We start from the raw sequence: 57,671 nt of genomic DNA on the forward strand, positions 1-57,671 counted from the left end.
TTCCGGAAACATTCCTCTGATACTTAGGTATAATTTGGGGTTTAAACTCTCCTTTGCGATCCCTTGGTACTTGGATTTCAACTTCTCCAAATTCACTTTTTATGGTCTTTGGTGAATATCCGTTTCGGCTATTATCTGTATTTTTGTTTTCTACATCATCTTTTGCATATCCCAATTTAGCTTCAAGTTCTGCTTCAAGAAGTTCTTGAATAATGTCCTTAAAGATATCTCTTAGGTATGCACTTACATCGGCAACACTTTGGAAATTATTGGCCTTAATTATTTCTTTCACTTGCTCTTTTGATAATGTTGACATAAAAAATCTCCTCCTTGGATATTATTTTGTAATTCTTGCCAAGAAGGAGTCTTTTCATTCTCTTATACACAAAATTTTCAACATTCTCTTTTATACTTCGTTACTCATCGTATATGCCATATATAGACAGGTATTTTTCCTCTTCTTTTGACATTTTAAGCTCTTTCTTTGCTGCTTCTACTACTTCATCGGTAACAGTGTCTTCCGCCTCTCTTTGTATTACAACATTTTCATTAACACTCTTAACGTTTTCAAGCCAATAATATATGTTCTTGATTTTTTCCTTGTTTTTTAACTTTATCTCTACTGATCTACTGCCCTCGGTTACCCATTTTTTATCTTCCGGCTTTAAATATATTGAGGTTAAACGTTTATCTTCCTTCAATTTCTTACCATTTTCCAATTCCACCTCAATATAGTAATTCAATTCCTTATCGCTGTATATGAGTTTGTTCTTTATTCTTTTTATATAACCAAGCTCATATTTCGGAGTTGGCTTTATATCGAAAAAACCGGCCTTATATATATATTGGTTGTCTATATAGGTATATGTGGTAAAGGAAAAAAATAGTAGCGCTAAACATATAATTAATGTAGTTATTTCTCCCTTTATACCTTTATTTTTATATGAAGCAAGATGCTGAACAATCTTTGATATATTAAACATAAAAGTCGGTAATAGTTTGAATAATATCTTTTTTACAATAATTCCATATATACTTGCCGATATGAACACAATTAGGATTAATTCAAAAACCATATTAAGAATCGGGCTGCTAAACATTACATACTCTTTATTTTTCAACAGAACATCTTGCTTGAAAAATATATCTATAAGCCCCGGAGCACCCATTGATAATATAAAATATCCATATGCAAATATATACCAAACTATATTTTTATACTTAAAACTCCTTGCCAAGTTATCAATACGCTGTGGTGTATTATAATCCTCAAAGGTTTGCTTATAGGCATTTGCTTTGTCTTTTTCAACAAAACTGTTTATAATCATATATATATCTTCTTTTTCTTCCGGAAGCATATCTTCATCAAGCCATGTATGGAATATTATTAACTTTTCGTTTACTTCTATAAAATAAAATTCAATTGATGTTTTTCTACCTTCCACACTAGCTTTATCAGCACTATAAGCATTTATGCGCACTGATTCCCATTTAACGCATTCCGGAGGTAATTTTGCTTTTACTACTTCGTTGAAATACCAATCAATATGTCCCATTTTTAAATCTTCAACATTATTATCATTGATATTAATCAAATAAAGATCAACTACTTTGCCACCGTGTTTAAATCCGAAAATTTTTTTATGAGGGTTGGAAACTGAAAAATACCCTTTAAGCATTATTTGAAATTCTTCGACTTCTAGCATATATGCCAAGTTTTGCTTGACATAAATCTCTTCATCAGCATATCGGCTGTCTTCAATTATGTTCATAACTATAAATCACCTCACACAGTAAATTATATCAGAAAAAGTTTATTTGCAAAATTATATCTTAAAAAAAGTGGAGGTAAGCTGAACGGAATGACAGAATACGGCCTATGGGCGGGAAACTAAATAAGCTATATAGCTTCAGAAGATGTAAGCAGCAAAATGCTGTTACTCTTCTGAAGCTTTTTTTTGGCCTCTTGGAATGAAATGAAAGAGGCAAAAGAGAAGGGACTCCATGTCCCGAGCTTTTATTGTCTACATATTTTTCAAAAACAGCAATATTAAGAACCGTGTCAAAATAATCTTTAAGTCCGTCCCCATAAGTAAACTTGGCTATTTTATCATGCTATTCTAATACCAATTTCTTTTTATTTTCTATCATTTTATATTTTTCAGGAAAATCTTTAGCTGTATAGAACTTCATAGCTTCATCATAACATGCTGCTGCCAGTTTTTTATTTTCTTTTGAGTTTTCCACCTTTGACAGGGAAACATAGGCATCACCGAGTTTTATATGGATACCGGCATAGGATGAGGGATCATTATCAATGGTATAATACTTTAAAGAATCTTTATATGAGTTTATGCTTTTTAGTATATTTTCCTTTGCCTCACCCAGATTTGCTTTAACAAAGTAGGCCTCACCGAGGACTTCCTTCATATTTGCAAAATAATTCGGTGAAGCTTCAAGGGTAAATACAGTGAGGGCGGTCTCACATGCTTTGATAGCCTTGTCTATGTTTTCCGACGGCTCAATATCCAATCTGGCAAGTTTTATTCGTGCAGATGCAATGCATCCCTGAACATATGAAAAGTAAACGGGATCGACTTCCAGGTTATATATCATCAAAGCTTTTTCAAAACATGTTAATGCCTTATTTAAGTACTCTTCGGACTCACTGAAATTGCTCATGGCCATATATGTTTTTCCCAGCTCAATATTTATAATTACATAATCATCAGGGTATTTTTCCAGTGTAAAAATCTTGAAAGCATTTTCAAATGATTTTATTGCCTTGGCATAATATTCTTCCTGGCCATTTAAATTCGCTATAATGTTGTAGCAACCTCCCAGGTAATATTGAAGGTTTGCGTAAAACAGCGGATATTGTTCAATTGTATACACCTTTTGCGCCTCATTTAGAGCCTCAAGAGCCTTGTTTGCAAATTCCACCTCATTTGTGAGATGGGCCATCTGAATATGCAATATCGCAAACTGTACTTTTACATATGCATAATTCGACGGAGACGTATCAAGGTCGCAAAATTTCAAAGATTCCTCAAATGCGGCAACGCCTGCTTCAAAGGATTCTTTTGAAGGGTCAAAGTTCATAAAGCTTTGATAAACAATACCTATATAGCATTGAATCCTCACATATTTACTGGGGTCGACTTTTTCATCTATGCATTCTAAAGCGCCCTGAAACGCTTCAAAAGACATGTTAAGATATTGTATGTCATTGCTGCTGCTGAAAATGCGCAAATAAATAACACCTTGAATTTCCTTGGCATCTGCATATTCTTTGGGATTTGCTTCAGGCTTGAATATGCTTAGCGCTTCTTCGCAGGATTCTAAGGCCAGTATAAGATTCGCTCCCGGCTCTTTCACATGAGCCAACGTATAATGGGAAAATGCCTTGTGAATATGAGTATATGCATACTCGTAAGGCTCCTTCTCTTTGTCATATAATTTCAAGGCTTCATCCATTGCAGCCAGGGCCTTGGAGGTATTGATTTCCAAATCCCTAACATTTGCATAAATAGAATAGGCCTTCCAATGCCTTTATACGCACCGGCTATATACGAAGAATACTTTTCATCTTTTATATTTGCCAATACTTCTTCAAAAATAGATATTGCTTTTAAAGCATTTTCATCTTTATTGATAAGGCAAGATAAAGAGAGATAGGCATTTGCCATATTGTTCATTGTATGAGCATACTCTTCGGGATTTTTTTCGCTGGAAATATTTTTTAAAATCTGTTCATAGCTTTTTATGGAACCCCAATAATTGTAATTCTCTAAAAGGTTGTCTGCAGCTTCGATTTCATCTTTATAATTTCCCTTATTATATCTTCTGACTACACTTACAATTACGTTATTTCCGGCAACGAGAAAATTATTTTCACCGGACACGGAAACAGACGCTCCGTTTTCACTTGTAAAGTAAACGGTTTTTTCCTCTTCTTTAAGATTCACATTGACATTCAGACCCTGGCAGATTGCTTCGGATGCTACGTATATTCTTCCGCTAATAATTAATGAGGGGGCCGAAAGAGTCAATATTTCATCATTAATTTGTGCGGTTTTGCTGCCCACACTTATTAAAACCTTTTTGCCGGCTTTTATGCATGAAGCTCTTCTGTTGACAGCATCCCATTGCACGTCAAATCCGAAAATCTCATATATCTCTCTTAGAGGCAATAACAAGTTCCCATTGTCGATTAGAGGTGCCATGGTAAACTGCACAGGTTGTCCGTTTATTTTTACATTATATTCATTTGACGCTTCTGCTCCCTGTACGGAAATTATGAGAGTCAGGGATATGAAAAAAACATAAAGCAATAAAAATAATTTTTTTGTATTCATTTCTATTCATCAACTTCCTTACTTATATATTTTGATTATTTTAAGTCTTTCGATTCTTCAATTGCCAAGATGGTTTGAGTGTAGTACTTTGGATAATCCGGGGGATTAAAAACTTTAAGGCTGTTTTCATATGCCGATTTAGCTTCAGAAAGATACTTGTCAGTATTGTAAAGCTTTGCAAAAGTAGTTTCAAATTTCCAAGCTCATAGTTTGCCACAGCATAAGGGAATGGATGGCGTTCTGCCGAATAAAACTCAATAGCCTCTTCATATTCTTTTTCTGCCATGGTTAGATACTCAACATTTCCGAATCTTTCATAATAGCTAGTATAGATTTTTCCCAGACACTCATGAACCTTTGCGTAATTTAATGGGTAGCTTTCGGCAGTCCATACCTTTAATGCCTTATTAAAATTGTCTATTCCTTTTATGTCAGCTTCTTCAAAGTTATTTACATAATTATTGCATTCCTCTTCCAAAGGGCACAACTCTTCGAGAATGTTATTGATTATGCCTAGGTGAAACTGAATAGCTGCATAATATGAAGGATTTGTGTCCGAAGAATTCAAATCCGGCGGCTTTAAAAATACGTCTTTTGCATCAACGAAACACTCTTTTGCAAGATTGGGCATTCCCAAATCATAATAAGTTTTCCCCAGATTATATTGAATCAAAGCATAATCCGTATCGGAGCGGGAAAGGGGATAATACTGAAGTGCTTCTTGGTAATGAATTAAAGCTTTTGCAAGGAAGATGCTGTTGCCGGTGATATCCGATAAAATCCTGTAAGCACTTCCGAGATTATTGAGTATTATACTGTAATTTGCATCATCATTATCCCTGTAATAACCTATAGCTTCGTGATAGTAACCGATTGCACAAAGAATATTGCTTTTTGTGTCCTTGGACTCGGAAAGCTTGCTGTATGCATTTGCAAGATTGCTCATTACATGAGCATAAATTTCCGGCTCTTCTTCCTTCGAGATATTGTCTAAAATTTCCTTATACTTATGCAGAGCTTCTTCTTCATTATTTGAGGCAAGAAGCCTGTCCGAATAACTTATCATATCACTGATAGTATGAATATTATACGGCTCGAAGATGTTAACAATTAAGCTGTCTCCGACTATAACAATATTGCTGCTGCCGTTTACGGTAATGCTTGTTGTATCCTTATCCGAAGTGATAATTATGTTATCTTTTTTATTCCATCGGACTTTTAGACCAAACTCCTCTGTAATGAATCTTTGCGGCACATAGCTTTTGCTGTCCAAAATCGTTAAAGGTCCGCTCATAATATAATACCTGTCGTCAATATCAACTTTTTCACTGTCTGCTTTAAAACGAATAACCCGGGTTCCATTCGTACAGACAACGGTTTTTACTTTTCCATCCCAGCTGACTTCCCATCCTAGAGCTTCAAAAATATTTCTTAAAGGAATGTATATAATTCCGTTTATATTCTCGGGACGGGCATTTTCTATATTGAGACTTTCGGTAGAAAGTCGTATATCTTTGGCAATAACTTTCCGGTTGCTTTGCAGAAAACAAAAACACATTACCAAAAATGTAAATATAATTAAAACTGTAAACTTTCTTACTATATTTTTCATATGTACCACCGGTTTTAACTTCTTAGAAATTTACTCAGCTTCAATACTGACAGCGTTCTGCTCTCCTACTACCAAATTCAGGTTTTCTCCGCTGATTTGAATATTGAAGTTGTTCCAACTGTTGATTTGTGTATTGTTTGTTGTATTTTGCTCATAAGTTTCAGTTATGTTGTTTGTCGTATTGTGCTCATGACTTTCGTTTATATTGTTTGTTATCGTATTTTGTTCATAGCTTTTGACCATACTGTTTGCCTGATTGTCGGTTGTAAGAATTTCTTTCTCTTTGATTTCTTCCTCACTTGCAACATCCAAAGTATCAACTTCTTTTGACTCAGGAATAGGCGAAGATTCAGGAAGAGGAGAGGAAACATCAAAGTTTTCATCTTCAACCGGTGTATCATATTCGTTGCTTTCTTCCGTATCTGAGATATCCGAATTATACAAAGCATTATCTTTTGAGGCAGAAGTTGCCGAATTGTTTTTTTGCATGCTTCCGGAAAAAGCAATTATTATTGTACCTGAAATTATCCAAACCAATAGGATTCCTAAAGCAGTACTGCTTTTAAAAAAGTTTGCAACCTTTAATGTTTTCTTTTTAGGAGTGAGGTTTAATACTCCGTTAAACTTTATTCCAGGACTGTTTGCCAGTTTTTGAAGATTTATATCGCTTCCTTCCGGAAGAACAAAATCAAGCTTTACTGTACCGGAATAAGCTTCTTTTTTCTCTGACGGATTTTCTTTTTTTATAATCCTCTTGCTTTTTTCTTCACATTCCGGTTCATATTCCGGCATTGCAACACTTATGGCCTCTTTTAAGAACTCACTGAAATCTTTGGTGTCTAAAATAATTTCTTTAATCTTGTTTTTAATTGGTGCTTTTTTGAGTAATTCCTCAATGTTATCCCTTATTAATTCTTTTTGGGAAGATGTCGCTTCGTTTTCAACAAATTCAACAATTTTGATAATATCGTCATTTCTGGGATATATCACGTTGTTTCTCCATTTCGATATTATGGATACGTCTTTTAGCAAATATTGATCTGCAAGGATTCTGGCATTTTTCTTTGTATATTTGAAAATGATCTGCAGCAGTGTTTTCATATCATAAATGTCATACATTGCAATCTCCCCCTTTTTAATTAATTATTCGTTTGCTGAGAAAAAATATTGACGCTCAAGTTTCTATTTCTTATTCAGATTTTATTTACGGATATTATACACTATATAAAATATAAATTCATTAAAAACATAATGTTTTTTGCATGATTTTTTGGAAACCTGCTAAAAAAGTAAGGCTGGAGCACTTTACTCCAGCCTTAAGTCTGTATAATCTAGAACTATCAAGAAATAAAATAACTTTTATGTTACTCTTTCTGTGCAGGAAACTCAAGAGTACGTCCAAGCATGTAACTTCTGAGATATGCTAAATCAATAGAATTTACATCTCCGGATGCATCCACATCTCCGCTAATTGCCCAGTAATAGCCCGGAAGGTTTTTAATTTTTCCTGTAAGGTAGCTGTTTACAAGGGCAAAATCGATGGAATCGCATATACCGTCACCGTTTACATCTCCATATATAAAGATGTCAACAACTCCATTGACAAGGTCCAATCCTGTATATTCATGAGAACTTGTGCCATATATTTTGGTTTTGTCTTTTTTAAAGCTTAAAGCACTGCTTTTTACAGTGTCTACGCTGCTTAAGACATCAAATTCAATGTTTGCCAGTATTCCGTTACTGCTTATTGCCTGTTGTGTTCCGTTATAACAGATGTTTACCATACCGAGAGTATTATCAACATTGAAGGAGAAAGCATTGCTGTCGGCTGTGACATTTCCGAAAGTTACATTAGTCACCGAAAGGGTGGACGGATCATACTCAAGGGTTATTTCTGCTTTATATATTCCTGTTACAGGCACATTGGATATTGTCAGAGGAAGAGTCTTTGTTCCCGCTTTTGATTCCATTATGCCACTTCCCATGTTAAGAGCTATGATGTTTTCCTCTGAAGGTGAATAGGAATATACGGTATCGATTATATCAATGTAAAGGAGACGGTCCAGCATTCCTCCCATAGTATATATTTTGCTTCCGTCAAATACCGAGCAGTTCCTTGTCATGGCTGAAGGAAGTTCTTTCTTTTTTGTCCATGCATCGTCGTAAGGAGCATATTCATAAACGGTGCTTAAATCCTTTGAAGATGAATCGGACCCGCCAATTATGTATATTTTGTTGTTAACAACAGCGGTGGAAAATTGCATATTTCCTTCAGGTATTGGGCCTTTGGCAGTCCAGGTGTTTGTCAGCGGATTATACTCATAGACGGAATCCAGCACTCCCGTTTCGTTGTATCCGCCTATTGCGTATATCTTGCCGTTTACGGCATTAAGGCCGTGATAAGCCATTGGAACCGGCAGTGAAGCTACTGTAGACCAACTGTTGCTAGCCGAATCATACCTGTATACTTTTTCTGAGAATTCAAAACCGTATTCATTTTGCCGTTGTCGCTTGCCGCCGGCAACATACAGGTATCCGTTTAAGGAAACGGCTCTATGTCCGGCAAGACCTTGAGGCATATTTGCCTTTTTAGTCCATGTTTTATTTACAGGATCGTATACTTCAAGCATGTTGGAATAAGACTTACCTGTGAGGCTGAAAGGATCTCCGCCACATACATAAATTTTGCCGTCAATAACTGCAGATGCCAAATCCCTTTTTTCCTCAGCTATTTCCGGGCATGAAGACCATGTGCCTGTGGATATGTCATATTCTTCAACGGTTTTTAAAGTTTGATAGTAAATGTCCTGTCCTCCAATCACATATATTTTTCCATTCACAATTTCTGCAGCAAAGAAGGCATTTGCATTATTCATGGGAGACTCTCTTTTCCAGCCTTCGCTTTCAATCAGATAGAGAAGGTTACGGTTACTGCATGAAGAGTTTGCAAAACCGCCCAGGATATATATCTTTCCGTCTTGCACGGCAGAAGCGTGCCCGTAAATATTTGAAGGCAACTGGGCTGCTTTAGTTTCCGAACAGGTTAGAGGATCATATTTTATGATTTGATTTGAATTTAATCCGCCTATGATATAGAGTTTGCCGTTTGCTTCGCACATGCTAAAGTCGCTGATACAGCTGCTAAGTTCATTTTTTGCCGTCCATCTTCCGGTTGAAGGATCATATTCTTCCACTGATTTTAGATTGTCGGTACCACATATTCCACCCATAACAATTATTTTACCGTTTACAACTCCTGCGCTGAAGTTGCTTCTGGCTGTCGGCATATCATCTATATCAGTCCAAGTATCGGTATTGGGGTCATATACTTCAACGCCTCTTTCTGTAGTTCCGTTATATCCGCCCATTACGTAAATTTTGCCTCCGGTAAAGGCAATACCGAAATTGCTTCTCGGGGTTTTCATACTGGTCTTTGTAGTCCAACTGTCATTAACAGGATCATATTCCTCGACTGTTTTTAGATAGGAGTTGCCGTCAAATCCTCCAATCGCATAAATTTTTCCGTTATCGGCTTCAATGACTCCAACTCCGTTTCTTTTTACGGACATGGGAGCTTTCTGTGTCCAGGTGTTTGTGCCGGGGTCAAACTCTTCCACGGTGTTTAAGTAATGAGTTCCGTTTGTTCCACCTAGCACGTAGATTTTACCGTTTTTCGATGCTAACGCTCCAAAGTACATTCTTTCACTGTTCATGAATTTCTATAGGAAATTCCTATATCAGGTGTTACAAACTCCAAGATGTTGCTGGAATTGCTGGTGTTGAAATCTGTTTTTGCCCTGATGAAAAATTTGTACTTTGTATTCGGTACGAGGTTTGTAATTGTGTAGGTATTTGAATCTGTAGAGTCAAAATAAATATCATTCATATATATGTCGTAGTAAGTTGCATCAAAAACAGGGTCCCATGTCAATTTGACCCCATCATCGGCCCAGATAGTGGTAAGAAAAGGTGTATCCAGCATTGTCGAATATGTAAATGTAGAACTCCAAACGCTGTCCGTTGTAGCGCTCTTTACCCGGACTTTGTATTGGTGTTCTGAGTTGGGCGCAAGGCTGCTATGGGTGTAACTTGTTCCGGAAACGTTCACAATATTTGCACCGTCCACTTCAACATCATAACTTATTGCTCCGGGGACAGGATTCCAGCTGATAGTTATGGAGTCTGTTGTTGATGTAGCTTTTATGGTTTTCGGTGTGGTGAGAAAGCCGGATGAGGTGACTAGTGCAAAGGGCTGTGGACCATGCGATACCGAATGCCCCAGTACTTCTATTGTGTAATCGCCTATAGCAGGGTTGTTGATTATTACATTTTCTACATTGTTTGCTCTGTCGAAATCAGAGTCGTAAGGAACGGTAAAATCATTTCCGTAATATGTTACGCTGCCGTTTGGAGACGTAACTTTTAAGTCTAGATCGTTTACAAGTGTGGCAGCATTTTGTACGGCTGCAGGATAGTCCGACCAAACCAAGGTGATTTTTAATGGGGTATCGGTTCTTGTGCACGATATGGTGTAAGTAGATTTTTCATTTTGTGACAAGGAATCGGTGTCATTTATAATTTGAGTTCCAAACATCGAATTATACAGGCTTATTTTTCCCCAGCCCTTGTCTTGACTATAACCTTCATCGTCCAAAGCACCGTTAATGACTAAAGCCTTCAGGAGAGCAGCACTTGGCGTAATATTATAATTTTTCATGATGTATTCCCGGATTACCGCAACAGACCCGGAAGCAATGGGAGTTGCCATAGACGTACCGTTCATAAAATGATAATTTGAGTTGCCGGGATAGATTTGGCGGGTCTGCAGTAGTTCGGGGAATATTAAAGACGACATTGTTGAAGCAATATATGTACCCGGTGCCACAACATCAGGTTTGATTCTTCCGTCCTGGCATCCCCGGCTTGAGAAAAAAGCTGTTTCACCAGGGTCATCGGCGATGTTTTGACCGTAAAGCAAATTCGTATAGGGTCTGAAATTTTCCGTTGCACCGACAGTAAGACAGTTCTTTGCCGTAGCCGGTGATCCTACGGTACATTCATCCGGTCCGTTATTTCCGGCAGATACTACTACAAGCATATCTTTATGGGACCAGACAAAGCTGTCCAAATCGGCGCTGTCCGAGGCATAGGTGCCTTGGGAGTTTTTCCCCCAGGAGTTATTGTGAATTCTTACTCCATTATCATAAGCTTCTTGTAATAAGCTATAAAAAGAATTCATACGGATTGAGCCGTCATAAGCGCCTATTTTTTGAATAAAAAGGTTTGCTTTGGGAGCCATACCCTTTATCTTTCCATTGGACATTTCTCCGCTGCCGGCAATGGATCCTGCAACATGGGTGCCGTGTCCATTCTCGTCAAATCCGGTATTATTTACCCAGTCAATTATTTTGAGTACTCTTTCCTTGAAATCTTTATGAATTGTGCCGTATTTGATGCCTTGGATTCCGTTGTCAAGTCCGGTATCGGCAATTCCTACAATTTGCCCTTCTCCTTCATATCCGAAAGTAGAAGCTATTTCGGATTGTATAATGCCTGAAGCTTTATCGTTAAGGATCTTGTACTCAGGTACTTCCTCTATGAATTTGACGGATTTCAGTTGGGCTAGTTCTTCAATTTTATCTGCCGGTATTTTTGCATAAATGTTGTTCCCGTTGAAGTATACACCGGAAGAACCCAAGTTTTCAATTTCACCGGCCAGATTGTTGTCATCAAATCCAAAAGTGCTTATTCTGACCTCCAATTCCAAAGGGGCGGTATCAATTCCTGTTAGTGATTTTATGCCCTTTTTTCCTGAGATTTTTGACTTTAATGCGGGATCAATCTTGTATTCGTTTTCGTATACGAGAACATCTACAACGTGGGTAATGTCTCTTACCTTTTCTGCAGTATCGGATGTCATGTAGCAAAGATACGAATATTCAGGTGTGTAATCTATAAATTTTACACCAAGTTCCATTACGTCATTCTTCATTTCATCGGTTATAGGTCCGTTGAAAGATACAATATAGGGTTTTTCCTCATTTGAAGAATATCTTTTTGACATCAGCATGAGAGACCTTTTGCGCGGCTCCAATGTTGCGGCTTTCAGATGAATTTTTTGGCCTATGCCTGAGGTATTATCTGCCGCTGAGACATTTATGCCTGTAAAAACGGCTGATAAAACAATCAAGACCGAAAGCATATAAGCCAAAAGTTTTTTGAATTTCATAAATCAAAGCCTCCTTTGTATTTTTTAGCGATAGTTTCGGATATACATAATTTCTTGCGATTATCGATTATATACTAAAAGAGGCTTTGAGAGTATGAAAATTTGTGAAAAATTCGTGAAAAATAAGAGTGGAAGCTAAATTGCACACAATATTTAACATATATTTTACAAAGTGGCGGGTTAAAATATGATATAATTTTTTTGATTTTGATGAAAAGGGAATGGGTGAAATATGGATTTATTTAGTTTTTTAGAGCTAATAGGCGGGTTGTCGTTGTTCCTCTTTGGTATGAACATAATGGGAACAGGTCTTGAAAAAAGTGCAGGCAACAAGCTAAAGAGTTTGCTCGAGCGTTTGACATCAAACAAGCTAAACGGTTTTTTGATGGGTTTGGCTGTGACTGCATCATACAAAGCTCTTCGGCAACTACAGTTATGGTGGTGGGATTTGTAAACTCCGGCATAATGACTTTGAAGCAAGCGATACATGTTATCATGGGGGCAAATGTGGGTACAACAGTTACAGCATGGATTTTGAGCCTGACAGGGATTGAAGGCAGCAATTTTTTTGTAAAATTGCTAAAACCCTCTTCTTTTACGCCCGTGCTTGCCCTGATTGGAATTATCTATTACTTGTTTGTTAAAAATGAAAAGAAAAAAGATATTGGCTTGATATTGCTTGGATTCGCTACACTTATTTATGGTATGGAGGGCATGTCGGCAGCGGTTCGGCCGTTGGGAGAAATAGAAGAGTTTCGCAATATACTGTTGATTTTCTCGAACCCTGTACTGGGAGTGCTGCTTGGTGCTCTTGTGACAAGTATAATCCAAAGCTCATCTGCCTCAGTGGGTATTTTGCAGGCCTTGTCTGCTACGGGGCATGTTACAATGGGAACAGCGATACCTATAATAATGGGACAGAATATCGGTACCTGTGTTACGGCATTAATTTCATCAGTCGGTACGAATAAAAATGCCCGTCGTGCGGCGCTGGTGCACCTCTATTTCAATCTTATAGGTACAGTGGTTTTCCTTGTGCTATTGACTATATTAAAAGCAATATTCAATTTTGCATTTCTTGATTGGACTGCAAATCATATACTCATAGCAATTGCCCATTCGATATTCAATATTTTCTGTACAGCTATGCTGCTTCCTTTTAGCGGTCTGCTTGAAAAGCTGGCATACAAGACTATAAAAGAAGACAATAAAAAGGATAAGGTGTCGCTTCTCGATCCTCGTTTGATTTCAACTCCCGCAATAGCTATCAACCGCAGCAGGGAGATTGCGAAGGAAATGGCCTATGCTTCAATGAATGCTATAAAGCAGGCAGTTGCATTGGTTAACAATTATGACGAAAAAGAAGCACAAAATGTAAAGGATGCAGAACAGCAAACAGATAGATATGAAGATGCTTTGGGGACCTATCTTGTTAAATTGTCCAGTCAGAACTTGTCGGCCCAGGACAGTACGGAATCCGCCAAACTGCTTTTTTTGATTGGTGAGTTTGAGCGTATTGCGGATTATGCATTGGAGATTGTGGATTCCGCCCGGGAGATGTATGATAAAAAAATGCAGTTTTCCGAATCGGCAAAAAGGGAGCTTGGTGTTATGATGTCAGCGGTGGAAGAAGCGGTTGAGATTGCTGTCAAGGCATTTGACAGAAATGACATTCTACTTGCAGCAAAGGTGGATCCCCTTGAAGAAGTAATTGACGAGCTTAAGAATGCGATGAAAAAGAAACATATTAAAAGATTGCAGAGCAACAAGTGTACAATTGAGATGGGATTTGTGTATTCCGATTTGATAACTGTATTGGAGCGTATATCAGACCATTGCTCCAATATTGCGGAATGTGTGATAGAAATGTCTCATGATAGCATGAATATGCACAGTTATCTGTATAAAGTAAAGCATGAGCCAATAATGAATTTCTTAAACAGTTCAAAGAGTATTCTGCGAAATATGCTATAAGCATAGATTAGCAAAATATTTCTATTGTCAGTAATTTAATAAAGTAACAAAGATGAACAAAAAGCACTTTACCTGATACTTTAAAGGAAAGTGCTTTTTACTATTACATTGTCTTATAATATAGAATGACAACATTTAGTAAAATTAATTGTAATGTAAAGAAAAATATAGTAGAATAAATATAAAGGGAAAAACGTGTTATTCCATATCTATGCGGTTCTATACATCTACACAGTTCTATATGCCGAAATGTCTATATTTCTTATTGTAGTTCTATTTTATCACATTACAATAATGTTACAACTGAATTACAATTTACATTAATAATATAACATTTTTCAGAAAGGAGAATATTTATGAGAATGAAGACTTCTATGAAAGCTTTCTTGGCAATGATGCTTGCAGTTGTCATACCTATAACATCGTGCATCTTTATGACAAATGCAGTGTCTGCGGATGGGGACAAGTATGAGTTTGAAGACGGTATCCATAACGGAGCCCAGATTTATACCGACTATGTGGGTAAAAATGAGTATGGAGATGTCTTTGACCTTACCGGAAGCACTTGCAGTTTTATTGGACAAAAGGGTACAAGCACATCGGTCAACGTTGAGGTTGACAAGGAAGGTCTTTACGAAATATTTATCTCATATGTGCAGCCTTATGACAAAATCAAAAAAGTGCAGTACCTGAATGTAAACGGTTCCAATCAGGGTGAGGTAAGCTTTCCTTTTACTCTTAAATGGAAAGAACTTTCGGCAGGGATTGTTAAGCTCAATGCCGGTACCAATAATATTGAACTTGAAGCCTACTGGGGCTACACCTATTTTGATTATCTGGTTGTCAAACCTGCGGATGAAAGCATTGTAGGACTCAAGGTTCCAAAAACATTGGTAAATCCTAACGCTACCAAAGAAGCAAAGGCACTCATGAGCTACCTTGTTGATATTTATGGCAAACACATACTTTCAGGACAGCAAGAGCTTTGCGGGTCCCATAACTATCCGGGGTCAGAGGCTGAGTTTACATATATACAGGAAAAGACTGGAAAACTGCCTGCGGTAAGAGGCTTTGACTTTATGAACTACAGAGGAAACGGTCTGATGTGGGACGACCTGTGTGCCGAGCGTGTTATCGAGTGGTACAATGAAAAAGGAGGAATACCGACAGTTTGCTGGCACTGGTTTTCACCCGGGGATATCGGAAAGAAAGCGGACAACAGTTTTTATACCGAGAGCACAACTTTCAGCATATCAAAGGCTTTAACTCCGGGAACGGAAGAAAATATTGCACTGCTCAATGATATCGATACCATGGCCAAAAAGCTAAAGCAGGTTCAAGATGCCGGGGTTCCTATACTGTTCAGACCGCTCCACGAAGCGGAAGGCGGATGGTTCTGGTGGGGAGCTGAAGGTCCGGAACCTTGTGTGAAGCTTTATAGGCTTCTCTATGACAAGTTTACCAACGAATATGGTTTGAACAATCTTATCTGGATTTGGACTTCGTATACTTATGAGACTTCAGCGGCATGGTATCCGGGGGACGATGTGGTGGATATCGTCGGTTACGACAAATACAATGCCAAGGACGGAAAGCCTAATGGAAGTGCAATTTCATCCACATTCTACACCTGGTGAAGCTCACTGGCGGCAAAAAACTGGTTGCAATGAGCGAGAATGATACAATTCCGAGAGTTTCAAATCTCATAAATGAAAGAGCCGGATGGCTGTATTTCTGCCCATGGTACGGCTGGTGGCTTACAGGAGAACAGAACAATCCTGTTGACTGGTTGATAGAAATGTATCAGAGCGATTACTGCATAACTTTGGATGAGCTTCCGGATCTAAAAGCGTATCCTATATCAGATTATGATGATCCGACGCCAAATCCGTCTCCCACAACCACAATGTGGCCGGAATTCTTATATGGGGATTTGAACGGAGACAAGAAAGTTAATTCAACCGACCTGTCCTACATGAAAAGGTATATCCTTAAAATAACTCCTTCACTTGGTCTTCCGGAGAGAGTAGCAGACCTAAATCAAGATAGCAGGGTCAACTCAACCGACTATTCCATATTGCAAAGATACTTACTTCGTATAATACCGAATCTACCCGTTGAATATCAGTGATTAAAATGGAATAAAACTTGTGATTGTTGGCCGGTGTCTTAAGATACCGGCTTCTATTTGGCCTTTTGGAGTAAAACGAAAGAGGCAAAAGTAAAGTACCCAATGCAGTGAGCTATCATTTTGAATATTCAATTAGTGAACGAAATCAATTGTATTATGAAGAAAAATATAGTAAGATATTAGTGAAAGGATAAAGTAGTATATTAAATGATTAAAATACATGAATCGGTTGCAGTAATGCTATTCCTCTAAGAAAATGAAAAATTATTATTAATTCGCCATTAATTCATTGAAAAAAACGTCTTGCTATATTCTATATCCCACAAATTAAGTCTTTACTTTATCTGTGTTTTAATTATTAGCCCAACTTTATTATATTAGGTTTGAAATAAATATTAACATAAAAAATTAAATTTTATAAGAAAGGAAAGGGATATGATGAAAAAGAAGTTTTTTTCAAAGAAAACGGCGGCTTTTTTAATCAGTCTTGCGATTACCGCTGCGGGAATTATTCCTCTCAACATTGTGAATACCGATGCTGCCGGAGAGTACAATTATGCAAAGGCATTGCAGTATTCCATGTTCTTCTATGATGCGAACATGTGTGGTACCGGTGTTGATGAGAACGGGCTTTTAGACTGGAGAGGTAACTGTCACGTTTATGATGCCAAGCTTCCGCTGGATTCTCAAAACACCAATATGTCCGATGGCTTCATCAGCAGCAACAGAAGTGTGCTTGACCCCGATGGAGACGGCAAAGTTGATGTATCAGGCGGTTTTCATGATGCCGGTGACCATGTAAAGTTTGGTCTCCCTGAGGCTTATGCAGCTTCAACAGTGGGTTGGGGTTACTATGAATTTAGAGAACAGTTCCGTGCAACGGGCCAGCATGCTCATGCTGAAATAATTTTAAGATATTTTAATGACTATTTCATGAGATCTACTTTTAGAGATGCATCCGGAAATGTTGTAGCGTTCTGTCATCAGGTAGGTGACGGTGATATCGACCATGCATTTTGGGGAGCTCCGGAAAATGACACCATGTTCAGAAGAGGTTGGTTTATTACCAAGGAAAAGCCTGGAACCGATATTATTTCGGGAACAGCAGCTTCTTTGGCAATAAACTATATGAATTTTAAAGACACAGATCCTCAATATGCCGCAAAAAGTCTTGATTATGCCAAAGCTTTGTTTGATTTTGCCGAAAAAAATCCAAAGGGAGTAGTTTCAGGTGCGGATGGTCCGAAAGGCTATTATTCTTCAAGCAAATGGGAGGATGACTACTGCTGGGCTGCTGCATGGCTCTATTTGGCAACCCAAAATGAGCATTATTTAGATGAGGTGTTTAAATATTTTGATTATTATGCTCCGCCGGGATGGATACATTGCTGGAATGACATGTGGTCAGGTACAGCATGTATTTTGGCAGAAATAGACGATTTATATGACAAAAACAGTCAGAATTTCGAAGACAGATATAAGAGGGCTTCAAATAAAAACCCGGGTGAGCAGATTGATTTCTGGAGGCCTATACAGCAATTGCTTGACAAATGGCTTCCGGGAGGGGGCATTACAATTACACCGGGCGGATATACGTTCCTCAATCAATGGGGTTCCGCAAGATACAATACTGCAGCACAGCTGATAGCTCTTGTTTATGACAAACATCATGGGGATACACCATCAAAATATGGTAATTGGGCAAGGTCGCAAATGGATTACCTGTTGGGTAAAAACCCAATAAATCGTTGTTATGTTGTGGGCTATAGCAGTAATTCAGTCAAGTACCCTCACCATAGAGCTGCTTCCGGCTTAAGTGATGCCAATGATCCTTCTCCGCATAAACATGTATTGTACGGTGCACTTGTTGGCGGACCTGATTCGGGAGATCAGCATGTAGATGTTACAAGCGATTATATATACAATGAAGTTGCTATTGACTATAACGCTGCTTTTGTGGGAGCATGTGCAGGACTGTACAGATTCTTTGGTGACTCTTCAATGCAGATAGATCCTTCAATGCCTTCACCAAATGTACCTGTGCCGACACCATCACCTACACCTACTCCTGTTACGGAGTTTGTATATGGGGATTTGAATGGTGACGGGAAAGTAAATTCCACAGACTATACTATGATGAAGAGATATTTAACGAAAAGTATTTCAGAGTTTAATACTTCCCCGGAAGCTGCTGACCTGAATAGAGACGGTAAAATAAACTCAACAGACTTCTCTATATTAAAGAGATATTTGCTCCAGAGCATACCGTCACTACCTATATAAACCAAAATAATTAAAGGGATTGAAATTTGCACTAAAAATTTTGATATTTACAAAATAAAACGGGTGGCCGTGTAGCTGCCCGTTTTTATGTGTACTTATGGATTATACATTATAGTTTATGCTTGATGTTTTTTAAAAAATAGTTTAATCTTAAGAAAATTTTAATGAATTTATGAAAGATTTTGTAAGGTTTGCCTGCTATGCTATAAATAAAAAAGGCAGGTGATATAAGATGTATGAAAAAGTAATGGGGGCCGGTACATATGGAGAAATTCAGTATTCTGGTATGCGATGATGACAAGGTATAGTGGATGCGCTGGAAATTTACTTAAAACAGGAGGGCTACGATGTTGTTAAAGCATATACGGGAAAGCAGGCGTTGAAAACCTTGGAGGAAGAAAAAATTCATCTGGTTATAATGGATGTGATGATGCCGGAATTGGATGGCCTGTCTGCAACTATAAAAATCCGGGAAGAACTGAATATCCCAATAATAATTCTGTCTGCAAAATCTGAGGATACGGACAAGATCATAGGACTTAACTTCGGTGCGGACGATTATGTGACAAAGCCGTTCAATCCATTGGAGCTTATGGCAAGAGTAAAGTCTCAGCTTCGGAGATATACTCGGCTCGGAGGCGCGGAGCGAAAAAGCGGGGTGTTGAAAAACGGAGGATTGGAGCTTGATACTGAAACAAAAGAGTTGAGGGTTGACGGAGAATTGGTGAAGCTGACGGCGACGGAATACGGTATTGTGCTGTTTCTTATGAAAAATGCGGGCAAAGTGTTTTCGATAGATCAAATATATGAAAATGTATGGAATGAACCTGCCTATTCGTCGGAAAACACTGTTGCCGTTCATATTCGGCGCATAAGGGAAAAGATAGAAATAAATCCCAAAGAACCAAAATACTTAAAGGTGGTGTGGGGCATTGGATATAAAATGGAAAGGTATTAAACGTTCGAACATGGCAAAAAGGCTTGCTTTTTTTCTTGCATGGCTGAGTTTTCTAGTTGTCTGCGGAAGCTGGGGTTTTCTAATAAAAAATGAACAGATTGTTACATGCGATAACTATTACAGTTATCCCAAGTATATATCCAATTTTAGCAGCCATGTTGCAAGCGTTGTGGATTATTATATTTGGCTGAAAGATGTAAAAAGTGAAGAGAATATTATGGATAATGAAATCGATTGGTATATGATTACCGAAGAAGGCATTAAGCTCTATAATGCAACACAAACCATTTCCAACATATTAAACTTCGGCTATTATATTAAAGACACACAAACAGGCGAAGTCATCACAAATGTAATAGATGACGAACCAATTGAATTTTTAAAGAAACAGCGGACGTATGTATATATAAACAACAGAAACGTGTATAATCAGCATCTGTATAGGGCCGATCATATAATGGAAATAATGAGAGGAACGAACTATGAAGTTTATGCTGCGGTTATAGAGCCATTGAAATCCGGAGATGAATTTTACGATGATTATATTCGATATACCAGAGTTAAATCCTGGATGATATTTGTGATAATCTCATTGATAGCATGTTCTATATTGCTGATAGGGTGCTTGGCGTACATTTTCAGCGGTACTTGGAAAGGTATTTGGCAGGAGCAAAAAGAAGAAAAAAAACCTGTGCCAATTATTGATAAAGTGTATTTGGATATACACACATTGGGAGCGGCAATTTTGACTGGTGTATGCGCATTTGTTTTTGTGAAAACCTTGGATGACTACTATTATAATGAGCCGAAAAGTATATTGGTTTTCATAGTTGTATTGAGTCTGGCGTTTATAACCTGGTTGTCCTATTCATTATCTCTGACCCGGCGGACAAAGAGAGGTAAATTGTCAGACAACATTCTCTTTATAATTATTTTAAGAAAAATTAGAGCTTTTATTAAAGATTGCTTTAACGGCAGAATTTTTAGAGCTTGGATATTACTCTTGCTTCCTGTTTATGTGGCTGTAAACGGTGTTTTGTCTGCAATAATTGTTGGAGCAATTGTAAATAACTACTACCGTCATGTAATAATAATTATAGGCTTCTCGCTGGTACTTATAAACGTATTGGCCTTTGTTTCTACTTCGAGTGCGTTAAGATCCCTTTCAACAATTATGGAAGGGACCAAGCAGATATCCCAGGGCAACCTCGATTATGAAATGAACCCTGATAAAATGTCCCCTGTGTTTGCCGCTTTCGCCGAGAACATTTGCAACATCCGGGGGGGATTGAAAAATGCGGTTGAAGAAGCGATAAAGGGAGAACGCATGAAGACGGAGCTGATAACCAATGTATCCCATGATTTAAAGACGCCGCTTACTTCTATAATAAATTATGTGGACTTGCTGAAAAGAGAAGATGTGGAAAGCAAAAAAGCAAAGGAATACATCGGTATTCTTGAAGAGAAGTCCGCAAGGCTTAGGGTACTCATTGAAGATTTGGTGGAAGCAAGCAAGGCATCCAGCGGGAATCTGTCAGTCAATTTTGAAAAAGTGGATCTTCATGAGCTGGTGTTACAGGCACAGGGAGAATATCAAGAGAAAATGGAAAAAGCAGGGCTTGATATACGAATCAGCTCGGAAGATAATAATATTTTTGTGCGGGCAGACGGAAGGCATATGTGGAGAATAATAGAAAACCTTATGTCTAATGTTTTGAAATACTCGCTGCGAGGTTCGAGGGTTTATATCAATATAACGAAAAATCAAACTGACGGAGTTCTTATCATAAAAAACATATCTGCTGTTCCATTAAATATACCGGCAGAACGATTGACGGAAAGATTTGTAAGGGGCGACGAGGCAAGAACGACGGAAGGGTCGGGGCTTGGCCTGTCTATTGCCCAAAGCTTGACCGCCTTGCAGAGAGGGAAGTTTGATATACAGATAGATGGGGACTTGTTCAAAGTAACTGTAGAAATGCCGTTATGGAAAGATTCACAATAAAAAAGGGGCATAAAACCCCTTTTTCTTATGGCGATTTCGCGATAGCAGTCTTTTAAATTCATTACCTTTCCGTATCCGTCTAAATCACCAACTATTTGCAGTGAAGGGGGCGGAGTTGGAACAGGAGTTGGTGTAGGTGAAAGTTCCGGAAGATTGGTGCCGTTGGGTTTGAAATAAACGTAGAAGGAATCTATGGCTCCTTTGAAAACAGTAAAAAATCCTTGAAACACCGTATTATGAAGTGTTTCAAGGATTCTGCAATTCTTACAATCAATTATTTGTGCTGCCTGTCACCAAAGGCTCAACAATGGGCAGAATATTTTCGGCACCTACGGCCAGAATCAATGTTGAGAGCATTGGTCCTTTGTCTTCCCCAATTAATAGTCGATACATGGTTTTAAAGAACAATAACTGATTTTTCTTATTTTCCTTAACATCAGCGGTTTCCTTTTTGGGGATAGCATAGAGCCGAGTAGTCAATTCCTCGGAATCCATCTTTATTTTAATTACATCACAAAAAGCTTTAACCCAGCCTTTTACTTCATCATCCAGAGCTTCGAAATATTCAAAATCCGGTGATGTATTTAATTTCATCAGCATGTTCGGTGCATACTTTTGCAGCCAGTAGGATACTTTCTCGAGTCTTTCGGTTAGTTCTTCGGCTTTAAAGCTCATGCCGATCTTTGTAAACATTTCTTCTATCATCTCAATTTTCCCGTTGGAAATTGAGTATAGAGTTAAGAGTATACTAAAAGGAGGATTAACCTTTTTAGGAGTATCGTCCAATATAATATCCAGTGTACTCTTGGTGATTTCATCTAAATTTTCGGAATTATTGTAATAATTCTCATAAACTCTGTCAAATTCACCGTAAATCCTGGGTACATCATCGCCAAGGCTTATATCAAAAGCCTCGTTTGGAGTTTTCTTGGCATAAAGCCACCAGATGATTTCCGGCGGATATATTTTCAGCAGTTCTTCGAGATTTATATTTAGTCCTGAAGAACCGGACATTTTTCCTGTCAAACCTTTTATTCCAATGAACTCATAGCCTTGGAACAGCGGTTCGTCAATATTATAAATCTTTTTTGCAATTACCCTGGATACTTGATAGCTTCCCTGAGGCGATGCGTGATCTTTTCCGCCGGGCTCAAAGTCGACACCTTCATACATCCATCTCATGGGCCAGTCAACTTTCCACGGAAGCTTGCAATTGCCCTGCTCGGAAATATTTACTGTAGAAACATTTCCGCATTTGCAGCTATAGCCTACAACATTGCAATCTTCCGACAATTCGGTGATTTTCGTGGTGTCTTTTCCGCATTTGTCGCAGTAGATGGAAAGAGGATAGAAATTCTCCCTTTCCTCGGCGGAATATTCCTGGGTTTTGAATTCTTGCATTATATCATATATTTCTTTTCTTTTTTTAAGTGCTGTTATTATCCCGTCTTTATACCTTCCGCTCATATATTCCTTGGTCTGATACCTGATTATATCGAAATTAAGACCAATCTTTTTAAGGGATTCTTCATATTCTTTTTCATAGTGCTCTGCATAGGAAGCATGACAACCGAAAGGATCTGGCACTGCAGAATAGGGCATACCGATATAGTTTTCATATTCTTCGATTTTGTCTTGGGGAAGGTTCTTGGGTACTTTTCTGAAACGATCGTAATCATCCCAAGACAAAAGCAAAACTGCCTTCTTTCCCTGCTTTCTTAGAGCCTTTGCAACAAAATATACAGTAACAGCATCCCTGAAATTACCTATATGAACTGTACCTGAAGGGCTTGTCCCTGCAGCAAGTACAAACTCATCTTTATCAGGGTGTAAGCTTATCAGCTTGTTTGCAATTTCATCCGACCAATGCATTTATTACATTCCTCCTAGTGTAACAACACCATAAAATCCATTTTATTCTTAACATACTTGTTGTTTTTTATCCGTATATTAAAATTACAAAAAAATATAAAGTGCTCAGTAAACTGAGCCAATGATACCAAATGGTACCTTATTACCATACTTTAAAATATGATAATACAAAATAAAAATTAAGTCAATAAAAAGTTAGCGATAAGAGGCATGAAGCCTAAAAATATACGATGTTAGGAGATTTGGGTTGCGTTGACAACGTTGACAAATTTCATATACTTGTTTAAAATTCAATTAAAGTCATATTAAAGCCTTAAAATAGTGGTCAAATGCACTTTCAAAGCAAGATAAAAAGTGTTTTCAAAATAAATTGTTTCAATATAAAAACTGTTAGAAAAAGTATAAAAAATATAGAAAGCAGGAAGTAATTTATGGAAAAGAAAATAAGATGGGGAATATTAGGCTGTGGGAGAATTGCAAAAACTTTTGCAGAAAGTTTACAGCATGTGGCAGATGCGGAATTGGCAGCTGTTGCTTCAAGAACTCCGGGGAAAGCTAACGAATTTGCGAAAGCTTATAATGTACAATGTTATTATGAAAATTATCTCGATCTCGTAAAAGATGAATCTGTTGATGTCATATATGTAGCAACAACGCACAACTATCACCATGAACATGTCCTTCTTTGTCTGGAAAATAAAAAGCCTGTTTTGTGTGAAAAGCCTTTCACAGTTAATTCAAAACAGGCAGAAGATTTAATCAAAGCGGCAAGACAGAATAAAGTTTTTTTAATGGAGGCAATGTGGACAAGATTTTTGCCGTGCATAGTAGAACTAAACCGCTTGCTTTCGGAAAATATAGTAGGAGATATCGGATTGTTGAGAGCTGATTTCGGATTTAGAGCAAAGGGACGGAATGCACATAAGTACTACTTTGACCCCAACCTTGCAGGAGGTGCGTTGCTGGATTTAGGAGTGTATCCTGTTTCTTTTTCAAGAATGGTGTTTAAAAAGTCTCCTTTAAGTATAAAAACCTTTGGATATATAGACAGTTCAAAGGTTGATGAGCATGCAGCCTATATGTTTGAATACGGGTATGGGAAAGTGGCGATGATGTCCTCTTCATTTAGTATTGACATACCCCATGATGCTGTAATTTGCGGTACCGAAGGATATATAAAAATTCCCTATTTCTCACGTCCAACCCAGTTTTCTATTAAATTACACGGACAGGAAGAAAAAACGGTGAGGATTCCTTTTGCATCCAACGGATTGAACTATCAGGCCCAGGAAGTGAATAAATGCCTTAAGGAAGGAAAGTTGGAAAGTGACATTATGCCTTTGGACGAGAGTCTGGAAATAATGAAAATGCTGGATGCGCTTAGGAAAGAATGGGGACTAAAATACCCTATGGAATAGAGAGATATACTTATACTTGTTGTTAACGATTATTTGGAATGTGGAATTATTTGCATTCAGTCAGGTGAAAAATTTGTCCAAATTGAGACGAAATAAAGAGCTGTGTCAATTGGAACGGTTTTCCGCAGGTTCTGTCGGCTTGACATTTATCAAGGAAAATAGTAAATTTAATTTAATATCGAAACTTTATTTTGATGATTTTGATGAGGTGATAATATAATGGATGACTATCCGGCGGATTTACAAAGTAGCAAGGCACTATGGTTGTTATTAAAATCAGAGGGTAGTGTAAAAATGAATAATATAAGAATCGATAAATATAAGAGGGCTATAGTAAATCCGTAGAGGGGGTTATTATGCTCTTTTTTATCTTATTTTATTATAAATATTGTGGAGGATGATTTTGATTGTTTATTGAAATTCTGGTTTTAGTACTGCTTATAGTGCTGAATGGATTCTTTGCAGCTTCGGAGATTGCACTGATATCTTTAAATGACAACAAGCTCAGAATGATGGGCAATGAAAACAACAAGAAAAAGATTGCAATATTAAGAAAACTCTTATCAGAGCCGGGCAGGTTTTTGGCCACCATTCAAATCGGCATAACGCTTGGCGGTACACTGTCGAGTGCTTTTGCATCCGAGAGCTTTTCCGATAGATTGGCAGGTCTTGTAAAACAGATGGGTGTTCCTGTTCCGGATGCTATACTTAAGACTTTATCCATGATTTTCATATCTGTGATTTTGTCGTATTTTTCCCTTGTAATAGGTGAATTGGTTCCTAAAAGACTTGCGATGAAGGAAGAAGAAGCCATATCCATGTTTGCTGCTAAACCGCTCTATTACCTTTCGGTTATTACTTACCCTGTTGTAAGGCTTCTTAATGCTTCAACAAACCTGGTGGTAAGACTTTTTGGCATTGACCCTAATGCAGATGAGGAAGAGGTTACCGAAGAAGAGATTCGAATGATGGTGGATGTGGGAGAGGAAAAAGGTGCGATACAGGAAAATGAAAGGGAAATGATCAATAATATTTTCGATTTTGACAATAAGACGGTTATGGATATTATGACTCATAGGACTGATATTATAGCCCTTCCTGTCGATGCAAGCCTTGATGATGTTATGTCTTTGTTTATTGAAGAAAAATATACCAGGATACCGGTATATGATGAAAGCATAGATAATATTGTCGGAATCCTGCATGTTAAGGATTTGATAAAATATATAGGCAGTGAGAATAATACTAAAAACTTTGATTTGAGAGAAATTATCAGAAAGCCTTATAATGTTCCTTGGTCAAAGAAGGCAGACGAGCTTTTTAGCGAGTTGCAGAAAAACAAAGTCCATATGGCAGTTATTGTTGACGAATACGGCGGAACAGCGGGAATTGCCACTATAGAAGACCTGGTAGAGGAAATTGTGGGTAATATATTTGACGAATACGATGAAGAAGAAAAAGATTTTGAAAAATTGGATGAGAGTACTTATATATTTAACGGTTCTGCGGGTCTTGATGTCCTAAACGAATGGGTGGACGCAGAGCTGCCGGAAGATGAATATGACACATTGAGCGGTTTTGTTATAAGCCAGTTGGGTAGAATTCCGAATTGTGATGAAAAACCGCAAATTGAATTCAATGGACTTGTATTCAAAGTGGAAGAAGTAAGTGAAAAGAGGATTGAAAAAATCAAGGTGTGCAGGGCATAAAAAACTATTGACATTAACGTAGCGTAAAGGTGTAAAGTATTCTTGTGAGGAGGTGAAAGCATGGAGTACACAGTGCAAAAGCTTGCATCTCTGGCTGGGGTCAGTGCCCGTACCCTAAGGTATTATGATGAATTGGGTATTCTCAAGCCGGCAAGAATAAATTCATCGGGCTACAGGATATACGGTCAGAAAGAAGTCGACACTCTGCAGCAAATACTGTTTTACAGGGAATTGGGCGTGAGTCTTGACTGTATCAAGGATATTATTACATCACCTTCCTTTGACCCGCTTACTGCACTGAAAGAACATCGCGAAAGGCTCCTCCAAAAAAAGAGCAGTTGGATTTATTGATTGCAAATGTGAATAAAACTATTCTAGCTGCGGAAAGGAGAGCTGAAATGACTGATAAGGAAAAGTTTGAAGGTTTCAAGCAAAGGATGATTGACGAGAACGAGAAGAATTACGGTGAAGAAATCAGAGCTAAATACGGAGATGAACAGGTCAATGAATCCTATAAGAAGATTAAAGGCATGACGAAAGAGCAGTATGAAGAGTTGGAAAAACTTTCGCTTGAGCTCAATGAGACATTAAAGCAAGCCTTTGCAACGGGCAATCCCGCAGGGGAGCTTGCTCAAAAAGCTGCAGACCTGCATCGCCAATGGCTATGCTATTTTTGGGGAAGCTACAGCAAGGAAGCCCATGCCGGACTTGCCAAAATGTATGTTGAGGACGAGAGATTTACTGCGTATTATGACAAAGAGCAACCGGGAACTGCCAAGTTTTTAAGGGACGCCATCCTGATTTACACGGGAATGGAGGAAAACTAGAATAGTGTATGATATAAAAAAGGTTGACTGCCGTTTATTTGGCAGCCAACCTTTTGATTTTATTCGGCCTCTTGTAATGAAATGAAAGAGGCAAAAGCGAAGGGACTCGATGTCCCCAGCTTTTATTGTTTATGATATCGGACTATTAGTTATATGGAAGTTCAGTAATTGACCTAAGCAAATATCTTTTTAGGATAGAATAGTCTGTTGAATTTACTTTGCCGTCCGCATTTACATCTGCAGCGTCCATGTTTGCATTTTCAGGAGGCGATTTTACTATTATTCTCCTTAACGCAGTAAGGTCTGATGAATTTATCTTACCGTCGTCATTGATATCACCATAAATAAATGCAGGAGTAGGCGATACTTCAGGAGTTGGTGAGTTAATAGGCTTTGTTGGTGTCGGTGTTGCCGGTGGATCCGAAACCTGCGGTGTTCCGTAATACTCGCCCAATGAAATTCCGTTTGAACCGAGAGGAATTTTGTGGTCAAGACCGATAAACTTACCGTCCTTTGTCTGCCATAATGCAGGCTTTAACAAACCGTATTTTTCCTCGTCCCAAGTTGACCAGTCGTTTCCGACCAATCCGCCGGTATCACCGGAGTTTGGATTTATACACCAGAATGTATGGTGTATGCGGTTTTCAACCATGTAATCTCTCAACAATGTCATCCATTTTTGGTTTTTGCCGCCATCCATATGGCTCCCCACTCACCGATTAAAAGTGGAGCAATTCCCTGATCGTTGATATATGCCCAAGTGTCGTACCAATAGTCATCCAACAAGGTCTGAGTTGTGAAATCTTTATCAAACCATGTTTGAGCGTATACCGAAGGACCGTAGTCATGAGGAGAGTATACAATTTGGCTGTTTAAAGGACCTAAATCAATAGGATAGTCCTTAACGCCTCTTAAATTTCCGCCCCACCATGCACCGTACCATGGAGAAGCATCTCCCGTTGCTCCCCAGATATCCGGTGTGTCATAAGTATAGCCTTTTTCGGTTTTAGGATACTGTTCGACACCTTCAATTACTATCAGCACTTTAGGGTTTACTTCCAAAATAGCTTTTGCACAAGTTTCGGCAGCGTACTTCCAGTTGTTTTCGTCTGTAGAGTTATCCCATTTTGCAAGTAATTTAGGTACTTCAGCCATATATCCGCGTTTTCCGTGAGGCTCGTTTTTCAAGTCAAACGCCAATATAGTGTCATCGTTTTTGTACTTGTCGGCCAGCCAAACCAAAGTGTCTATCCACATCTTTGTAGTAACCACACCACAAGTGCTTGTTTCCTTTCCGTACCACAGTTCATAGTTGTGTCCGGAGTTGTTGGCATCAGGGCTATGTATATCGATCATTACTTTGATTCCAAGTTCTTTGCAGTATCCCATAATGATATCGAAGATTTCCATACTGTTTTTTACATCGTCAGTTTCAGGATCGTAAAAGTCAGGATTGACCACATGATATGGAGGATTGTTGCTGGCAGTTACGCTGGAAACCGGGTTCGGCTTCCCGATCATCCAGCTGTACAGAAGCTCTGTAGAAATCGGTATTCTTAAAAAGTTTATACCTCTGTCTGCAACGCTGGTCAGAATAGTCTTAACATCATACCAGGCACCGTGAAAGCAGTTTTCACTGCAGTTAAAACCAAACCAGTTGGCACCCGTCAACCAGACTTCGTTTCCATACATGTCGTAAATTTTGTTGCCCTTACAATGCAACCAGTCGTCGTTGTTGCTGTCGACAGCGGTTACTGTTGAAGCTGTATTCTGTGAAAAACAAAAAACAGCCAAAACCATCAAAGCAACAAACAGCGAGAAAATTCCTTTTGCTTTTTTCATAAAAATATCTTCCCCCCATAAAATAATTTATTCAATATATTATTGAAAATTGATGACCGGACTAAAGATGCAAAAATAAAAGATATAATTATAATGCCGTAATTATAATTAAGTAGAAACATGTTGCCGTATAAAGTTTATTTTTCGATAATAATCCCCCCTGGCGAAAATTTACAATCAATTAACACAGCAATACCAATCCTACTATAATTTTATAAAATATTCGAAGCTAAATCAACCTAAAATGTACATATATGCTGAAAAACTAAAGAATGTGTCGGATATCTTTACATTCTCATCGATGTCAAGAACTCTGTCAATATTTTTACAATGTTATTCTATCACAAAAACAGAGGTATAAAAATAATTATTGAATATAATACTTTCAATATATATGAATGTATGGCGAACTATACTTAAAAAGGTATCAAAAATAGAAAAATGTTATCTTTGCTAAGTTTGAAGCAGTAAAGACAATACTTGATTAAAACCTGCATAAAAAGCCAAAAGACTTGTTGATATTTTAATGGTTTTGTGTTAGTATGTTAGTGAAAAAATTAACTAATTCCATATAGCGTTTAAGTTGCCGAAATTCTATTTCGGTTCACATATGCTGCAAAAATGCAAAACATAAATAAAAATAATATTTTAGTTGGAAGGAGAATTTCTAATGACATCAAACAAGAAATTGCTGGATTGGGTAAAAGAAATGGCTGATATATGTCAGCCTGATGAAATTTATTGGTGCGATGGTTCGGAGGAAGAAAATGAACGCCTGTTAAAGCTATTGGTAGATTCGGGGTTGGCTACGCCATTAAATCCTGAAAAGCGTCCGGGATGTTATCTTTTCCGCAGCCATCCGTCCGATGTTGCTCGTGTTGAGGACAGGACTTTTATTGCATCTAAAACTAAGGAAGATGCAGGACCTACCAACAACTGGATAGATCCAAACGAGCTTAAATCAACTATGAAAGAGTTGTACAAGGGTTGCATGAAGGGAAGAACAATGTACGTTATTCCTTTCTCCATGGGACCTATCGGTTCACCTATTTCCAAAATAGGTGTTGAATTGAGCGACAGCCCTTATGTTGTTGTTAATATGCGTATCATGACACGCATAGGTAAAGCTGTATTAGACCAGCTTGGTGAAGACGGAGAATTTGTACCGTGCCTCCACTCAGTTGGTGCTCCGTTAAAAGAGGGCGAAAAGGATAACGGTTGGCCGTGCGCACCAATCGAAAAGAAATACATAAGCCATTTCCCGGAAGAAAGAACTATATGGTCTTACGGTTCCGGATATGGCGGAAATGCGCTTTTAGGAAAGAAATGCTTCGCACTTCGTATCGCATCTGTTTTGGCGCGTGATGAAGGCTGGCTCGCTGAGCACATGCTCATTCTCCGTATTACTGACCCTGAAGGAAATAAGACATATGTTACCGGTGCTTTCCCAAGCGCATGCGGAAAGACAAACCTGGCTATGCTTATTCCTACAATTCCGGGATGGAAAGTTGAGACAATCGGTGACGACATTGCATGGATGAAGTTTGGAGAAGATGGACGTTTATATGCTATCAACCCTGAAGCAGGATTCTTTGGTGTTGCTCCGGTACATCCATGGATTCAAATCCGAACGCAATGCATACAATCAAAAAGAATACAATCTTTACAAACGTTGCATTAACTGACGATGGCGATGTTTGGTGGGAAGGAATGGGAGTAGAACCGCCAGCCCATCTCATAGATTGGAAAGGCAATGACTGGGCTCCGGGTTCTGAGACTCGGCAGCACATCCAAACGGACGTTTTACAGCTCCTGCAAGCCAGTGCCCTGTAATTGCTCCTGAGTGGGAAGACCCGAAAGGCGTGCCGATTTCCGCTATTCTTATCGGTGGACGTCGTCCAAATACTATTCCGTTGGTTCATGAAAGCTTTGACTGGAACCATGGTGTATTTATGGGTTCAATCATGGGTTCTGAAATTACAGCTGCTGCAATTTCAAACAAAATCGGACAGGTACGTCGTGACCCATTTGCTATGTTGCCGTTCATAGGCTATAACGTAAATGATTATCTCCAACACTGGCTGAATATGGGTACTAAGACTGACGCAAGCAAGCTTCCGAAGATATTCTATGTAAACTGGTTCCGCAAGGACAGTGAAGGAAAATGGTTGTGGCCAGGATACGGTGAAAACAGCCGTGTTCTCAAGTGGATTGTTGAAAGAGTATCCGGTAAGGGTAAAGCAGTAGAGACACCTATAGGATATATGCCTACAGTTGATGCTATTGATACAAACGGACTTGACGTAAGCAAAGAGGATATGGAAGAACTCTTGAGAGTTGACAAAGAGCAGTGGCTTGAGGAAGTTAAGTCAATAAGAGAGCATTATGCTTCATATGGCGAAAAGCTTCCGAAAGAATTGCAGGCGCAATTGGATGCTCTTGAAAAACGTTTGAAAGAGGCTTAATTAATTAAAGTAGAAAAGGAGTCATGATTTTTATCACGACTCCTTTTTTCATAATAAAAAGAAAAAAATCGAAACTCGCGTTCCGATTTCTTAGTAAGCTTTATTGTATGTTTTTTGATATTTCTATTGTATATATTATAGAAAAGGGTGTAATGCTGGCTATGTTTTAGTGCCGTTTGACGGGTGTCAAATTGGAGCGTCGATTTGTGGGGGTTGGCAAAACGATTTAGCATATGGATTGGTGCGTTGATTTTAAATTGATTGCTCAATGGTAATTGCATTGGTTAAATATATATTATGTTGTAAATCTGATGATGTATACTTTTCAGTGTTATACATCACACCCTAGAATTTTCTCTCCTTTGCACAGTTTAATTATCACAAATTCTGCGAATATAAACAATATGCAATTTCAACAAAAAATCAAGAATCTTGAAACCGGATTTTGATGAATAAAGCAAAAAACGCTGGTTTACCGACGTTACATAATAATGGATTGCACTTCCAAATCTGGCGAAAGTTAAATTTCATATCCTTTGTTATTGGAAATATAATCCTCCAGAAGCAATATTTAAAGGTATTTCCCATCATAGGTTTTTTAATCTGATAAATATGATAATAGAAATCGCGTTAACATAAAACACAGGGATTTCTAAAAATAAGAACAGGTTTATCCACAGGTAAAATGAGCCTATATGAGTTATTCACAGAATTGTCCACATTATCCACAGGATTTATGTGCACAAAACACTTGTTTTGTGGGGGAAATGTGAGATAATTGTGGAAAATGATATGAATACAGCTTCCTTTATCGGTTCGAAGGTTCCGAAGAAGGAGGAATTTGTGTGGAAAAATCCAATCTTCACTATTAGATTGCAAAAAATCATTTTCCTTGGTTATAATTATATTGAAGGAATATTTTACTTAGCGTCGAATTAATATTAATATTAATATTTTTACCCGAAAGTGCCTGGAGGGTGTGGATAAACACGACTTATGGACTTCTTTGTATTTGTTAATTTCAATAAATGGGGGTGGATGTTTTTTCATTTTTCAGATAAGTCGTGTTTCGAAGAAAATTTTAAGGGTAAAATTATTAATAATAGGAAGACAGGTATTGTAGAAAATGAAATGTACAATACTTGTTATTGACGGAAAGGGGCTGTATGCATATATGAAATTCAAAGTTATCGGAAAAAACATTGTCGTAACTGAAGCTTTAAAGGAAACGGCTATTAAAAAAGTTGGAAAACTGGACAAGTACTTCCGTCGTGATGCTGAGGCACAAATTACCTTGAGCGTACAAAAGAACAGACATATAGTGGAAGTAACAATACCCTTCGAAGGAGGATTTTTGAGAGCTGAAGAAGATAGTCAAGATATGTATGCTTCTATCGACAAGGTTATAGACAGTCTCGAAAGACAGATAAGAAGAAACAAGACCAGACTTGAAAAGAAAGTCCACGATGGCAGCTTGAGATTTGAAAACATTAAACTTGACGACGATGTTGACGAAGAGCCGAAATATGAAATTGTTAGAACAAAGAAATTTGCTATAAAGCCTATGACGGTTGAAGAAGCTGTTTTACAAATGAATCTTTTGGGACATCAATTCTTTATGTTTTCCAATGCAGAAACCAATGAAGCAAACGTTGTATACAGGAGAAAAGATGGGAATTATGGCCTGATTGAACCGGAGTTCTAATTAAAAAACTCGAGGGATAAAATATATGTTTGATATATAATGGATTTTCTACTATAATTAAAAATGCCGAGTTATGTCTCGGCATTTAAATTGGTTTTTTATTGGAGAGGACGATATATGGATTTATTAAAGGATTTGAATAAAGAGCAAAAGGAAGCAGTACTTCACGTTGACGGGCCTTTGCTTGTTCTTGCGGGTGCAGGAAGCGGAAAAACAAAGGTGCTTACCCACAGGATTGCTTACCTGATTAGAGAAAAAAATGTACACCCTGCAAGCATCCTGGCAATAACTTTTACCAATAAGGCTGCAAAAGAAATGAGAGAAAGAATAGACCGGCTTGTTGAAGATGTTAGCGACAGCATATGGGTAAGTACTTTTCATTCCATGTGCGTCAGGATACTAAGAAGGGATATTGAGAAAATAGATTATGATAAAAATTTTGTAATATTTGACTATACGGATCAGCAAAACGTTGTAAAGGATTGCCTAAAGGAGCTCAATCTCAATGAGAAGAACTATCCTCCAAAATCAATATTAGAAATGATTGGGAGGGCCAAGGATGAGCTTATTACTCCGGACATTTATCTAAAAATGTATTCCGGAGATTTCAGGATGGAAAAAATCGCCCGGGTTTACGAGCTTTATCAAAAGAAGCTGAAGCAGAATAATGCACTGGACTTTGACGATATTATAATGCTGACAATAAGGCTTTTTTTGGATAATCCCGAGGTACTGAATTACTATCAGAGAAAATTCAGATATATTTTGGTGGACGAGTATCAGGATACCAACACCGCCCAATATTCCCTTGTCAGCCTTTTGGCACAAGGCTACAGAAATCTATGTGTTGTTGGAGATGATGACCAGTCTATCTACGGTTGGAGAGGTGCCAATATAAGAAATATTCTGGACTTCGAAAAGGAGTTTAAGGATGCAAAAGTTATAAAGCTTGAGCAAAACTACCGTTCAACCCAGACTATTCTTGACGCAGCCAATCATGTTATCAAGAACAACTTGGGAAGGAAAAGTAAAAGACTTTGGACTAATAATAAAGAGGGAGATGCCATTAAATATCTTGAGTGCTTGAATGAACATGAGGAGGCATATTTTGTTGCAAGCGAGATAAAGAGGCTTTGCAGGGAGCAAAATAGGTCGTATAAGGACTTTGCTATACTCTATCGTATAAATGCTATGTCCCGTGTTGTTGAGGATATGCTCATGAAGGAAGGTATAAGCTACAAGATATTTGGGGGACTTAAGTTTTATGACAGAAAAGAAATAAAGGATGTTATCGCTTATCTTCGTGTTATTCAGAACCCTGCGGACAATATAAGCTTGAAGCGAATAATAAACGAGCAAAAGGGGAATAGGAAATACAACGTTAGATACAGCCGAGAGACTGGCAAATGAAAGAGGAGTCAGCATTTTCTCAATAATTTCGTCGGCAGCGGAAATTCCCGAACTTGTCAGGGCATCGGCAAAGCTTGAGAAGTTTGTTTCTCTGATAAACAGTCTGAGGGCTCAGAGTATGGTAATGACCGCATCGGAAATGATTGAGGAAGTCCTTGAAAGGACAGGTATTTTAAAGGCATATGAGGAGGAGAATACTTTAGAGGCTCAAGGCAGAATAGAGAATATCAAAGAGTTGTTGTCCGTTGCAATGGAATTTGAAAGTGAAAGTGAAGAAAAGAGCCTAACGGAATTTCTTGCTCATGTATCCTTGGTGTCGGATGTTGATACGATGGATGAGAATAGTGAATATGTTGCTCTTATGACTCTTCACAGTGCGAAAGGATTGGAATTTCCTGTGGTTTTCTTGGTGGGTATGGAAGAGGGCATTTTCCCGGGCTACAGGTCCATGACCAACGAATCGGAGCTTGAGGAGGAAAGAAGATTGTGTTATGTGGGTATTACAAGAGCCAGAGAAAACCTATATATGACAAGCACTTTCAGCCGTACACTGTTTGGAAATACTACTTACAATAGAGTTTCACGATTTATCAAAGAAATTCCTGAGGAGCTGTTTGCGTTTGGTGCCGATAAAGAAAAGACTCACGAGAAGGCATCTGTTGAGACGATGGTTAAAAAGACCGACTCATTAAATGTGGGCTTCAACCCCTCTGTAAGCTTTAATGCAGCAAGTTTTAAAACACCACAGAAAGCGGAAGCTTCAAAGACGGAGCTGAAAGTTGGCGACCAGGTGCGGCATAAAGTTTTTGGAGAAGGAATTATCACGCGTAGGGAACAGGAAGGCGATGATTTTAAGCTGGAAATACATTTTAAAGGAAAAGGTATGAAAAGACTTATGGAAAGTTATGCGAATTTAACAAAAGTAAACTAGTAAAAAATATTTGATATTTTATCATAATGGGCGAACCAAAATAAACATGATTGCGTCTAACTATTCAAAACAGAAAAATGTGGATAAAGACAGTATTGATTATCCAAAAAACAAGAGGAGGTAATAAAGATGAAAAGAATACTGGCAATCATGTTGGTACTCGGCATTATGTTGACAAGTGTAACAGCGATGGCACGCGCAGAAGTTTTTTCCGACATTTCGGGGCACTGGGCAAAAAGCACAATTGAAAAAATGGCAGACCTGGGAATAGTTAAAGGTGTTGGCGACGGTATGTTTTTGCCGGATAGGGAGATAAAACGGTCGGAATTTGTTGTGGCTTTGCACAAGGTAGCGGAAATTGAAATTAATTATTTTAAAGCTCCGGACATCAATGAGTTTTACAGTGACGTAAAAAATGAAGACTGGTATGCTTCACCGCTTTATGACATGGCATCTTTAAACATTGTTGACGACAGAGGAAAGTTCAGACCCAACGACCTTATAACCCGTGAGGAAATGGTGCATTATCTTGTAAATACATATAAGTACAAGCTTAATGCTGTTTTGGGTGATTTTGATGGGGAGGTCGGCTATTTTGACGATGAGGAGAGTATCAAAGAGCAGTATAAAAACTCGGTAAAGTATGCTTATAAGCTGGGATTTGTGAAAGGAAGGGGTAACGGAAAATTTGTTCCCGAAGGACTCAGCACAAGAGCGGAAGCTATGATAGTACTGGAAAAGCTAATGCAGTCATTAAAAGAAGATGTGAAGGACGCAGTTGAGGTAACTCCTTCGTTCGTAAAAGACAAAGATGGATATAAAATGACGCTGACAATTAAAAACAGCGGAAAGAATGAAGTTGTGATTATCCATGGTTCCGGACAAAAGTATGACTTTGTGCTCCTGGACGATAAAAAAGAAGAGGTATACAGGTGGTCGGAAGGAAAAAGCTTTACCATGATCCTTACAGAGACCCATATTCCTTCTGGAAAAACGGTGGAGTTTTCTGAAGTGATAGATGCCAAGACCTACGAGGAAATCAGCGGCAAGGTATATTATTTTAAAGCATGATAGTAGGAAGCAGTGAGGACTTTGAAATAAATGAGGACGGATATTATTTAAATCTAAAAGAAGAAAAGGATAATAAGCTTGAGATAGTACCAAGTTATGAGAAAAACGAAAAGACTTTTACAATGAAGCTCAAGTTAAAAAATACATCCGATAAGGATATAATAATCAACCATACATCAAGCCAAAAGTTTGACTTTAAATTGCTGGATGAAAATAAAGAAATAATTTATACATGGTCCGCCGACAAACTGTTTATGATGATGGAGACCGAGACAGTGATAGGTGCAGGAAAGACAGTGGAATTTGAAGAAGAGCTTGATATGGAAAGCCATAAAGATGTTATTGGAAAGGCGAAGTATTTGAAGGCATACATTGTTGGTACAAGTGAGGATTGTGAGATAGAAAAAGACGGATACGAGGTAGAAATAACAGAGAGTAAAGAAAATAGCCTTTTAGTTGTGCCGGGATATGAAAAAGGCGAAAAGACTTTTACGATGAAGCTCAAGTTAAAAAATGCATCCGATAAGGATATAACAATCAACCACATGTCAGGGCAAAAGTTTGATTTCAAACTGTTGGATAAAAATAAAGAAATAATTTATACGTGGTCCGCCGACAAACTGTTTATGATGATGGAGACCGAGACAGTGATAGGTGCAGGAAAGACAGTGGAATTTGAAGAAGAGCTTGATATGGAAAGCCATAAAGATGTTATTGGAAAGGCGAAGTATTTGAAGGCATACATTGTTGTTACAAGTGAGGATTGTGAGATAGAAAAAGACGGATACGAGGTAGAGATAAAATAGAGGACATTTAGGTTTTTATAGGATTGTTTAATTTAGGCTGTGCTAGGGCTACTCCCGGTACAGCCTAAATTGATTTTGGGAATGAGGATTGTTTTTTTGATATTTTCCGGAGTCCAAAATTTGATATAATATATTGAAAAGCAATAAAAAGGGGTTTCAAAATGTATTTTAACCTTGCAATATTTCCGGCTGTAATAATCGGTATTATACTTTTTATTATAGGGCAAAGAGTTTCAAGGGTGGTGAATGGAAAACCCGTCAGGATTCTTTTGGGTTTGTTGTTCATCTTCTTTTGTATTCCGAACTTTCTGTTTACGGCATATTATATGCATTTTATAAATGAACCTATATGGTATATTAAATTTAGGGCAATTGACAATATTGAATTGTTATCATCCCTAATTGGCATTTTCTTTGGATTTGTAACTTTCAAAGATGGAAGCTTGGAAAGATTAAATTAAAAGCTTTAAATAAATACATTTTCGTTATCTGCATGCTTTTAATTATAGTACCTTTCATTAAACCGATTATAAGACCTGTAAGCCGGAATTCTCAGTTTCAAGACCGATGGAAAGATGGAGTGTGTTTGCAATCTACAGGTTCAACATGTGGTCCTTCTGCTTTAGCGACAATTTTTAATTATTATGGGATATCAAAAAGTGAAGAAGAGATTGCAAGGGCATCCTTTTCCAGTTCAAGCGGTACGGAGAATTGGTATTTAATCAGGTATGCCGAAAAGAACGGACTTAAAACTGAAGTGTCATACAAAAACAGTTTGGAAGATGTACCGGTACCGTCTATAATCGGAACTTTTATTAACGGCAGAATAGGCCATTTTATAACTATTTTAGGCAAGGAAGGAGACCGTTTTGTTGTCGGTGATCCGTTAAAAGGAAAATTGCTTTTAACAGAAAAGGAGTTTAATAAATACTATACTTTTTCAAATTTTGTTTTGTATATAAAAAAGCCGGGTGCCTAATCTGCCTTGTATGATGCTGATTTTATGCCAGAGCATGTTATTTTTAAACATGTTATTTAAGCAAAGAAAAATGTAAAAGAAACATTATGAAGTAAGTTAAGAGCCTGTTAATACGTCGCGGGAAAGGGGCGCAACCATTCTGACGAAGTGGTTTTTGCTTGGCTAGGCGGAGTATTTACAGGCTCTGTACTTATGCTTTAATATTTATCTTTACATTTACCCGGATTTCACGCAGTGAAATTGCTAAAAAGCGAATGGGATCGATGCCCTTAGGCTTTTGCTTATTTAATGCTCCTTTAGTTAACAGCCATTTCGAAAGATACACAGAAATTAGGCTGTGCCAAACCGGACCTTCCTTTAAAGGGATCTGAGTCGCGGAGCAAACCCCAGCGGTACGTTCCATTAGGTCTTGCTTTTCCGCCGGTAAAGGCATAGCCAACTTTTACACCCCAAGCGGGTAGTTCATTGGCACAGGTTATAATTACCGAATTTCCCGAGATTTCAACCGAACTTATTGTGACTCTTGAACCGCTGGCAGTGACCTCGAAGCCTTTACCGTTTCTCCATTCGGTCAAGGTGCTTTGGTTCGGTGCCGGGAGTGTATTATCCAAACAAGGGGTGGTACCGGTACATGGAAGTCTACAGTGATGGTTCTTCCGTTTTTTGTGGCTTTTATAGGTTGAAGAGGTTTCCAGTCTTTACCTAGAACAACCTTTTCATAATAGACCTGACCGTACTTTTCGCCCAAATGTTGATATCCGGCGGAAGTCAAATGGACGTTATCGCCTCCGAAATAACGCTGATAATTGGGACCTATGCAGATTATATCACCGGGGTAATCGACACCCGCTTTCCATTGAGCCAAGGTAGAAGCGGAAGTTCCCGTACTTGGGTAGGAGTGTTGCTGCACAACAAACATCGGGATATTTTGGGTTTGTCCGGTTATAGCCTTTATGTCCCGGTTATAATCCGACCACAATTGGCGTAGCTCATTTTCGTAGTTGGGATTACCGCAATCGGTTTCGCCGTGGGTTAGGATGATGCCTCCCACACCGTAGGTTTTTCCCGAGGCTTTTGCCAAGCGGTTGATTGCAGTAACTTCAAATATTGATGCCGCATAAGCACGGCCGGTATTTCCCGTATCAGTGGCACCTTTTTTGATTACAGACATGCCCTGACCGGATTCACCTACTACCGTATGTACTGAAATATAGTCGTTTCCGCCTGCAGCTTTTACCATTGCAGTTATTTGGTTCGCCATTGCAGTATGGGGGGTTTCACCATATAAATTCCCTGGGTAGGCAGACGGGAAGCCCATTGCAAGGTTGCGAATAGGTTCGGTAAGGGGAACCAGCTTCAGTTCACTGCTGTTGGCATCGTAGGGAGGAACCCTTAGGTTGCCCAAAGAGAGCTTAAGATTGTTGTAAGGCTGGGTCGAAGATAAAATTGGAGTAGTTCCTACGGAGAGACTTTGACCCGTGCCTATGATTCCGGCCCAATCCCAAGGTATGTTGAGATTATTTGACGGCGTTGGGGTTGGTGAAGGTGTCGGATTTGGGATTTCACCCGGGAAAGAAGATATAAGGCGCAATACATATCTTTTCAAATAGCTTAAGTCGATGGAGGTTACATTCCCGTCTCCGTCGGTATCAGCATTGGAGTATGCTGTCCCTGTAAGTATGTTTTGTCTTAGAATATGTCTTTTTAATATAGACACATCGGTAGAATTGATTGAACCGTCACTGTTTATGTCTCCCAATTTTCCGGCATTTGCAGCGGTTGTTGAAATTGCGATACATGAGACGATCAATGAAAAAATCACTAAGTAAAAAATACCCTTTTGTACAACTTTCGATGCCTTCATAATTTATCCCCCTTCTTTTAAAAATACTGTTTTAAATATGTTCTTAAAAGCAATCATAAGGATTAAACTTTATCACAATATAAGTTCGAAACCAAAAATTTTTTTTGACTGGGAAAATTACTTCCGGATATTTAATAAATACATTTTATTCATGCGAAAAAATATAGAAGATATATTTTTCTTTACTTCATTTTTCTGATTGACAAATTAATCCGTATGAATTATAATAACTTTAATTCATCAATTTATAACTTTAGCATGATAAAGTAATAAAGTGAGGTGTTTGAATTGGCAGAGTGGAAGATATATACTCCAGAAGGTGTTCAGGATATACTGCAAAATGAATGTTTCTTTAAGAAAACCTGGAGGATCGGATTAGAAAAGTATTTCGGGCCAGCGGTTACTATGAGGTAGAGACTCCGATTGTGGAGTTTTATGACGTCTTTTCTACCGAAGAGAATATAATTCCTCAGGAAACCATGTTTAAATTTTTTGACCAGCAAGGAAGAATTCTGGTTTTAAGACCGGATATAACAATACCTATTGCCAGAGTTGCGGCTACTAAGCTTAAAGATGCGGCTTATCCCTTGAGAATCTCCTATATAGGCAATGCTTTTAAATATAACGAACTTGGCGGAGGAAAGCAGAAGGAGTTTACCCAGGCCGGTGTTGAAATAATAGGAGTAAACACTCCGGAGCGGATGCCGGGGTTATAGCTACGGCAATTGATGCTTTAAAGGCTACAGGACTTGAAAATTTCCAGATTGATATCGGTCAGGTGGAGTTTTTTAAAGGGTTGATGGAGGAAACCGGCCTTTCGGAAGAAGAGACGGAGAAGATGAGGGTGCTTATAGACCGGAAGGACTTTTTGGGAATTGAGGAATTGGTTGAGGAGCACAATATCAGGGATGATCTTAAAGAGCTAATATTAGACCTTCCTAAATTATTCGGCTCAACAGATGTTATTGACAGGGTGGAAAAGTATCCTATAAATGAGCGCTCAATTAAAGCATTGAACAACTTAAGAAGCATTATCAATATATTGGATGATTATGGACTTTCCAAATATGTTTCGGTGGATTTGGGTATGGTGCAAAGTCTCAATTACTATTCCGGTACCATTTTCAGAGGTTTTACCTACGGAGTTGGATTTCCGATATTAAGCGGCGGAAGGTATGACAGACTGGTGGAGAAATTTGGAAAGAGCAGCCCCGCTACGGGCTTTTCCATGGGAATCAATATGGTGATGATGGCCCTTGACAGGCAGAAAATTGAATTTGAAAAACCCAGAATTGATACTCTTGTTTACTGCATGGAAGAGGGAAGAAAGACAGCGTTTCAAATATGTGAAACCTTGAGAAAACAAGGACTAGTCGTGGAAATGGATATAAACGGAGGAGATTTCGACACGGCCAGAAATTATGCGGCTTTAAAGGACATAGGAGGCATATTGAAGGTTCTTGATGATGAAAACATAGAGGTTCATAACCTTGAAAAGGGTGAGGTCTCAAAAGTGACCATAAGTGAGCTTTTAAAGGCATGAGCTAAGGAGGGTAGGAAATGAGATATTTGACGATAGCACTTTCAAAGGGAAGACTTACCGATATGTCGGTGGAGTTGTTTGAAGCCATAGGAATAGATTGTACGGAGCTTAAAAGTTCATCAAGAAAGCTGATTCTGACTGACGAAAAAAACAAAATCAAATTCTTTCTTGCAAAACCCAGTGATGTGCCTACATATGTGGAGTATGGAGCAGCAGACATAGGTATTGTGGGAAAAGATACGCTGCTGGAAGAGGGAAGACACCTTTATGAAGTATTAAACCTTGGATTTGCTGCTTGTAAAATGGTGGTGGCAGGCCCGGCGGAGCTAATGGGAAAGCTTGACCAGCTCACCAACAAAAGAGTGGCTACAAAGTACCCCAGGATAGCAAGGGAGTATTTTGAGCACAAAAGGAAAGAGTCCATTGAGGTTATAAAGTTAAACGGATCCATTGAGCTGGCACCTTTGGTGGGACTTTCCGAAGTAATAGTGGACCTTGTGGAGAGCGGCAGAACCTTAAAGGAAAACGGACTTGTGGTGCTAGACACAATTGCGGATATAAGTGCAAGACTTGTGGTAAACAGGGTAAGTATGAAGATGGAGAGCGAAAGAATCAATGCAATAATAGAGGGAATACGAAAGGAATTGGAAAAGAGGTGAGATAGATGATAAAGCTTATCGATTTAAGATGCGGCAAAGACAGCAGCATATTTGAAAGCCTTGCGTCAAGAAGCCAGTTGGAGCATAAAGATGTTTTGGACCGTGTGGAGGAGATAGTGGGAAATGTGCGGCGAAATGGCGACAAGGCCGTTCTGGAGTATACTGCTATGTTCGACAAGGCTCAGCTTACTTCCGATAAGTTAAGGGTTACAGAGGAAGAGATAAAAGAGGCGTATACCAAGGTTGACCCCAAGCTTATTGAAGTGATAAAAAAGTCGAGGGACAATATCAGGGATTTCATGAAAAGCAGAAGGAGAAATCCTGGTTTTCCACCGATACGGAAGGGGTAATTGTAGGACAGCTCTCAAGACCCCTAGAGATTGTGGGTGTGTATGTTCCCGGAGGGACAGCGGCCTACCCTTCATCGGTTCTTATGTGCACAATGCCTGCAAAGGTTGCCGGTGTAAGCAAAGTTGTAATTACTACGCCTCCGGGGAAGGATGAGAAGATAAATCCTGCCATATTGGTGGCTGCAAATGAGGCTGGAGTCGATGAAATATATAAAGTAGGAGGTGCCCAGGCCATAGCAGCCTTGGCGTTTGGCACGGAGACAATACCGAAGGCGGATAAGATTGTGGGACCGGGAAACATCTATGTGGCAATGGCAAAAAGAACGGTATACGGCTATTGCGATATCGATATGATAGCTGGGCCCAGCGAGATTATGGTGGTTGCCGACGAGACGGCAAATCCGGTGTTTGTGGCGGCAGACCTTTTATCCCAGGCAGAGCATGATGCGCTGGCTTCATCCATTTTGGTTACAACCTCAGAGAGCGTTGCAAAAGAGGTTCAGAGAGAGCTGGAGGTGCAGCTTGCGGCTTTGAAAAGAAGGGAGATAGCCAGAAAGTCGATAGATGACTATGGGGCGATAATTATTGTTGAGAGTCTGAAAGACGCTGTGGCGGTTGTGAACAGGATTGCACCGGAACATCTGGAGCTTTGCATAGAAGATCCTTTTTCGGCACTGGGTAATATAAAAAATGCCGGAGCGATATTCCTCGGAAATTATTCAACAGAGTCCTTGGGGGATTATTTTGCAGGACCTAACCATGTACTTCCCACAAGCGGTACGGCAAGATTCTTTTCACCCCTTAATCTGTCGGACTTCATGAAGAAGAGCAGCATTATTTCCTATTCAAAGGATGCTCTTTCTAAGGTTAAGGACGATGTCATACTTTTTGCCGAATCCGAAGGATTGGGAGCCCATGCAAATGCTATAAGGATAAGGTTTCAAGGCAATCAGGGTAAATAAAAAAGAGAGTCAGTGAAAATAGTAAGCAATAAATACAGTAAGTAAAAGTGTATAAAAAATATTTTGGATGCATATGAAAAAGGGGGTAATGTACAATGATTAGAGATTTGGTAAGACCTGAATTACAAAAATTAGTGCCGTATGTTTCCCATCAGATTCCTTACAGAATAAAGCTTGACGCAAACGAAAGCCCCTTTGAGCTTCCCGAAAGCATCAGAAAAAAACTGGCAGATTACTTTTTAAAGGGACCGGGTTTGAATATCTATCCTGATAATGAGTCCGTGGAGCTTAGAAAGACCATTGCAAAGCACTGGAATGTTGAACCGGATGAAGTTGTTGTAGGCACCGGATCCAATCAGCTTATTCAGATGATAATAACAGTGTTTGTGGGTACAGGCGAAAAGGTGGTATATCCTTGGCCACATTCTCAATGTATAAAATAAATACCCTGATAGCAGGCGGTGCGCCGGTGGCAGTTCCCCTAGACAAGGAAAGGGATTTTCTCTTTGATACTGATGAATTTATTGCCGCTGTAAAAAAAGAAAAGGCCAAGGTGGTTTTCCTTTGCAATCCCAACAACCCTACAGGATACCTCATTTCTCTAGAGGATATTGAAAGAATAGCAAAAGAGTGCAATAACTCAATTATTGTTGTTGATGAAGCATATGCCGAATTTTGTTCTCAGAGTGCAATACCTCTTGTAAAGAAGTATGAAAATCTTGTGGTGCTGCGTACTTTCTCCAAAGCATATCTTCTTGCAGGGGCAAGGTGCGGCTATTCGGTAAGCGGTCCCGAGATTGCAAATGAGATAAACAAAATACGGCCGACTTACAATATAAGCTCTTTGACCCAGCTTATAGCACAAATGGTGTTTGAGGAGCAGAATGAGATGCAGAAGATGATACAGTATTTGATTGACCGGAGGGGAGAGTTGGAGGCCGCTTTGAAAAAGGCAAAGGATGTATATATTTATCCCTCCTGTGCAAATTATATACTTATTAAGGTGCCTAGAGCAGAGGAAATAAGCAAGGAGCTTGAAAAGCGGGGGATATTAATTCGAAGTTTTCCCAATGATCCGATGCTTTGCGACTGCATCAGAATAACTGTGGGAACCAAAGAGCAAAATGATATTTTCTTGGAGGAATTTTTCGACATTATTAATAATTTTTAATTAACATTATAGTTGCGATTTTCTATAGAAATGGTAGAATTAAAATAGCTTATCTGTTTAATACCGATAGGAATTTAATATATACTTCGGAGGCAATTTGATGAGTAGAAAGTCTGAAATAAGCAGAAAAACCGGTGAGACCGATATATCTCTGAGCATAAACATTGACGGTTCCGGCAAAGGCAATATCACTACGGGAGTTGGGTTTTTGGATCATATGCTTAATTTGTTTGCAAGACACGGCCTTTTTGACTTGGATGTAAAGGCAAAGGGCGATTTGGAGGTTGATGCCCATCATACCGTTGAGGATGTGGGAATTGTACTTGGCCAGGCGATAAACCAGGCACTGGGAGAAAAGAAATCCATCAGAAGATACGGTTCTTCCTTTGTTCCCATGGATGAAACGCTGGTGCTGGTTGCCCTTGACCTGAGCGGCAGGCCATATCTGGTTTTTGATGCCGAGCTTAAATGTGAAAGATTAGGCAATATGGAAACGGAACTAGTTGAGGAGTTTTTCAGAGCGGTTGCTTTTAACGCCGGTATAACTCTGCACATTAAAGCGTTATACGGCAGCAATACTCACCATATAATTGAGGCTATGTTCAAAGCCTTCGGAAGAGCCCTTGACGATGCTACTAGGAAAGATGACAGAATTGAAGGGGTTATGTCGACTAAGGGGATATTGTGAATAAGTTCCATATAAAAATATACATATTTAGATAAGAGGGGTTTTTGGAAATGTTATTAGGAGACACAAATTTTATAGACCTTCCTTTATTTATTAAAGGTAAGGTAAGAAATGTTTATGATTTGGGAGATAAACTATTAATTGTAGTTACCGACAGGATATCTGCTTTTGATGTGGTATTTCCGAATCTTATACCCAACAAGGGAAAAGTTTTGAACGGCATCTCCAGTTTCTGGTTTGATTATACCAAGGATGTCGTGGACAACCATGTTATAACTACCGATGTCAGTGAATATCCTGAAGGGCTTTCGAAGTTCAAAAAAGAGCTTGAAGGCCGTTCCATGCTTGTAAAGAAGATGAAGATGATTCCGGCTGAATGCATAGTGAGAGGATACCTTGAAGGTTCTGGACTTAAAGATTACAAAGCTACCGGAAGCATATGCGGGATAAAGCTTCCGGAAGGTTTAAGACAGGCCGATAAGCTCCCTGAACCGATATTCACACCTTCCACAAAGGAATCTGAGGGCCACGACCAGAATGTGTCTTTTGAAGGACTTTGCAATGCAATAGGTACGGAGCTTGCCACAAAACTTAGGGACATAAGCTTGGCATTATACGATAAAGCAAGCAAGTATGCGGAGAGTAAAGGAATTATTCTCGCAGATACAAAATTTGAATTTGGTATTTTGGATGGAAAGATTGTAGTGGGTGACGAGTTGTTTACGCCCGACTCTTCTAGATTCTGGGATATGAAAGAGTATGAACCCGGCAGAGCTCAAAAAAGCTTTGACAAGCAGTTCTTAAGAGAATACCTTGAAACCATTGACTGGGATAAGAACCCGCCGGCTCCGGCTCTTCCCGATGACGTAGTGAAAAATACGGAACTTAAATACATTGAAGCCTACGAAAGGCTTACAGGCAAGAAGCTGGTATAGTAGCTTGAAACACTCCCCTTTTAGATTAAGGGGAGTGTTGGGTGTTTATACTGAATTTTTTATGTGGAGTGAACAAATTTGATAGCTGTAATAGATTATGGAGTAGGAAATTTAAAAAGTGTTGAGAAAGCATTTCAGTTTATTGGTTTTGATGCAAAGACGACTTCGGATAAAGAGATGATTTTGAATGCAGATTCCGTAGTTCTTCCGGGAGTGGGGGCTTTTGCGGATGCCATGGACAGCCTTTCTCAAAGCGGTATGATTGAAGTAATACAGAAGGTTATTGACAGCGGGAAACCGTTTTTGGGTATCTGCCTTGGCATGCAGCTTTTATTTGACTACAGCGAAGAAGGCGGACAGAACAACAAAGGCCTTGGAATACTAAAGGGAGCAATCAAGCTGATACCCTTTGGCATGAATCTTAAGGTGCCCCATATGGCTGGAATTGCCTGGAATTTAAAAACAAATCTCCGTTGTTTGAGGGGCTTCCCCCGAAACCATATGTTTACTTTGTTCATTCTTATTATCTCGATACCGATGATGAGGATATAGTTATTGCCAAAACCAATTATGGCATCAACTTCTCTGTTGCGGTACAAAAACAGAATGTTTTTGCTACCCAGTTCCATCCTGAGAAAAGCGGTGAAGTTGGACTTGAAATATTAAGAAATTTTGCGGGAATTATATCTAATAATAAATATTCATTAAAAGGTGCTTAGTTTAACTTAGGAGGTTGTTGAAAATTATGATTATTTATCCAGCCGTTGATATTAAGGATGGAAGGTGTGTAAGGCTTGTACAGGGAGAATTCGACAAGGTGACCGTCTATTCCGACGATCCCGTTGAGATGGGGCTAAAGTGGGAAAAAATGGGAGCGGAGTATTTGCATGTGGTTGACCTGGACGGAGCAAGAACCGGAAATGTTCACAATACTCCAATTATAAGCGAAATGGCAGTAAAGCTGGGTATACCTGTGCAACTGGGCGGAGGAATAAGAACTATCGAAACGATAGAAACTCTCCTTTGCAAAGGAATTCACCGCGTGATATTGGGAACTTCGGCAGTAAAAAATCCTGAACTGGTAAAACAAGCTTTAAAGACTTTTGAGAGCAGTATTGTCATTGGAATTGACGCAAAAGACGGTATGGTGGCAATAGAGGGCTGGGCAAAAACCAGCGAATTTACAGCGATTGGTTTTGCCAAAAAGATGGAGGAATTGGGCGCAAAGACTATAATATACACAGACATATCCAGAGATGGAATGTTGGCAGGACCGAATCTTAAAGCTATGGAAGAAATGGTGAAAGCCGTGAATATAGAGGTAATTGCTTCCGGTGGGGTAAGCAACCTGGAGGATATCAGAAATCTGAAGAACGTGGGTGTTTCCGGCGTTATTGTTGGAAAGGCATTGTACACAGGAAGCTTGGATTTGAAGGAAGCTATAGAAGTAGCGAAATAAGGAGTGAGGGAAATGGTAACAAAACGAATAATTCCCTGCTTGGATGTTCACAATGGCAGGGTAGTAAAGGGTGTCAATTTTGTAAATATAAGAGACGCCGGAGATCCGGTTGAAATTGCATCTATTTACGACAAAGCCGGTGCCGATGAGCTTACTTTTCTTGATATAACGGCTTCGGCAGAAGCCAGAAGCATTATGATTGATGTAGTCAAAAGGGTTGCAGAGCAGGTTTTTATTCCCTTTACTGTGGGGGGAGGAATAAGAACCGTTGAAGACTTTCGGGAAATTTTGAAAGCCGGAGCTGACAAAGTATCCGTTAATTCAGCCGCGATAAAAAGGCCGGAGCTGATATCGGAAGCTGCATCCCGATTCGGAAGTCAGTGTGTGGTAGTGGCAATTGATGCAAAGAGGCGCGATGACAACTCGGGATGGGATGTATACATTAATGGTGGAAGAATCAATACCGGAAAAGATGCTGTGGAATGGGCTCTGGAGGCTGAAAAACTTGGTGCCGGGGAAATTCTTCTTACGAGTATGGATTGTGACGGTACCAAAAAAGGATATGATATTGAGCTTACCAGGAAGGTATCGGAAAGCGTGAGGATTCCGGTTATTGCATCGGGCGGTGCAGGTACCATGGAGCATTTCCGTGAGGCACTGGTTGAGGGGAAGGCTGATGCTGTGCTGGCTGCGTCCCTGTTCCACTACAAAGAAATAGAAATAATGGATCTTAAAAAGTATTTAAAGGAGAACGGGATAGAAGTAAGAATGTAGATTGGATATGGAGGCAATAAAATGGGAAGTATTTTAGAAGAGTTGAAATTTGACGATAGGGGTTTGATTCCGGTAATTACGCAGGACTATAAGACAAATGAGGTCCTGATGATGGCATATATGAATGAGGAGGCTCTGAAAAAATCCTTGGAAACGGGCAAGGTTCATTATTTTAGCAGAAGCAGAAATAAATTGTGGCTAAAAGGTGAGACTTCGGGGCATTTTCAGCTTATTAAGTCAATAAATATAGATTGTGACGGTGATACACTTCTTATTAAAGTTGAGCAAGTCGAGGCTGCTTGCCATACAGGACATTACTCCTGCTTTTACAGAGAGGTGTCCGGGGATGAATTGAAGGAAACCTCCGACAAGGTTTTTGACGAACAAAAGGTATATTCAAAAGATGCTTCAAAGATACTTCAGGAAGTATATGATGTCATAGTAGACAGGACCATACATCCTAAGGAAGGTTCATATACAAATTACTTATTTGAAAAGGGCCTTGATAAAATATTGAAGAAGGTAGGAGAAGAGACGGCAGAGGTTATTATCGGAGCAAAGAACAAGGATAAAGGTGAAATTGTATACGAAATATCCGACTTGATTTATCATCTGCTTGTTTTGATGGTGGAAAGAGGAGTTAAGCTTGATGATATTTATGAGGAGCTGAAGAAAAGAAGGTAGAATAAGTATCGCGGAGGTATGGCGATGGATTGCTATAAGCTTAGGCGCCTGCTGAATAAAGAAGAAGGTCCCAAGCTTGACTTTAAGGAAGAACTTAATTTATCCACTGAAAGTGAAAAGAAGGAACTTACCAAGGATGTTATTGCCATGGCCAATTCCAGAGGCGGGCGAGGATATATTCTCTTGGGCATTGAGGACAAAACTAAGAAAATATTGGGGATTGACCCTAAAGGATATAAAGAGGAGCAAATTCAACAGATAATTTATAACCGCTGTGACCCGCCTGTGCCGATATCGGTGGACTTTGTTGAGATAGAAGGTAAAACAGTTGGGGTTATTACTGTATACAGAAGCAGTCATAAGCCCCATCAAATGATACAGAACGGAGCCTTTTACGTAAGAAGAGGTTCAACCACCGATATAGCCAGAAGAAGCGAGATTGCAAATCTGTTTCAGGAAAACGGCCTTATGACCTATGAGACGGTGATATTGAAAAATGTAGGCATGGAGGAACTGGACTTCGGGCTTATTAAAGACTACTTTACAACACTGAATGTCTTTAGCGACAATCCCAGCGACCTCATCCTTGAAGCATTGGGTATAATCGGGCAAAAGTCGGAGACAGAGGGGTACAGTCCAACCATAGGGGGATTGTTGCTGTTTGGAAAAAATCCTTCCTTATATCTTCCCCATGTTTATATAAAAGTCGTTTGCAATGGAGAGACCCGGATATTTTGCGGGAATATTTTAAAAATGCTGGACGATGCATCCGGTTATATGAGAAGTATAATAAAGGTAGAAGGTTATCCCTTTAATGCCTTAGAAGAGGTAATTGCCAACGCTCTTGTTCACAGGGATTATTTGGATGTAACAAGGGGAATTGTAATAACGGTTAAAGATAAGAATATTGAGGTCAGCAATCCCGGTGCTCTCATTGCCAACAACAGTGTTTACAGTTTTTCAAGAGAGAATAATCCCGACAGGCGAAATCCATGGCTGTATCAAAGGCTTCTGACTTTAGATTCCAAAAGGAGATTTATGAAGTCTGGATTAGGAATGAAAAGGGTTAAAAAAGCCTTTGCAGAGATTGGACCCGTTAAGTTTATAAATATCGGTTCCCAGAATTTGTTTAAGGTTCTTTTGCCCGTTGAACCAAAACAAGGGTCAAATACTTATGCAAACAGCTGACTTCCAGCGAAAAATTGAGGAAATTAATGAATTCGGAATTTATTTATCGACAATCGGTGCCTATCCCCGTAAAACGATAAAATTTAGGAAAAATGCATGTTTGATAACAAAATGGGTAATATAATAATATTATATTTGTGATTAGCACTCACCTTAGGTGAGTGCTAATAAATGAATACATAGACCAAGTTTAAATAAAAAAATCGAAAGAGGAGGTACTAATAATGAATATTAGACCATTAGCGGACAGAGTAGTTGTTAAAATGGTAGAAACTGAAGAAACAACAAAGAGCGGTATTGTTTTACCGGGTTCGGCAAAGGAAAAACCTCAAATAGCTGAAGTTGTAGCAGTAGGCCCCGGTACAGTGGTAGACGGAAAAGAAGTTAAGATGGAAGTAAAAGTAGGAGACAGGGTTATTATAAGCAAATACGCCGGTACCGAAGTAAAATTTGACGGACAAGAATATACAATCATCAAACAAAACGATATTTTAGCGGTAGTTGAATAATAACAGCTTATAATTACCGGTTAATTCAAATTACAAAAAGTATTCCTAAGGAGGTTAATCATATGGCAAAGCAAATAAAATTTGGCGAAGAAGCAAGAAGGGCGATGGAAAGAGGCGTCAATCAGTTGGCAGATACAGTAAAAGTTACCCTTGGCCCTAAGGGAAGAAACGTTGTACTTGACAAGAAATTCGGTTCACCGATTATTACAAACGACGGTGTAACCATTGCTAAAGAAATTGAGCTTGAAGATCCGTTTGAAAACATGGGAGCACAGCTTGTAAAAGAAGTTGCTACAAAGACCAACGACGTTGCCGGTGACGGTACAACTACAGCAACACTTCTTGCACAAGCTATAATCAGAGAAGGACTCAAAAACGTTGCTGCCGGTGCAAACCCAATGCTCCTTAAAAGAGGTATAGCAAAGGCAGTTGACGCAGCAGTTGAAGGCATTAAGGAAATTAGCCAGAAGGTTAAAGGAAAAGGTGACATAGCAAGAGTTGCTTCAATTTCCGCTAATGACGAAGTTATCGGTGAATTGATAGCCGATGCTATGGAAAAGGTTACAAACGACGGTGTTATCACTGTTGAAGAATCAAAGACAATGGGTACAAACCTCGAAATAGTAGAAGGTATGCAGTTTGACAGAGGTTATGTGTCACCATACATGGTTACTGATACTGAAAAGATGGAAGCTGTTCTCGACGAACCTTACATCCTCATCACTGACAAGAAGATAAGCAACATACAGGACATTCTCCCATTGCTTGAGCAGATAGTTCAGCAGGGCAAGAAACTGGTTGTTATAGCTGAGGATGTTGAAGGCGAAGCTCTTGCAACACTTCTTGTAAATAAATTAAGAGGAACATTCACATGCGTTGCTGTTAAGGCACCTGGCTTCGGTGACAGAAGAAAGGCTATGCTTGAGGATATAGCAATCCTTACCGGCGGTCAGGTTATCACATCAGACCTCGGTCTTGAACTCAAAGATACTACTGTTGAACAGCTCGGTAGAGCAAGACAGGTTAAAGTTCAAAAAGAAAACACAATTATCGTTGACGGAGCAGGTAGCCAAAGCGAAATTCAAAAGAGAATTGCATCAATCAAGTCTCAAATCGAAGAGACTACATCCGACTTTGACAGAGAAAAACTGCAAGAAAGACTTGCAAAGCTTTCCGGCGGTGTGGCTGTAATCCAGGTTGGTGCTGCAACTGAAACAGAAATGAAAGAAAAGAAATTAAGAATCGAAGATGCTCTCGCTGCTACAAAAGCTGCTGTTGAAGAGGGAATAGTAGCAGGTGGAGGAACAGCTTTGATAAATGTTATTCCGAAAGTTGCAAAGGTTCTCGAGACTGTATCCGGAGACGAAAAGACAGGTGTACAGATAATTCTGAGAGCTTTGGAAGAGCCGGTTAGACAAATTGCTGAAAATGCAGGTCTTGAAGGTTCTGTAATTGTTGAAAAAGTTAAGACTAGCGAACTGGGCGTTGGATTTGACGCATTTAATGAAAAATATGTTAACATGATTGATTCAGGAATAGTTGACCCTGCAAAAGTGACAAGATCAGCTCTTCAAAACGCTGCATCCGTTGCTTCAATGGTACTCACTACAGAAAGTGTTGTTACCGATATTCCTGAAAAAGAACCGGCTGGTGCAGCTCCGGGAATGGGCGGCGGCATGGGCGGAATGTACTAATTTAATCCATGTCATAAATTTCTGTAATAAAGAGAGGTCCTTAGCAAAATTAAGGGTCTCTCTTATTTTATATTTGGCCTCTTGGAATGAAATGAAAGAGGCAAAAGCGAAGGGACTCGATTTTATTCCTTATAAAACTCAAAAAATACCGGCTAATATTGGCAAGGTATTGAACTTATTTTACAAAAGTTATAAAATATATAATATAGGCAATTCAGTTCATATCATGTTTAGTATCCTACACTCAAATCATTTTTCTATTAAAAGGAGATTTATTATGAGTGTTATTTCCGTAAGCAAAGAAGAATTGTTTAGTATCATGCAATATACCAATCTTGTACGTGTGCGATTTGAAACCGATGATGTATGGACGGTGCTTCCGATACTGTATGCCAGTGAAGACCAGGTGGATGTTTTGGTTGATGCTTCAAAGACCGCTTTGATAGACGACGCCGGCAGTAAAGCTGTTATAAAATTTCAACGCAAAGGTTACGAATACATTATAAACGGGCATATTGACAATAAAAGCACAGATGCTCCGGTTACAGTAACGATAAAATATGCCGATGCTAAAAAGTACTATAACTTAAGAAAACATATAAGATTTGATGTGGATATGAAATCCGGAATAAAAGAAAGAAAAAACGGAATAAACATGAATTTGAATATAAGTGAAGAATGCAAGAGCCCGTGGAAGGATGCTGTTGTTAAAAATATCAGTAAAGGCGGAGCAATGTTTATTTCCAATGCAAAATTGGATTATAACGCTACAGTTGATATCAAGTTGAATTTTGATTCGTCAAAAGAAGTTATTACACCTGCAAAAATATTAAGGGTATCGGACTTTGAAAACGGTCAATTTGGCTATGGAGCACAGTTTATAGATATGAATAAAGAAAACAGGGATATTTTAAATGCCGAAATATCAAAGTATGAAGAAAAATATTTCAAGTCTTTATCTACCTTTAGAGAGTACAAAAGAACTTCCGATATGAGATTTGATACGAAAATTGCTATTTTCAGCTCTGATATCGATGAAAGCTATGATATCAGGGAATCACTTATAAAACTTGGGGCAGAAAATTTCGATGTGATAAATAACTTTAAATTCTATTTTGACTATTTGACAGAAGAGAAACCAAAGTTGGTGATAATTGATACCGGCGTATTGGATGATGAAGTTGTGGATACCGTTAAAAACATAAAAGCGGATTTCCCGGATATGAAAGTTCAGCTTATTCTTCCCATAGAACTTATGGAGGAAGATATTCTTGCTGCCCTTGTAAACGAAGATGAAATTTTGTTCAAGCCATTGATTTATAATGAATTTGAAGATAGAATTATAAAGTACCTTTAAATTTAGTTATTTCATATTTGCTTGGGAGGATAAAGGTGGATATATTTATTGAAAAAATTGTAAAGAAAAAGATGGATGTTAATGATGCTCTAATTATCGGAGGAACAATAAGTTTGGGAATTATTCTCAGTGTGGCAATAATATTTTTTTTAGGACCTTACGGTACCTCCTTCCTGTTGTGTGCGGCAATCGGATATTTGGCTTATATCATAATTTCATCAAGAAAAGTAGAGTTTGAATATGCGCTTACCAACGGGGAACTTGATATTGACAAAATAGTCAATAAGAAGAAGAGAAAGAACATCATAAATGTAAATTGCAGAGAATTTGAGATATTTGCCAGAGCAGATTCCGATAAGATAAGCAAATACGTTGAAGAAATAGAAGATAAGATAATTGCGGTAAGTTCTTTGGATTCTGAGGACGTCTATGCTTTTGTCGCTAAAAAAAAGAGTGATGAAGATGGCGGGACACAAACCAAAAAAGTTGTAGTTTTTTTTGAGCCGAATGAAAAAATGTTGAAATCCATTAAGATGATGATACCAGGTAAGGTGTTTGAATAACCCGCAGGCGAATAAGTATTGAAGAAAAAGGAACGCCGAATCAGGCTTCCTTTTTTATTTAGTGTGTAATTAAAAATTTTGTTGTATAATGTTAGATAAATGAATATTTTGTGATTATGGGGGAACAAAATGAAAAAGAAAGTTATAGGCTGTTTTGTGATTGTTCTTATAATGGCGGTTTTGGCCGCGATTCCATTGGGATATTACTTTTATTATCTTAAGCCGAATGACAATGTAGTTCCCGCTTTTGCTGAAGGAGAATTGATTCTGGTGGTGGAGGGGAGCAAATAGTTTCAAAGAACGGTCCGAAGCTCTTGGAAGGCGAAATACTTCTACCCTTTGATATTGTTAAAGAGTATTTTGATCCTTATATTTTCTGGGACGAAGCTTTGGGTAAGGTTACCATAACGACAAAGGACAGAGTAATAAGAATGAAAACGGACAAGCTTGATGCAATTGTCAATAACGAACCGATAACTCTTAATATCCCTGTGACAGTGGAAAATGACGTAGTGTATATTCCCATTGAGTTTTTGGCGGAATTTTATGGCATTGAGGTGTCATACATCGAAAAAAGCAATGTCGTTATTATTGACTATAAAAAGAGTATAAAACAGATAGCTGAGCCGATTGAGTCCCAAGCGGTTGTGAGAAAAGGGCGTTCCGTACGGGAGCCTATTATAAGGAAGTTTGATCTAACTTCCGGTGAGACTTCGGAAAATACTCTTCGAATATTTGAAGAGTATGACAAATGGTATAAGGTCAGAACTTGGATGGTGCGATCGGATATATTGAAAAACGCTTTGTGGTTGTTAAAAGAATGATTGTGGAGGAAGTTTTTGATGAAAAGACAGCAAAGCCTGCTTGGGCGCCTCCAAAAGGCAAAATAAATCTTGCGTGGGATATGATATATTCAAGAAGAGAAGACCATTCGTCTTTGGGGGAAATGAAAGGGCTTGATGTCATTTCCCTACATGGTTTCAGGTGAAAAATGAAAAAGGAGAGTTAATCAACAGGGCGTATTCAAAGTATGTCGATTGGGCCCATAGCAAAGGATATCAGGTATGGGCCCTTTTAAGTAATGATTTTACCGACAGCGAAATGACCAGCAAATTTTTAAACAATACCGATGCAAGGGACAACCTAATAAAGGAAATACTGGCTTATGCGGCATTGTACAAGCTTGACGGTATTAATATTGATTTCGAGAATATGTATAATTCGGATAGGGACGTTTTTACACAGTTTGTCAGAGAAATTTCTCCTCTGTTGAGAGAACAGGGACTTGTGGTATCTGTAGATGTTAACGATATAAAATGCTACGACAAAAAGGCGTTAAGTGAGCCTGTGGACTATATAATGTATATGTCCTACGACCAGCACTGGAGTACAAGCCTGTGGCAGGATCGGTAGCGCAGGTGAGCTGGCAGGAGAAGATATTAAAAAGAGTTCTTGAACAAGAAGGGGTACCCAGGGAAAAGCTGCTTTTGGGCATACCTTTTTATACCCGATTGTGGAAAGAAGCGACCGATGAGTCCGGCAAAAAGAAGCTGACGAGCAGTGCCCTTACAATGAAGCAGGCAAAAAACGTCATTATTGAGAACAAAGCAAAGGTAGAATGGGATGAGGAAAGCGGACAGTTCTACGCCGAATATACCAAGGACAACGCAATTTATAAACTCTGGCTTGAGGATGCCAATTCAATTAACTTAAAATCATCCTTGGCACAAAAATACAGGCTTGCAGGTACATGTGCATGGAGCATCTATTTTGTGTCCGAGGATATTTGGGATGTGTTGAACAAAAATCTAAAGGAAATTGAAAGCTATCAGGAATGGCTTGAGCAGAACCGGAGCAATCAATATAAATTTCCTTAATTTATACGAATATTTGTCTTTCGTCACAAATAGGATGGTATTAAAATTTGAATATAAAGAAGGCATGGGATATTTAATGAGCAATATAGGCTTGATACTGTTTTGTGACGAGAAGGAAGGCAAGAGAAACGGTATAATTAAAAATATATTTATTATATTAAAAAGGCTTGTAAGTTCAAAGCTTCCCGATGATGCAGTAAAGAAAGCAGAGCTTTATGACGGACTGAATATTTTTACGGTGAGACTTCCTTATAGATTGAGCGAACTTAAAAAACCGAGCCGTTTTAAGATGAGGAGACTTAAAAAAATTATAAAAAAGCTGTGTCTTGACTATTCCATAGAAAAGTGCTTTTTTCCCGATAGTGTCCCGGATGAATTAAATATTGACTTATGCATTAAAAATCCTTTCTTAGGACATTTTCTTTATAAAGCTCTTCTGGTAAATATTTTAAAGAAGATTTCCGACAAAAAGGGTAAAGATATAAGGGAGCTTAGTGTGGCAATCATCCATGGAAAGGATAATAATCTTTTGTATTCATATATCAACATGTTATCAAGTATTTCAAAATTTTTGACGATAATAACTAAAAAGAAAGAGTCGATAGATAACATGGCTGACGATATTTTTGAGGAGACAGGGCTGTCAGTGCGGGTAACGGACAATATGATAAGCGGCATGGAAGACGCTGAAGTGGTTGTGAATCTGGCCGATTTGTGGGATTTTAATATTTCGAAGATATAAAATCCAATGCGTCAGTTATAAATTATGGAAGTGTCAAGACAGACAAGATAAGGTTTTCCGATATTGT

36 protein-coding genes and 12 pseudogenes are annotated in these 57,671 nt (G+C 38.7%); 37 read left to right on the plus strand and 11 right to left on the minus strand.

Going from position 1 to position 57,671, the window contains the following annotated elements:
- The 8 genes from JCM21531_RS06025 to JCM21531_RS17635 all read right to left on the minus strand — a co-directional run.
- A partial coding sequence (locus JCM21531_RS06025) for an IS256 family transposase (RefSeq protein WP_038288293.1) occupies window positions 1-316 on the minus strand: 316 nt, incomplete at its 3' end.
- Between the two features lie 100 nt (window positions 317-416).
- Window positions 417-1,772, minus strand: coding sequence for a hypothetical protein (locus tag JCM21531_RS06030; RefSeq protein WP_038288296.1), 1,356 nt, complete (start codon window positions 1,770-1,772; stop codon window positions 417-419).
- Between the two features lie 343 nt (window positions 1,773-2,115).
- Entirely contained in the window at window positions 2,116-3,510 is a 1,395-nt protein-coding gene (locus JCM21531_RS06035; protein ID WP_162149304.1) for a tetratricopeptide repeat protein, read from the minus strand.
- Window positions 3,462-4,358, minus strand: coding sequence for a stalk domain-containing protein (locus JCM21531_RS06040; protein ID WP_038288307.1), 897 nt, complete (start codon window positions 4,356-4,358; stop codon window positions 3,462-3,464). Before JCM21531_RS06040 ends, JCM21531_RS06035 begins: the two co-directional genes overlap by 49 nt.
- 40 nt (window positions 4,359-4,398) lie before the next feature.
- The gene (locus tag JCM21531_RS06045) at window positions 4,399-5,970 is read right to left on the minus strand and encodes a stalk domain-containing protein (protein ID WP_038288309.1); all 1,572 of its coding nucleotides are present in this window, start codon (window positions 5,968-5,970) and stop codon (window positions 4,399-4,401) included.
- A gap of 30 nt (window positions 5,971-6,000) precedes the next feature.
- Window positions 6,001-7,089 carry a hypothetical protein gene (locus tag JCM21531_RS06050; RefSeq protein ID WP_038288316.1) on the minus strand — a complete coding sequence of 363 codons (1,089 nt, stop codon included), beginning with the start codon at window positions 7,087-7,089 and terminating at the stop codon, window positions 6,001-6,003.
- A gap of 245 nt (window positions 7,090-7,334) precedes the next feature.
- Window positions 7,335-9,683: a Kelch repeat-containing protein gene (locus tag JCM21531_RS17630; protein WP_054847022.1), complete on the minus strand. Its 2,349-nt coding sequence runs from the start codon at window positions 9,681-9,683 to the stop codon at window positions 7,335-7,337.
- Window positions 9,680-12,199, minus strand: coding sequence for a S8 family serine peptidase (locus JCM21531_RS17635; RefSeq protein WP_054847023.1), 2,520 nt, complete (start codon window positions 12,197-12,199; stop codon window positions 9,680-9,682). The genes JCM21531_RS17630 and JCM21531_RS17635 overlap by 4 nt, the downstream gene beginning before the upstream one ends.
- Before the next feature lie 298 nt (window positions 12,200-12,497).
- On the opposite strand from JCM21531_RS17635, the pseudogene JCM21531_RS06065 reads away from it, so the two are divergent.
- The 6 genes and pseudogenes from JCM21531_RS06065 to JCM21531_RS06085 all read left to right on the plus strand — a co-directional run.
- A pseudogene (locus JCM21531_RS06065) lies at window positions 12,498-13,684 on the plus strand (Na/Pi cotransporter family protein); the annotation flags it as partial.
- Between the two features lie 129 nt (window positions 13,685-13,813).
- Window positions 13,814-14,173, plus strand: coding sequence for a PhoU domain-containing protein (locus tag JCM21531_RS20910; RefSeq protein ID WP_243467313.1), 360 nt, complete (start codon window positions 13,814-13,816; stop codon window positions 14,171-14,173).
- 356 nt (window positions 14,174-14,529) lie between these two features.
- Window positions 14,530-16,304, plus strand: a pseudogene (locus JCM21531_RS06070) (glycosyl hydrolase).
- 435 nt (window positions 16,305-16,739) lie between these two features.
- The gene (locus tag JCM21531_RS06075) at window positions 16,740-18,587 is read left to right on the plus strand and encodes a glycoside hydrolase family 9 protein (protein ID WP_038288320.1); all 1,848 of its coding nucleotides are present in this window, start codon (window positions 16,740-16,742) and stop codon (window positions 18,585-18,587) included.
- A 263-nt stretch (window positions 18,588-18,850) separates the two neighbouring features.
- A pseudogene (locus JCM21531_RS06080) lies at window positions 18,851-19,545 on the plus strand (response regulator transcription factor).
- Window positions 19,520-21,550 carry a sensor histidine kinase gene (locus JCM21531_RS06085; protein WP_038288323.1) on the plus strand — a complete coding sequence of 677 codons (2,031 nt, stop codon included), beginning with the start codon at window positions 19,520-19,522 and terminating at the stop codon, window positions 21,548-21,550. Before JCM21531_RS06080 ends, JCM21531_RS06085 begins: the two are co-directional and overlap by 26 nt.
- A gap of 270 nt (window positions 21,551-21,820) precedes the next feature.
- Here the strand turns inward: JCM21531_RS06085 and lysS are convergent, their stop codons facing one another.
- Window positions 21,821-23,422 carry a lysine--tRNA ligase gene (gene lysS, locus JCM21531_RS06090; RefSeq protein WP_038288326.1) on the minus strand — a complete coding sequence of 534 codons (1,602 nt, stop codon included), beginning with the start codon at window positions 23,420-23,422 and terminating at the stop codon, window positions 21,821-21,823.
- 431 nt (window positions 23,423-23,853) lie between these two features.
- Here lysS and JCM21531_RS06095 point away from each other — a divergent pair, with 431 nt between their 5' ends.
- The 3 genes and pseudogenes from JCM21531_RS06095 to JCM21531_RS20915 all read left to right on the plus strand — a co-directional run bounded on the left by JCM21531_RS06095 (window position 23,854) and on the right by JCM21531_RS20915 (window position 27,376).
- Complete coding sequence (locus JCM21531_RS06095) at window positions 23,854-24,840, plus strand: Gfo/Idh/MocA family protein (protein WP_038288328.1); 987 nt, start codon at window positions 23,854-23,856, stop codon at window positions 24,838-24,840.
- A gap of 407 nt (window positions 24,841-25,247) precedes the next feature.
- Window positions 25,248-26,549 carry a hemolysin family protein gene (locus JCM21531_RS06105; RefSeq protein WP_038288334.1) on the plus strand — a complete coding sequence of 434 codons (1,302 nt, stop codon included), beginning with the start codon at window positions 25,248-25,250 and terminating at the stop codon, window positions 26,547-26,549.
- 60 nt (window positions 26,550-26,609) lie between these two features.
- Window positions 26,610-27,376: pseudogene (locus JCM21531_RS20915) on the plus strand (MerR family transcriptional regulator).
- A gap of 145 nt (window positions 27,377-27,521) precedes the next feature.
- Here the strand turns inward: JCM21531_RS20915 and JCM21531_RS06115 are convergent.
- Window positions 27,522-29,218: pseudogene (locus JCM21531_RS06115) on the minus strand (cellulase family glycosylhydrolase).
- Between the two features lie 670 nt (window positions 29,219-29,888).
- On the opposite strand from JCM21531_RS06115, the pseudogene JCM21531_RS06120 reads away from it, so the two are divergent.
- The 7 genes and pseudogenes from JCM21531_RS06120 (at window position 29,889) to JCM21531_RS20935 (ending at window position 38,585) form a co-directional block, all read left to right on the plus strand.
- A pseudogene (locus JCM21531_RS06120) lies at window positions 29,889-31,683 on the plus strand (phosphoenolpyruvate carboxykinase (GTP)).
- A 1,174-nt stretch (window positions 31,684-32,857) separates the two neighbouring features.
- Entirely contained in the window at window positions 32,858-33,388 is a 531-nt protein-coding gene (gene hpf / locus JCM21531_RS06125; RefSeq protein ID WP_038288377.1) for a ribosome hibernation-promoting factor, HPF/YfiA family, read from the plus strand.
- 117 nt (window positions 33,389-33,505) lie between these two features.
- Window positions 33,506-35,729: pseudogene (gene pcrA, locus JCM21531_RS06130) on the plus strand (DNA helicase PcrA).
- Between the two features lie 129 nt (window positions 35,730-35,858).
- Window positions 35,859-36,800 (plus strand): S-layer homology domain-containing protein, encoded by a 942-nt coding sequence (locus tag JCM21531_RS20920; protein ID WP_243467302.1) that lies wholly within the window; start codon window positions 35,859-35,861, stop codon window positions 36,798-36,800.
- Window positions 36,797-37,606, plus strand: coding sequence for a BsuPI-related putative proteinase inhibitor (locus tag JCM21531_RS20925; protein WP_243467303.1), 810 nt, complete (start codon window positions 36,797-36,799; stop codon window positions 37,604-37,606). Before JCM21531_RS20920 ends, JCM21531_RS20925 begins: the two co-directional genes overlap by 4 nt.
- A 161-nt stretch (window positions 37,607-37,767) precedes the next feature.
- Window positions 37,768-38,067 carry a hypothetical protein gene (locus JCM21531_RS20930; protein ID WP_243467304.1) on the plus strand — a complete coding sequence of 100 codons (300 nt, stop codon included), beginning with the start codon at window positions 37,768-37,770 and terminating at the stop codon, window positions 38,065-38,067.
- Window positions 38,068-38,099: 32 nt separating this feature from the next.
- The gene (locus tag JCM21531_RS20935; RefSeq protein ID WP_243467305.1) at window positions 38,100-38,585 is read left to right on the plus strand and encodes a C39 family peptidase; all 486 of its coding nucleotides are present in this window, start codon (window positions 38,100-38,102) and stop codon (window positions 38,583-38,585) included.
- Window positions 38,586-38,881: 296 nt separating this feature from the next.
- Here JCM21531_RS20935 and JCM21531_RS06145 read toward each other — a convergent pair.
- Window positions 38,882-40,449 (minus strand): annotated as a pseudogene (locus JCM21531_RS06145) (dockerin type I repeat-containing protein).
- A 288-nt stretch (window positions 40,450-40,737) separates the two neighbouring features.
- Between JCM21531_RS06145 and hisZ the strand changes: the two are divergent.
- The 21 genes and pseudogenes from hisZ (at window position 40,738) to JCM21531_RS06230 (ending at window position 57,604) form a co-directional block, all read left to right on the plus strand.
- Window positions 40,738-41,992: pseudogene (gene hisZ, locus JCM21531_RS06150) on the plus strand (ATP phosphoribosyltransferase regulatory subunit).
- Window positions 41,993-42,009: 17 nt separating this feature from the next.
- Window positions 42,010-42,651 carry an ATP phosphoribosyltransferase gene (gene hisG / locus JCM21531_RS06155; protein ID WP_038288337.1) on the plus strand — a complete coding sequence of 214 codons (642 nt, stop codon included), beginning with the start codon at window positions 42,010-42,012 and terminating at the stop codon, window positions 42,649-42,651.
- A 5-nt stretch (window positions 42,652-42,656) separates the two neighbouring features.
- A pseudogene (gene hisD / locus JCM21531_RS06160) lies at window positions 42,657-43,963 on the plus strand (histidinol dehydrogenase).
- Between the two features lie 95 nt (window positions 43,964-44,058).
- Window positions 44,059-45,134: pseudogene (gene hisC, locus JCM21531_RS06165) on the plus strand (histidinol-phosphate transaminase).
- 100 nt (window positions 45,135-45,234) lie between these two features.
- On the plus strand, window positions 45,235-45,822 hold the full coding sequence (gene hisB, locus JCM21531_RS06170; RefSeq protein WP_038288339.1) for an imidazoleglycerol-phosphate dehydratase HisB: 588 nt from the start codon (window positions 45,235-45,237) through the stop codon (window positions 45,820-45,822).
- A gap of 50 nt (window positions 45,823-45,872) precedes the next feature.
- Window positions 45,873-46,757 carry a phosphoribosylaminoimidazolesuccinocarboxamide synthase gene (locus JCM21531_RS06175; RefSeq protein WP_038288379.1) on the plus strand — a complete coding sequence of 295 codons (885 nt, stop codon included), beginning with the start codon at window positions 45,873-45,875 and terminating at the stop codon, window positions 46,755-46,757.
- Between the two features lie 78 nt (window positions 46,758-46,835).
- Window positions 46,836-47,476 (plus strand): annotated as a pseudogene (gene hisH, locus JCM21531_RS06180) (imidazole glycerol phosphate synthase subunit HisH).
- Window positions 47,477-47,502: 26 nt separating this feature from the next.
- Window positions 47,503-48,216, plus strand: coding sequence for a 1-(5-phosphoribosyl)-5-[(5-phosphoribosylamino)methylideneamino]imidazole-4-carboxamide isomerase (gene hisA / locus JCM21531_RS06185; protein WP_038288341.1), 714 nt, complete (start codon window positions 47,503-47,505; stop codon window positions 48,214-48,216).
- A gap of 12 nt (window positions 48,217-48,228) precedes the next feature.
- The gene (hisF, locus tag JCM21531_RS06190) at window positions 48,229-48,990 is read left to right on the plus strand and encodes an imidazole glycerol phosphate synthase subunit HisF (RefSeq protein WP_038288343.1); all 762 of its coding nucleotides are present in this window, start codon (window positions 48,229-48,231) and stop codon (window positions 48,988-48,990) included.
- A gap of 21 nt (window positions 48,991-49,011) precedes the next feature.
- Window positions 49,012-49,674 carry a bifunctional phosphoribosyl-AMP cyclohydrolase/phosphoribosyl-ATP diphosphatase HisIE gene (hisIE, locus tag JCM21531_RS06195; protein ID WP_038288346.1) on the plus strand — a complete coding sequence of 221 codons (663 nt, stop codon included), beginning with the start codon at window positions 49,012-49,014 and terminating at the stop codon, window positions 49,672-49,674.
- Between the two features lie 24 nt (window positions 49,675-49,698).
- Window positions 49,699-50,862, plus strand: a complete 1,164-nt coding sequence (locus JCM21531_RS06200) for an RNA/DNA-binding domain-containing protein (protein ID WP_038288349.1) — start codon at window positions 49,699-49,701, stop codon at window positions 50,860-50,862.
- 224 nt (window positions 50,863-51,086) lie between these two features.
- Window positions 51,087-51,371, plus strand: a complete 285-nt coding sequence (gene groES / locus JCM21531_RS06205; RefSeq protein ID WP_038288352.1) for a co-chaperone GroES — start codon at window positions 51,087-51,089, stop codon at window positions 51,369-51,371.
- A 62-nt stretch (window positions 51,372-51,433) separates the two neighbouring features.
- Entirely contained in the window at window positions 51,434-53,065 is a 1,632-nt protein-coding gene (gene groL / locus JCM21531_RS06210; RefSeq protein ID WP_038288353.1) for a chaperonin GroEL, read from the plus strand.
- Between the two features lie 277 nt (window positions 53,066-53,342).
- A complete protein-coding gene (locus JCM21531_RS06215; protein ID WP_038288354.1) occupies window positions 53,343-54,422 on the plus strand; it encodes a PilZ domain-containing protein in 1,080 nt (359 codons plus the stop codon).
- Window positions 54,423-54,457: 35 nt separating this feature from the next.
- Window positions 54,458-54,985, plus strand: coding sequence for a DUF6106 family protein (locus JCM21531_RS06220; RefSeq protein ID WP_038288362.1), 528 nt, complete (start codon window positions 54,458-54,460; stop codon window positions 54,983-54,985).
- Between the two features lie 129 nt (window positions 54,986-55,114).
- Entirely contained in the window at window positions 55,115-55,276 is a 162-nt protein-coding gene (locus JCM21531_RS20945; protein WP_243467308.1) for a hypothetical protein, read from the plus strand.
- Window positions 55,277-55,299: 23 nt separating this feature from the next.
- Entirely contained in the window at window positions 55,300-55,809 is a 510-nt protein-coding gene (locus tag JCM21531_RS20950; RefSeq protein WP_243467309.1) for a copper amine oxidase N-terminal domain-containing protein, read from the plus strand.
- Window positions 55,791-55,973: a hypothetical protein gene (locus tag JCM21531_RS20955; protein WP_243467310.1), complete on the plus strand. Its 183-nt coding sequence runs from the start codon at window positions 55,791-55,793 to the stop codon at window positions 55,971-55,973. Before JCM21531_RS20950 ends, JCM21531_RS20955 begins: the two co-directional genes overlap by 19 nt.
- The gene (locus JCM21531_RS23590) at window positions 55,970-56,398 is read left to right on the plus strand and encodes a glycosyl hydrolase family 18 protein (protein WP_279378989.1); all 429 of its coding nucleotides are present in this window, start codon (window positions 55,970-55,972) and stop codon (window positions 56,396-56,398) included. The genes JCM21531_RS20955 and JCM21531_RS23590 overlap by 4 nt, the downstream gene beginning before the upstream one ends.
- Entirely contained in the window at window positions 56,383-56,862 is a 480-nt protein-coding gene (locus JCM21531_RS23595; RefSeq protein WP_279378990.1) for a glycosyl hydrolase family 18 protein, read from the plus strand. Before JCM21531_RS23590 ends, JCM21531_RS23595 begins: the two co-directional genes overlap by 16 nt.
- Window positions 56,863-56,926: 64 nt before the next feature.
- On the plus strand, window positions 56,927-57,604 hold the full coding sequence (locus tag JCM21531_RS06230) for a hypothetical protein (RefSeq protein WP_243467311.1): 678 nt from the start codon (window positions 56,927-56,929) through the stop codon (window positions 57,602-57,604).
- Window positions 57,605-57,671: the final 67 nt, after the last annotated feature.

Source organism: Acetivibrio straminisolvens JCM 21531, from assembly GCF_000521465.1.
In the GTDB taxonomy this organism is placed as follows: domain Bacteria; phylum Bacillota; class Clostridia; order Acetivibrionales; family Acetivibrionaceae; genus Hungateiclostridium; species Hungateiclostridium straminisolvens.

Excerpts from the sequence above, each read along its gene's own strand:
- JCM21531_RS20925 (WP_243467303.1), top strand. The coding sequence starts at position 36,797 with ATGATAGTAGGAAGCAGTGAGGACTTTGAAATAAATGAGGACGGATAT.
- JCM21531_RS06215 (WP_038288354.1), top strand. The coding sequence starts at position 53,343 with ATGAGTGTTATTTCCGTAAGCAAAGAAGAATTGTTTAGTATCATGCAA.
- JCM21531_RS06175 (WP_038288379.1), top strand. The coding sequence starts at position 45,873 with ATGTTATTAGGAGACACAAATTTTATAGACCTTCCTTTATTTATTAAA.
- JCM21531_RS06050 (WP_038288316.1), bottom strand. The coding sequence starts at position 7,089 with ATGTATGACATTTATGATATGAAAACACTGCTGCAGATCATTTTCAAA.
- JCM21531_RS17635 (WP_054847023.1), bottom strand. The coding sequence starts at position 12,199 with ATGAAATTCAAAAAACTTTTGGCTTATATGCTTTCGGTCTTGATTGTT.
- JCM21531_RS06230 (WP_243467311.1), top strand. The coding sequence starts at position 56,927 with ATGGGATATTTAATGAGCAATATAGGCTTGATACTGTTTTGTGACGAG.
- JCM21531_RS17630 (WP_054847022.1), bottom strand. The coding sequence starts at position 9,683 with ATGAACAGTGAAAGAATGTACTTTGGAGCGTTAGCATCGAAAAACGGT.
- JCM21531_RS06045 (WP_038288309.1), bottom strand. The coding sequence starts at position 5,970 with ATGAAAAATATAGTAAGAAAGTTTACAGTTTTAATTATATTTACATTT.
- JCM21531_RS06075 (WP_038288320.1), top strand. The coding sequence starts at position 16,740 with ATGATGAAAAAGAAGTTTTTTTCAAAGAAAACGGCGGCTTTTTTAATC.
- JCM21531_RS06095 (WP_038288328.1), top strand. The coding sequence starts at position 23,854 with ATGGAAAAGAAAATAAGATGGGGAATATTAGGCTGTGGGAGAATTGCA.
- hisB (WP_038288339.1), top strand. The coding sequence starts at position 45,235 with ATGAGTAGAAAGTCTGAAATAAGCAGAAAAACCGGTGAGACCGATATA.
- hisIE (WP_038288346.1), top strand. The coding sequence starts at position 49,012 with ATGGGAAGTATTTTAGAAGAGTTGAAATTTGACGATAGGGGTTTGATT.
- hisF (WP_038288343.1), top strand. The coding sequence starts at position 48,229 with ATGGTAACAAAACGAATAATTCCCTGCTTGGATGTTCACAATGGCAGG.
- JCM21531_RS20930 (WP_243467304.1), top strand. The coding sequence starts at position 37,768 with ATGTATTTTAACCTTGCAATATTTCCGGCTGTAATAATCGGTATTATA.
- groL (WP_038288353.1), top strand. The coding sequence starts at position 51,434 with ATGGCAAAGCAAATAAAATTTGGCGAAGAAGCAAGAAGGGCGATGGAA.
- JCM21531_RS20920 (WP_243467302.1), top strand. The coding sequence starts at position 35,859 with ATGAAAAGAATACTGGCAATCATGTTGGTACTCGGCATTATGTTGACA.
- groES (WP_038288352.1), top strand. The coding sequence starts at position 51,087 with ATGAATATTAGACCATTAGCGGACAGAGTAGTTGTTAAAATGGTAGAA.
- JCM21531_RS06030 (WP_038288296.1), bottom strand. The coding sequence starts at position 1,772 with ATGAACATAATTGAAGACAGCCGATATGCTGATGAAGAGATTTATGTC.
- hisG (WP_038288337.1), top strand. The coding sequence starts at position 42,010 with ATGAGATATTTGACGATAGCACTTTCAAAGGGAAGACTTACCGATATG.
- JCM21531_RS20945 (WP_243467308.1), top strand. The coding sequence starts at position 55,115 with ATGAAAAAGAAAGTTATAGGCTGTTTTGTGATTGTTCTTATAATGGCG.
- JCM21531_RS06040 (WP_038288307.1), bottom strand. The coding sequence starts at position 4,358 with ATGAATACAAAAAAATTATTTTTATTGCTTTATGTTTTTTTCATATCC.
- JCM21531_RS20935 (WP_243467305.1), top strand. The coding sequence starts at position 38,100 with ATGCTTTTAATTATAGTACCTTTCATTAAACCGATTATAAGACCTGTA.
- hisA (WP_038288341.1), top strand. The coding sequence starts at position 47,503 with ATGATTATTTATCCAGCCGTTGATATTAAGGATGGAAGGTGTGTAAGG.
- lysS (WP_038288326.1), bottom strand. The coding sequence starts at position 23,422 with ATGCATTGGTCGGATGAAATTGCAAACAAGCTGATAAGCTTACACCCT.
- JCM21531_RS06200 (WP_038288349.1), top strand. The coding sequence starts at position 49,699 with ATGGATTGCTATAAGCTTAGGCGCCTGCTGAATAAAGAAGAAGGTCCC.
- JCM21531_RS20910 (WP_243467313.1), top strand. The coding sequence starts at position 13,814 with ATGTCAGCGGTGGAAGAAGCGGTTGAGATTGCTGTCAAGGCATTTGAC.
- hpf (WP_038288377.1), top strand. The coding sequence starts at position 32,858 with ATGAAATTCAAAGTTATCGGAAAAAACATTGTCGTAACTGAAGCTTTA.